The following is a 57,671-nucleotide window of genomic DNA, read 5'->3' on the forward strand; positions in this document are numbered from 1 at the left end:
CGCCAGCGTGGCCATGCCGGCATCCGCCTGGGCCAGATTGTCCGCAACCTGACGCACAATCTCCGCCGGAATCATCGGCTCGTCGCCCTGCACGTTCACGATGATGGTATCGTCAGCAAACTGATACTTTTCAATCACCTCGGCCAGACGCTCGGTACCAGATTGGTGGTCGGCGCGCGTCATGCAGACTTCCCCGCCGGCAGCGGTCACCGCCGCCGCCACGTCAGGATGATCGGTGGCCACAATCACCCGCTCGGCGCCGGACTCGCGTGCACGCTCCATCACGTGCACCACCATCGGTTTACCGTGAATATCCAGCAGCGGTTTGCCCGGCAGGCGCGTGGAGGCGTAGCGTGCCGGAATAATCGCCACGAAACTCATGGATGAATCTCTTCAACGGACAGGGTGCGCGCTTCTACTTCCAGCAATACCGGAATACCGTCACGCACCGGGAACGCCAGGCCGTCGGGTTTGCAGATCAACTCCTGCTGCTCTTTGTTGTAATACAGTTTTCCGTTGCAGACCGGACAGGCCACAATCTCAAGTAAACGGTGATCCATACTTTTCTCCTTTCAGGACCGATACGTCAGAGGATTAGCATACCATAGCGCAATCAGGGACGGCGCGCCGCCATCGGCTTATATGCTGACGTGCCAGCGCGTGGACCAGGCGGCCCGCAGCGCATCAGGCGCGTTTTCCAGCACCACTTCGCTGGCGCCCTGCCAGGCGGCGAAGCGGTTAATGGCTTTATGCACATCGGCGAGAAACTGCTGGCTCATCCGCACGCCGGGCTCCAGCCAGAAGGCTCGCAGAATCAGGCGCTGCGCCTGGCGATCCATTTTGGCATCGACGCGCCCTTTCAGTACGCCGCGGTGCAGCAGCGGCAGGACAAAGTAGCCGTATTTACGTTTGTGCTCCGGCGTATAGCACTCGATGCGGTAGTCAAAATTGAACAACTCAAGCGCGCGGCGGCGATCCCATACCACCGGATCAAACGGTGACAGCAGCGCGCTGTGCGTGGCGGCCTGCGGCTGTGCCAGCTGCGGCAGCAGCGTATGGTGCAGCCACATCTCGCCCAGTTGCTCAACCTCGACGCGCTGAATCACTCCCTGCTCAGCAGCCTGCGCCAGCCAGAGTGCGATGGGCGCGCGTTTCAGCCGGTAGTAATCCGCCAGCCAGCTGGCGCGGAAAATGCCGAGGCTGCGCGCGCTGTGCTCCAGCATCTGCATCACCGCCTCGTTCTCGCTCAGCGCATGCTGCTCGTCGCGCCAGTGTGGCATCACCCGGCTACGCAGATCGTAGACGCGCTGGAAGTTACGGCGCCCGACAACCATCAGCTCACCGGCGCTAAACAGGTTCTCCAGATGTCGCTTGTGCGGCTTCCACGCCCACCAGCCGGGTTTGGTATGCTTGTCGCTGGCAAAATCAGCGGCGCGAACCGGACCGGTGGCGGCGATATGTTGCAGCAGATCGGCGATCTCCTGCTGATGCTGATCCACCCATTGCTGATTGTATTTCCAGCCCAGGCGCTGCGGAGCCAGCATGCGGTGACGCAGCAGCGGATAATCTTCAAAAGGGATAAAACAGGCTTCATGCGCCCAGTATTCAAACAGCGCGCCCGCCGCCAGCGTTTGCTCCAGCCACTCAGCAGGAAAAGCGCCCAGCCGGCTGAACAGCACCAGATACGGACTGCGCGCGACCACATTAATAGTATCGATTTGCAGCAGCGACATCTGCCGCACACAGGCGTGAATATCGGCAAAACGCGCCTGACGGCGCGGCGGACGTAGCAGGCCCTGGGCAGAGAGGTGCAGGTTGCGGGCGATTTGCAGAGAGAGGGAATGCGTGCTGGTCATTACGTCGTCCCTTTAGATGGTTAGCGCGACCGGGCGTCGCGCGCAGCCGTACAGAGTTGCGTCAGATCGGCCAGCAATGCGGCCAGCGGCGCGCCCGCCAGATGCGCATCCACCGGCAGATACCACCAGTTAGCGCGGGCAAAATGGCGGCATTTGACCGCGTCTTTTTCCGTCATCAGCAGGCACTGTGCATCCTGAGTCAGGCTGCGTAACTCTTCTTCGCTGTAAGCGTGGTGATCGGCAAAGGCAATCTCTGCCACCGGCTGCACACCCTGCTGCTGCAGCGTAGTGAAGAAACGCGGCGGATGACCGATGCCGGCCATCGCGACAATTGGCGGCAACTGCGTCAGCGCAGCCTGTTCGCCGGTCAGCAGATTGACCGCCAGGCCCGGCTGCAGCGTCATGGCGATCTCGCCAGCCTGCGCGCTGCCCCCGTTAACTACCACGGCATCAACCTGCTCCAGTCGCGATGCGCGTTCACGCATCGGTCCGGCCGGTAACCACCAGCCGTTGCCAAAGCGACGCACGCCATCCACCACCACGATTTCGCGATCGCGCTCTAGCGCATAGTGCTGCAGGCCATCATCCGTCACAATCACATCCAGCGGATGCGCCGCCAGCAGGGCCTCGATTGCCAGCCGGCGCTGCGGCGCCACTGCGACCGGCACCTGAGTGCGCTGGGCGATCAGCACCGGTTCATCACCAGCCTGTTCCGTCGCGCTATCCTGATTGACCAGCAGCGGATAGCGTTCCGCTTTACCGCCGTAACCGCGCGACACTACACCCGGACGCAGCCCCTGCTGTTGCAGAGCCTGCACCAGCCAAATCACCAGCGGTGTTTTACCGTTGCCGCCCGCGGTCAGGTTGCCAACGACAATGACCGGACAGGGCGCGCGCCAGCGGGTACGCCAGCCGCGCTGATAGCTCAGCCGAATCAGCCAGGTGATAGCGCCATACAGCAGACTCAGCGGCCACAACAGCAGCCACAGCGGCGAGCGTCCGCTCCAGATACGTTCAATCATTGACCGAACTGCAGTTTGTGCAGCTGCGCGTAAGCGCCTTTCTGCGCCAGCAGCACCTCATGAGTACCGCGTTCCACGATTCGCCCATCCTCGACCACCACGATTTCGTCGGCCTTTTCAATGGTGGAGAGACGGTGTGCAATCACCAGCGACGTGCGGTTCTTCTGCAGCTCATCCAGCGCCGACTGGATGGCGCGCTCGGATTCGGTATCCAGCGCCGAAGTGGCTTCGTCGAGAATCAAAATCGGGCAGTCACGCAGCAACGCACGGGCAATGGCGATACGCTGACGCTGGCCGCCAGACAGCAGCACACCGTTTTCACCAATGACCGTATCGAGACCGTTATCCATCTTGTTGATGAAGTCCATAGCATGCGCCATAGTCGCCGCCTGCTCGATTTGCTCGCGGGTGTATTCACCGTTGCGCGCATAAGCGATGTTATTGGCAATGGTGTCGTTGAACAGATGGACATTCTGCGAGACCAGCGCCACCTGATTACGCAGCGATCGCAGGGTGTATTCCCGCAGGTCGTGACCATCCAGCAGAATCTCGCCCTCGTTGATATCGTAAAAACGCGTCAGCAGGCTGGCCATGGTGGATTTACCCGAGCCGGAACGGCCCACCAGCGCCACGGTTTTACCCGCGGGCAGCGTGAGATTAATATCACGCAGCGCCGGAATGTCGCGGCCCGGATAGGTAAAGGTCACGTTGCGGAATTCAACGTCCCCTTTCGCACGCGTGATTTCGCGCTTGCCGTTGTCGATCTCCTGCTCGCTATCCAGAATGGTGAATAGCGTCTGACAGGCCGCCATGCCGCGCTGGAACTGGGCATTGACGTTGGTCAGTGATTTCAGCGGGCGCATCAGGGCGATCATCGACGAGAACACCACGGTAATGGTACCGGCAGTCAGGGTATCCATCACGCTCGGGAAGCTGGCCGCATACAGTACAAAAGCCAGCGCCAGCGATGCGATCAGCTGGATCACCGGATCGGAAATCGAAGAGGCCGAGACCAGTTTCATGCCCTGCTGGCGCATTTTATTGCTCACCTGCGAAAAACGCTCAGCTTCCACTTCCTGTCCGCCAAAAATCAGCACTTCTTTGTGCCCTTTCAGCATCTGCTCAGCACTGGTGGTTACCTGCCCCATGGTGTTCTGCATATTTTTGCTGATGCTGCGGAAGCGTTTGGATACGGTGCGGATGGCAAAAGAGACCAGCGGCGCCAGCAGGATCAAAATCAGTGACAGCTGCCAGCTGTAGTAGAACATCATGATGAACAGGCCAATGATCGATGCGCCTTCGCGTACCACCGTCACCAGCGCGCTGGAGGAGGAAGAGGCCACCTGTTCAGAATCGTAGGTAATCCGCGACAGCAGCGTACCGGTAGACTGCTGGTCAAAGAATGCAACCGGCATGCCCATCATGTGGCCGAACAGGCGACGGCGCATGTTCATCACCACATTGCCGGAGACCCATGAGATGCAGTAACTGGAGATATAACTGGTTACGCCGCGGATCAGCATCAGGCCGATGACCGCCAGCGGCATCCACAGCAGAACGGATTTGTCGGCTTTGCCGAAACCATCATCCAGTAAAGGTTTCAACAGGGAGAGCATTAGAGTGTCGCCTGCCGCATTGAGTATCAGCGCCACGGCGGACACAATCAGGCCAGCCTTGTGCGGTGCAATCATCGGCCAGAGTCGGCGAAATGTCTGCCACGTTGAGAGGTCTTTGTCTTGATGCATTATTTATTCACGCTGTTTGAAATAGCCGCTCATTCTACCTGGAATCGCGTTTGACGCCAAACCACTGATGATACCAGCGGGGGATTATTTGCTCTCTTAACCCCTTAATCTGCCAGCGACCCTGCCGTATCGCGATGTGAATCTGGCCTGATTGCGCAGTGTCATACCAGCGATAGCCCTGCTCGCGGTAACGCTGGACCACGGCGACGGCGGGCATACGCCAGGCGTTATAGCGCGCCAGCGAAGCCAGCGCCGCCTGCCCGGCAACACTCCGTAACAGTAAAGGGCCGGAGGAGCTCCGGCTGCCATGATGGGGCACCTGGATAACCGTAGATTGTAAGCCGCCCTTTTCCAGGGCGACCAGCTTGCGCTCCGCCTCCAGCTCGATGTCCCCGGTCAGTAACAGGCTGAACTGACCATCGTCCACGCGCACCACGCAGGAGTCGTTATTTTGCCCGGCGGTCTGCGCGCGCGGCGGCCATAGCGCGTGAAAGTGCAAACGCCCCCACTGCCACTGCTGGCCGCGATAGCACGGCAGATGCCCGGGCTCGCCAAGCGCGCTGCGTACCCGCAGACCAGGCTGCGCCTGTTGCAGCGCGGCTAATCCACCACGGTGATCGAGATGCTTGTGGCTCAGGATCACTCCTCGCAGTTGGCGCCCGGTGTAGTGCAGCCAGGGTAACAAAACCCGCACGCCTGCATTGTCCTCTGCCCAGCCGGGTCCGCTGTCATACAGCATCACCTCATTTCCCTGGCTGATCGCCACCGCCAGACCATGTCCGACATCGATCATGTCAATCTGCCAGTCGTCCTGCTGGGCATTGCTGCGCCAGAACCACAGCGAGAGCAACAGCGCGCAGCAGGGCAGCAGCGCCTTCGCGAGCAAGCCGCTGCGCCACAGCGCCAGCCCGGCCCAGAGCAGCAGCACCGCCGGCAGCGTATCGCTCCAGCGCCACCAGCCGGCGGGCAGCCACGCCAGCCCTTGCATCACCAGGCTGACCGACAGATCGGCCAGTTGCCATAGCGGAACGGCGATTGCAGGCAGCGGCAACAGCATCGCTAGCAGAATCAAAGGCACGGTAATCAGCGACACTACCGGCACCGCCAGCAGGTTGGCCACTAGCGCGCTCAGGCTGAGCCCGTGGAACAAAAAGATCTGCAGCGGCGCCATCAGAATCATCATGCCCAATTGCAGGTGCAGCAGTCGCAGCATGAGCCAGCGACGCGGCTGGCGGAAACGTGGCGGCATAGGAAACCACTGAAACCACAGTATCAGCATCGCCACGGCCAGCGCCGACAGCCAGAAGCTCTCTGACAGCACCGTCAGCGGATCAAGCCATAACAAACTCCCCACGCAGAGCGTCCACACCTGCCAGTTGCTCAGCTGCCAGCCAGCTATACGCGTCGCCAGCCACAGCGTCAACGCCAGCATCGCGCGCTGTGCCGGCGGATGACTGCCGGAGATCCAGCAATAGGCTGCCGCTGTTAACCCGCTGATCAGCAGCGGCATCAGATAGCCGATTCGCCTGGCAGGTAACACTAACTGAATGATGCGCGCCAGTAGCCAGCCTACGCTGGCCCCCAGCGCGATATGCATGCCGGAGATGGCCATCAGGTGCGCGGTACCGGTTTCGCGCAGCAAGGCTCGCTGGGCCGGGGTCATCGCATCACGCACGCCAAAGGCCAGTGCCTGTACTATCGCGGGCTGCGTTAACCCGGTGAAACGCGCCAGATGATGATTGATAAAACGCGTCCGCCAGCTGCAGCGCAGAGACTCAGCCTGCTGGCTGACTATACGCCCCTGCAGCGCGCTGTGGTTAGCAATGGCAAAACGCTGCAGATCAAATTCGCCCTCGTTGAGCCGGGCGTGCACCGCGCGTAGCCGCAGCTGCATCTGCCAGCGCTGTCCCGCACACCAGACGACCTCATCGCTGACATTACGCAGCCTGACAAACAACGGTGGAAAGACGTAGCGGTCACCTGCCCGGATTACCTGCGCCGTGAGCTGGTTCTTCGCGAGATTCACTGCAGTTATCTGAAGCGTAGCCGCCACCGGTGCCACGGTCAGTTGCTCAAGGGTATCGACCGTCTGACGCGCCTCGATCAGTGCCCAGCTCAATAGCAGCAAGCCCAGTCCGGCGTAGCGTAAAAGCATTACTGACGTACACGCCAGCAACAGTGCGCTTATTAACAGCAGCACAATGGTGCTGTAAGCGGGGATGTGCGGCAGCATACCCAGCGGCAGCGCCGCGAGGAGCATCATTCTGGCTACCACTGTTATTGTCACGCGCACGCCCTCTTCTGTCATTGCCGCGGATTGTGCGCGCTGGCAGAGGCAAAAGCATGCGGCTAAATGTCGATTTCAGAGAGGGATTACGCGCAGTTTATGGTGGTTGCAGGAAATGAACAGCAACATGGAAGCAGGATCGCAAACCTGAATGCGAGGCAAAAAAAAAACGACACCTGCAGGTGTCGTTTTTATCGTTCGGTAACGGCTTAGCCGTAGATATTTGCACGGTCACGCAATTCTTTGCCTGGCTTGAAGTGGGGAACGTATTTACCTTCCAGTTCCACTTTGTCACCCGTTTTCGGGTTACGACCAGTGCGCGGTGCGCGGTAGTGCAAAGAAAAGCTGCCGAATCCCCGGATTTCAATGCGCTCGCCCTGGGCCAGCGTAGTGGCCATGTGCTCGAGCATCTCTTTGACCGCATCCTCAACGACTTTCGCCGGGATATGAGTATGCTGGCCAGCAAGTCTTTCAATCAGTTCTGACTTGGTCATGTAACCTCCGGTTAATCCCTGTTTGGAAAGGTATGACAGCTTTTACCGAAACCGGACGATTTTCATCGTCCGGTGCTTCGGGTCGATTACTCGCCTTTAGCCGCTTTGAACGCTTCAGCCATTGCGTTAGAGAAGTTGCCATCTTCCTGTTTGGTGTTAACAGTGTTGATAGCTTCTTTCTCGTCAGCCTGGTCTTTAGCACGAACAGACAGGCTCACAACGCGGTTCTTACGGTCAACGCCGGTGAATTTCGCTTCAACGTCGTCGCCTACGCTCAGAACCTGAGTGGCGTCTTCGATGCGGTCCAGAGAAGCTTCAGAAGCGCGCAGGTAACCTTCTACGCCGTCAGCTAATTCTACTGTAGCACCTTTAGCGTCAACTGCAGTGACTTTACCCGTCACGATTGCGCCTTTCTTGTTCAGGGTGATGTAGTTGTTGAATGGATCTTCAGCCAGCTGCTTCACGCCCAGAGAAATACGCTCACGCTCTGCGTCAACCTGCAGTACAACGGCAGCGATTTCGTCGCCTTTCTTGTACTCACGAACGGCTTCTTCGCCAGTCGCGTTCCAAGAGATGTCAGACAGGTGAACCAGACCGTCGATGCCACCGTCCAGGCCGATGAAGATACCGAAGTCAGTGATTGACTTGATTTTACCTTCAACGCGATCGCCTTTGTTGTGGGTCTCTGCGAACTGCTGCCATGGGTTAGATTTGCACTGCTTCAGACCCAGGGAGATACGACGACGCTCTTCGTCGATGTCCAGAACCATAACTTCAACCACATCACCTACGTTGACAACTTTAGATGGGTGGATGTTTTTGTTGGTCCAGTCCATTTCAGACACGTGTACCAGGCCTTCAACGCCTTCTTCGATTTCAACGAAGCAGCCGTAGTCAGTCAGGTTGGTCACGCGACCGGTCAGTTTGGTACCTTCCGGATAACGCTTAGCGATAGCAACCCATGGATCTTCGCCCAGCTGTTTCAGGCCCAGAGATACACGAGTACGCTCGCGGTCGAACTTCAGCACTTTAACAGTGATTTCGTCGCCCACGTTGACGATTTCGCTTGGATGCTTAACGCGCTTCCACGCCATATCGGTGATGTGCAGCAGACCGTCAACGCCACCCAGGTCAACGAATGCGCCGTAGTCAGTGAGGTTCTTAACGATACCTTTGACTTCCATGCCTTCCTGCAGGTTTTCCAGCAGCTGATCGCGCTCAGCGCTGTTTTCAGATTCGATAACCGCGCGGCGAGAAACCACGACGTTGTTACGCTTCTGATCAAGCTTGATTACTTTGAATTCAAGCTCTTTGCCTTCCAGGTGCAGAGTGTCGCGGACCGGACGAACGTCAACCAGTGAACCTGGCAGGAACGCACGAATACCGTTCAGCTCAACTGTGAAGCCACCTTTAACTTTGCCGTTGATAACACCGGTAACAGTTTCAGCGTCTTCGTAAGCTTTTTCCAGCGTGATCCAAGCTTCGTGACGTTTAGCTTTCTCACGGGACAGCAGGGTTTCACCGAAGCCGTCTTCTACTGCATCCAGAGCAACGTCAACTTCGTCGCCCACCTGGATTTCCAGTTCGCCAGCTGCGTTCTTGAACTGTTCTGCAGGGATAGCAGATTCAGATTTCAGACCCGCATCAACCAGCACGACGTCTTTGTCGATAGCAACAACGACGCCACGAACGATGGAACCCGGACGGGTTTCGATTTCTTTCAGGGACTCTTCAAAGAGTTGAGCAAAAGATTCAGTCATATTGATAATCTTAGGATTCTTCAATTTAACGTCCACCTGACGTCATTGTCGGATGGGGTTGTTTCACATGCCCTGCACCGCTTCCCTGGCACAGGGTTACTACAATTCGGTCGCCGAAAATATTAAATGCCCAGCTTCTGGCGGGCATAATCTAGTGCCTTTTCAATCACTTGCTCAATGGTCATGCTGGTTGAATCCAGCACCAGAGCATCAGCGGCTGGCACTAAAGGCGCGATGGCGCGGTTACGATCGCGGTCGTCGCGTTCCTTTATCTCGGATAAAAGGCGATCAAAGTTAACACTAAAGCCCTTTTCCTGCAACTGTAGCATACGGCGATGCGCACGCTCTTCGGAGCTGGCATCGAGGAAAATTTTAACGGGCGCGTCCGGGAAAACCACGGTGCCCATATCACGTCCATCGGCGATTAAACCCGGCTCCTCGCGAAAAGCACGCTGTCGGCGCAGCAAGGCTTCACGCACGCGCGGAAATGCCGCCACGCGCGACGCCGTATTGCTCACTTCCTGGGTGCGGATTTCGCCGGTGACATCCTCACCTTCCAGCACTACCTGCATTTCACCGTCTACCGACAGAAAACGCACGTCAAGGTGCGCCGCCATGGGCACCAGCGCTTCTTCCGACTCGATATCCACCTGATGATGCAGCGCGGCCAGAGCCAGTACGCGATAAATAGCCCCTGAATCCAGCAGGTGCCACTGCAACGACTCCGCCATCGCTTTACATAAAGTCCCTTTACCCGCGCCGCTTGGGCCATCAATGGTAATTACCGGGGCGATTGCCGTCATTGTTCTCTCCTGTTGCTGCGTGCTGATGATCAGCCTTCTTGGCTGTCTGGATTGCGCGGCATTATACGCTGCCCGCGTCCGCTTGGTTACCCTTTAGCGTAGACAGCGCCAGAAATTTCGACAGTTTCAGAACAATTTCCTGCCAGTGAGGCCAGCAGAGGGTTCAGAAGCCCGGCACGGCGGTACCGGGCGGGCGGATTAGGATGCGTGGCTGATTTTTGCCAACTGCTGGAAGTAATCCGGGAAGGTTTTTGCCGTACAGCCGGGATCGAGAATGGTTACCGGCGTGTCGGACAGCGCAACCAGCGAGAAACACATCGCCATACGGTGATCGTTGTACGTGCCGATATCGGCGTGCTGTAACTGCGCAGGCGGTGTGACGCGAATAAAATCGTGCCCCTCTTCCACTTCCGCACCAACTTTACGCAACTCGGTCGCCATGGCCGCCAGACGATCGGTCTCCTTTACGCGCCAGTTATAGATGTTGCGCATCAGCGTGGTGCCTTCGGCAAACAGCGCGGTGGTAGCGATTGTCATTGCCGCATCCGGAATATGGTTCATGTCCATATCAATGGCGTTCAGCGCACCGCGCGTGCAGGCAATATAATCGTCGCCCCACTCAATCACCGCTCCCATTTTCTCCAGCACATCGGCAAAACGGATGTCGCCCTGCACACTGTTGCGGCCAATGCCGGTAACCCGCACCGTACCGCCTCTGATTGCCGCAGCGGCAAGGAAATAGGACGCTGACGACGCATCGCCTTCCACCAGATAATCACCTGGCGACTGATACTGCTGCTGACCTTTCACCACAAAGCGCTGGTAGTGCTGATTATCAACGTCCACGCCAAAGCAACGCATCAGATGCAGGGTGATATCAATGTAGGGTTTGGAAACCAGCTCGCCTTTAATGGTGATCGTGGTGTCGTTCTGTGCCAGCGGTGCGGTCATCAACAGCGCCGTCAGGAACTGGCTGGAAACGCTGCCATCGACACTGACTTCGCCGCCGGTAAATCCGCCGTTCAGACGCAGCGGCGGATAGTCGGTTTGTTCGAGGTAATCAATGCGCGCGCCGCCCTGCCGTAACGCATCGACCAGATGGCCGATAGGACGCTCTTTCATGCGCGGTTCGCCGGTCAGCACCACCGACTGCTCGTCGAGGCACAGTGCGGCCGCCAGCGGACGCATCGCGGTTCCGGCATTGCCCAGGAACAATTCCAGCGGCTGTTCGGCACGCAGCGGTCCACCGTTGCCGACCACTTCACACACGGTGCGATCGGCTGACAGGGTATAGCTGACACCCAGCGCCTGCAGCGCATTAAGCATGTGTTTAACATCATCGCTGTCGAGCAGGTTGGTCAGGCGCGTGGTGCCGTTCGCCAGCGCGGCCAGTAACAGGGCGCGGTTTGATACGCTTTTTGAGCCCGGTAAGTTTACCGTGCCGTCAACGCGGGCAATCGGCTGTAAAGTCAGGGAGTCCTGCATGTGAAACCAAATCTCCAGAAATACGAGACCCTGTCCAGTGACAGGGTCTGATGCCAGCCAGCAGGCTGGCACTAAAGTAGATAATTAACCGTGACGACGTTCGAAGTCGACCATGAATTCGGTCAGCGCTTTAACGCCTTCCAGCGGCATCGCATTGTAGATCGAGGCACGCATACCGCCAACCACACGGTGCCCCTTCAGCGCATGCAGGCCCGCCTTCAGTGATTCTTCAAGAAACACCTTATCCAGCGCAGCATCGGCCAGCTGGAAAGGCACATTCATCCGGGAACGGTTTTCACTGGCGACGTCGTTACGGTAGAAGCTGCTGCTATCAATCACGCCGTACAGCAGATCGGCTTTCGCCTGATTAACCTTGTCCATCTCCGCTACACCGCCCTTCTCTTTCAGCCATTTGAACACCAGGCCGGAGAGATACCAGGCAAACGTCGGCGGCGTGTTAAACATCGAATCGTTTTCGGCCAGCACTTTGTAGTCGAGAATGGAGGGCACCCAGCGCTGCGCTTTGCCCAGCAGGTCATCACGCACTACCACCAGCGTCAGGCCAGCGGGACCGATGTTCTTCTGCGCGCCGGCATAAATCACGCCGTAGCGGCTGATGTCGAGCGGGCGGGACAGGATGGTCGAAGAGAGATCGGCCACCACCACTTTATCGCCGAAGTCTGGCTCTTCATCGATGGCAATACCATCAATGGTTTCATTCGGACAGAAGTGCACATAAGCCGCATCATCGCTGAGCTGCCATTCACGCATCGGTAACAGTGCGCGTTTACCCTCACGGGTGGTTTTGATGTCAATGGCGTTCGGCGAGCAGAATTTTTCTGCTTCTTTAATAGCACTGTGCGCCCAGTAGCCGCCGTCGATGTAATCCGCGCGGCTGGCATCGCCCAGTAGATTGCCCGGGATTGCCGCGAACTGCGCACGCGCGCCGCCATGGCAGAATAATACTTTGTAGTTGGCCGGGATTTTCAGCAGATCGCGAAAATCCTGCTCCGCCGCTTCCGCGACTTCAATAAACTCTTTGCTGCGGTGACTGATTTCCATCACCGAGGTGCCTAAGCCATGCCAGTTTGTCAGTTCTTGTTCTGCACGACGAAGCACTTCCACCGGCAGCATTGCCGGTCCGGAGCTAAAATTATAAACCTGCGCCATTTCCCCTCACCATTGTCATATCGAACGGTTATGAATACCCCATCGGTTTTATCATTGCCTCCGGATGGCTGCAATCATTTATCCGGCAGCGATCACATTTCCAGAGCCCGCTCCACCGCAGCTTATGTCACAAATGTAATAAGCCACGGAATTTTGTGAGGCAGTGCGGTGAAGTAAAATCAGACAGCTGCCAGAGCGCGAAAAAGCCGTAACAATGCGTTGAGAAATTTGGCGGAGCAATAGCGAAGCAGGCGCAAAACCCGTATTATTGCGCGCTTTACGCCCAACCATCGACTTGAGAGAGCGCCACCATGACGCAAACGTTTATTCCAGGTAAAGACGCCGCACTGGAAGACTCCATCGCACGCTTCCAGCAGAAACTGCAGGATCTGGGTTTCAACATTGAAGAAGCTTCCTGGCTGAACCCGGTGCCGCACGTCTGGTCAGTGCACATTCGCGACCGCGACTGCCCGCTCTGTTTTACTAACGGTAAAGGCGCCAGTAAAAAAGCGGCGCTGGCCTCAGCGCTGGGCGAATATTTTGAGCGCCTCTCAACCAACTACTTCTTTGCCGATTTCTGGCTGGGCGAAACCATCGCTAACGGCGACTTCGTGCACTACCCGAACGAGAAATGGTTCCCGCTGACCGACGATGACAGCCTGCCGGAAGGCATTCTGGATGCACGCCTGCGTAAGTTTTACGATCCGGAACAGAGCCTGAGCGCGTCCGACCTGGTGGATCTGCAGTCTGGTAATGCCGATCGCGGTATCTGCGGCCTGCCATTTACCCGCCAGTCCGATCAGCAAACCGTTTATATTCCGATGAACATCATCGGCAACCTGTATGTGTCTAACGGCATGTCCGCTGGCAACACCGCCAATGAAGCGCGCGTACAGGGCTTATCCGAAGTGTTTGAGCGCCATATTAAAAACCGCATTATCGCGGAATCCATCAGCCTGCCGGAAATTCCTGAAGCGGTGATGCAGCGCTATCCTGGCGTGGTGGAGGCCATCAATCGTCTTGAAGCGGAAGGTTTCCCGATTTTCTCCTATGACGCTTCGCTGGGCGGCAACTATCCGGTGATCTGTGTGGTGCTGTTCAACCCGGCTAACGGCACCTGCTTTGCCTCTTTTGGTGCCCATCCGGACTTTGGTGTCGCGCTGGAACGTACCGTCACCGAACTGCTGCAGGGCCGCGGCCTGAAAGATCTCGACGTGTTTACCCCGCCCACCTTCGATGATGAAGAAGTGGCCGAACACGCTAACCTTGAAACCCACTTCATTGATTCCAGCGGTCTGATCTCCTGGGATATGTTCAAAGACGATGCCGACTATCCCTTTGTCGACTGGAGCTTTGCCGGCGCCACCCATGAAGAGTTCGATACGCTAATGGCGATCTTCCGTGCGGAAGATAAAGAAGTGTATATCGCCGACTACGAACATCTGGACGTTTACGCCTGCCGCATTATCGTGCCGGGCATGTCTGATATTTACCCTGCCGAAGACCTGCTGCTGGCGAATAACAACATGGGAGCATCACTGCGTGAAACGCTGTTGTCCCTGCCGGCAACCCAGTGGCAACCCGAGGAGTATCTGGCTCTGATCGAACAGCTGGATGAAGAAGGTCATGATGACTTCACCCGCGTGCGTGAACTGCTGGGGCTGGCGACCGGCAAAGACAACGGCTGGTTCACGCTGCGTATTGGCGAGCTGAAAGCGATGCTGGCGCTGGCCGGTGGCGATTTGGATCAGGCGCTGATCTGGACGGAATGGACCATGGAGTTCAACCAGTCGATCTTCAGCCCTGAGCGTGCCAATTACTATCGCTGCCTGCAGACTCTGCTGCTGCTGGCGATGGAAGAAGATCGCGATCCGCTGCAGTATCATCGCGCCTTTGTGCGCATGTATGGCGAAGCCGCCGTCGACGCCGCTTCGGCTGCCATCAGCGGTGAGGCACCGTTCTACGGTCTGCAGGTGGTTGACCGCGATCTGCACGCGTTCCCGGCGCATCAGGCACTGCTGGCCGCGTATGAAAAATTACAGGCGGCAAAACGTCGTTACTGGTCTGCGAAATAAATCGGCGCATTTTTTCTGCGACCAATTAGCCTGAAAATTAACGGGCACTGGCAGTATCCAGTGCCCTTTTTTATGCCGCTGAAAATTCATCAGGCGCAGAAAATAATAAATAACAATTCACTATCATTGATAAACAGCATTTAACAAAATAGTGCTGAAGCCAGCCGCACTTTCAACTTATTTTGCATAAATTAAAAATTATTTATTGAATTAATTTCAATAGCTTAACTGAATTTTTGGCCATTTTGCGGCTTTGCTTAACCCTGCCGTTTCGGCAAATATGATCCACATCAACTCCTGACCTATACTCCTTTGTTAGTATCTCTACAGACAATTTCTGGAGAGCGTTAGTGTGAAAGCTGACAACCCTTTTAATTCATTATTACCGGCGGCGATGGCAAAAGTCGCAGAAGATGCCGGTGTCTATAAAGCGACGAAACATCCCTTAACCACCTTCTTTCTGGCTATCACTGCTGGCGTCTTTATTTCCATTGCCTTTGTGTTTTATATCACCGCCACCACCGGCAGCGGCACTATGCCGTACGGCATGTCCAAATTGATCGGTGGCATCTGCTTCTCACTGGGTTTGATGCTGGTGGTGGTCTGCGGCGCTGATTTGTTTACTTCAACGGTGCTGATCGTGGTGGCAAAAGCCAGCGGACGCATTACCTGGCTGCAACTGGGTCGTCACTGGCTCAATGTCTACGTTGGCAACCTGTGCGGCGCGCTGTTTTTTGTGGCGCTGATTTGGCTGGCCGGTGAGCATATGGTCGCAAATGGTGCCTGGGGATTGAATGTTTTACAGACCGCCGACCACAAAATGCATCATACGTTTATCGAAGCGGTAAGCCTCGGTACACTGGCTAACCTGATGGTGTGTCTGGCGGTGTGGATGAGCTACTCCGGCCGCAGCCTGCTCGACAAAATGGTGGCGATGATTTTACCGGTTGCGATGTTCGTAGCCAGCGGCTTTGAGCATAGCATCGCCAATATGTTCCTGATCCCGATGGCCATCATGATTCGCGATTTTGCCAGCCCGGAATTCTGGCAGATGACCGGTGCCAGCGCGGCGCAATTTCCTGCACTGGGCATTGGCGATTTTATTGTTAATAACCTGATTCCCGTAACCATCGGCAACATCATTGGCGGCGGTCTGTTAGTCGGGTTGACCTATTGGGTTATCTATCTGCGCGACGGTGAGTCCGCGCACTGAGTCATTAAGTACGGGCGTGCTGAGCAGCGCGCCATACGTTACAGTCTCCCTAAATAAGGCAGGTATATCATGTCCGAACTGAATGAAAAAATGGCGTCAGCCTGGGAAGGATTTAGCGCCGGTGAATGGCAGAACAGCGTCAACGTCCGTGACTTCATCCAAAAAAACTACACGCCGTATGAAGGTGACGAAGCATTCCTCGCCGGCGCGACGCCAGCCACCACCAAACTGTGGGACAGCGTGCTGGAAGGCATCAAAATTGAAAACCGTACCCATGCACCGGTTGATTTCGACACTGATTTAGCGTCTACCATCACCTCACACGATGCGGGCTATATTAACAAATCGCTGGAAACCATCGTTGGTCTGCAGACTGAAGCCCCGCTGAAACGCGCCATTATCCCGTTTGGCGGCATCAAAATGGTGGAAGGCTCCTGTAAAGTTTACGGCCGCGAGCTGGACCCGGCGCTGAAGAAAGTTTTCACCGATTACCGCAAAACCCACAACCAGGGCGTGTTTGACGTTTACACCCCGGATATCCTGCGCTGCCGTAAATCCGGCGTGCTGACCGGTCTGCCAGATGCGTATGGCCGCGGTCGTATTATCGGTGACTACCGTCGCGTCGCGCTGTACGGCATCGACTTCCTGATGAAAGACAAAGTGGCTCAGTTCAACTCACTGCAGAGTGACATGGAAAATGGCGTTGATCTCGAAGCCACCATTCGCCTGCGTGAAGAGATTTCTGAACAGCACCGCGCACTGGGCCAGATCAAAGAGATGGCCGCCAAATATGGCTTTGATATCTCTCTGCCAGCCACCACCGCGCAGGAAGCAGTACAGTGGACCTACTTCGGTTACCTCGCAGCAGTGAAATCACAAAACGGTGCCGCGATGTCGTTTGGTCGCGTGTCCACTTTCCTCGACGTTTACATCGAGCGCGATATCAAAGCCGGTAAACTGAGCGAAGAGCAGGCGCAGGAGCTGATTGACCATCTGGTGATGAAATTGCGTATGGTGCGCTTCCTGCGTACGCCGGAATACGATGAGCTGTTCTCTGGCGACCCAATCTGGGCCACTGAATCACTGGCTGGTATGGGCGTTGACGGTCGTACGCTGGTGACGAAAAGCACCTTCCGCTTCCTGAACACGCTGTACACCATGGGTCCATCACCGGAACCAAACATGACCATCCTGTGGTCTGAGAAACTGCCGGTTAACTTCAAAAAGTATGCGGCAAAAGTCTCCATCGACACCTCATCGCTGCAGTATGAGAACGATGACCTGATGCGTCCGGACTTTGACAATGATGACTACGCCATCGCCTGCTGCGTGAGCCCGATGATTGTCGGTAAACAAATGCAGTTCTTCGGCGCACGTGCCAACCTGGCTAAAACACTGCTGTACGCAATCAACGGCGGTGTGGACGAGAAGCTGAAAATGCAGGTCGGCCCGAAAGAAGCGCCAATCACTGATGATGTGCTGGATTATGACACCGTGATGGCGCGTCTGGACCACTTCATGGACTGGCTGGCAAAACAGTACGTCACGTCACTCAACATCATCCACTACATGCATGATAAGTACAGTTATGAAGCCGCGCTGATGGCACTGCACGACCGTGACGTTTATCGTACCATGGCGTGTGGTATCGCAGGCCTGTCTGTCGCCGCGGACTCACTTTCAGCGATTAAATATGCCAAAGTGAAACCGGTCCGTGACGCCGATGGTCTGGCAGTTGACTTCGAAATTGAAGGTGAATATCCGCAGTTCGGTAACAACGACCCGCGCGTGGATGACCTGGCCTGTGACCTGGTCGAACGTTTCATGAAGAAAATTCAGAAACTGCAGACCTACCGTAATGCGGTGCCAACGCAGTCGGTACTGACCATCACCTCCAACGTGGTATACGGTAAGAAAACCGGTAACACCCCGGATGGTCGTCGCTCCGGTGCGCCATTTGGCCCCGGTGCCAACCCAATGCATGGCCGTGACCAGAAAGGTGCTGTCGCTTCACTGACTTCCGTGGCCAAACTGCCATTTGCCTACGCCAAAGACGGTATCTCTTATACCTTCTCTATCGTACCGAATGCGCTGGGCAAAGATGATAACGTGCGTAAAACCAACCTTGCTGGCCTGATGGATGGTTACTTCCACCACGAAGCCAGTATCGAGGGCGGCCAGCACCTGAACGTCAACGTCATGAACCGTGAAATGCTGCTGGATGCCATGGAGCACCCTGAAAAATATCCACAGCTGACCATCCGCGTTTCCGGTTATGCCGTACGTTTCAACTCGCTGACGAAAGAGCAGCAGCAGGATGTGATTACCCGTACCTTTACTCAGTCGCTGTAATCCTCCTCACTGTAATCGAAAGGCTCCTGCGGGAGCCTTTTCTCCACAAGCCTGTTTTGCCAGTCTGCTTTTGCAGGCAGTCTGGCAAAACCGACTTACATCCCCAGAGCACAACACAGATTGTGCCGCCTGCGCGCCAGGCTGAACCGGAGAATACATCGCAATGTCAACCATCGGTCGTATCCACTCGTTTGAATCCTGCGGCACCGTTGACGGTCCCGGCATCCGTTTTATCACCTTCTTCCAGGGCTGCCTGATGCGCTGCCTGTACTGCCACAACCGCGATACCTGGGACACTCACGGCGGTAAGGAGATCACCGTCGATGAGCTGATGAGGGATGTGCTGTCGTATCGCCACTTTATGAATGCGTCTGGTGGCGGCGTGACAGCATCCGGCGGTGAAGCCATTCTGCAGGCTGAATTTGTGCGCGACTGGTTTCGCGCCTGCCAGGCCGAGGGCATCCATACCTGCCTCGACACCAACGGCTTTGTGCGCCGTTACGATCCGGTAATCGATGAACTGCTTGATGCAACTGACCTGGTGATGCTCGATCTCAAGCAGATCAACGATGATATTCATGAGATTCTGGTCGGCGTGTCAAACCACCGCACGCTGGATTTCGCCCGCTATCTGCAAAAGCGCGGTAAAAGGACCTGGATTCGCTATGTGGTGGTGCCGGGTTATTCGGACGATGACGATTCGGTACATCGCCTCGGTGAATTTACTAAAGACATGACTAACATTGAGAAGATCGAGCTGCTGCCTTATCACGAACTCGGCAAGCATAAATGGATTGCGATGGGTGAAGAGTACAAGCTGGAAGGCGTGAAGCCGCCAACGAAAGAGACCATGGAGCGGGTGAAAAATATTCTTGCCGGTTACGGCCATAACGTCATGTATTAAGACGGTTGGCCTGTAGCTAAAGCCTCGCCGGCAAGAAACAGAGGGGTTACCGCCGGGACATTTGCGACAGGTTGCGAATGTCCCGTTTAAGCACCGCCATCAGGCATGCGCCACCGGTGTTGCGTGCTGATCGGCTTTACGCAGCAGCATCACCAGATAGACCAGCGCCACCACCGCAATCATCACAAACAGCAGGCGATCGGAATAGTTCTGCATCAGCATCGCGGTCATCCCCGGCCCGACCAGACTGCCAACGGTATAACTGAACAGCAGCGCCTGATTCATCGCCACCAGTTCATGATGCGCCACCGTTTCACACGCCCAGGACATCGCCACCGGATAAAGCGTAAAGCCAGCCAGCCCCAGCACAAACAGTGCCGGTGCCATTGCCGTTCCGCTCAGCATAGCAATCGCACCCAGAATCACCACGAATACCTGCACGCGCAGCACCATCAGGCGACCAAAGCGGTCGGCAAGACGTCCTACCGGCCACTGACCGACAATCCCGGCACTGACCAGCAGCGCCATCCAGTAACCCACGGTGGCATCGCTCATACCCTGATGCGAAAGATAAAGCGGCATCAGGCCGTAGAGCGAACCGAGCACAATACCGGAGATAATGCAGCCGTTGATACCCAACCGCGAGCTGCGGCGGCGCAGCATGCTCCAGATCCGCCCGGTTGAAGCTTCTTCAGTAGCCGCACCGGCGTTGACCTGCACAAACACTACGGGCAGTACGGCACAGACGATCAGCGCGCTCACCCAGGGAATGACGTGCAGCAGCTCTGTCGAGACACGGCTCACCAGCAGCTGACCGGCAACGGTGCCGAGGTAGTAAATGATCATGTAAGCGGCCAGCAGCTGACCGCGATTGCGCACGGTACCGCTGCACAATAAAGCGCTCTCAACCACCACCCAAATCAGTGCACAGCCCACGCCTGCGGTGAAGCGCAGCAGCGTCCAGCTGTAGAAGCCGTCCAGCAGCACCATGCCCATGGTTGCCAGCGCAAACAGTACGCTGGCAAGGTAAAAGCAGCGGTTAAAGCCATAGCGATTAATCAACCAGCCCGCCAGCAAGGTGCCCAGTAAGTTACCAGTGTAATAAGCAGAGCTCGCCATGCCCACCTGCCAGGTCGGCAGTTGATCGTGGGTGAGCCACAGCGGCACCAGCGTATTAAGCACAGCAATAGACACCGTCATCAGCATTAAGCCGCAAAGCAGCAGCAGGACGGGGCGCGACCAGGTTGACATAGGGAATAAAACCAAAAGAAATGAACAGATTTGCGCGCAGTTTGCCATTGGCGATGGCAAAGTCAATGTGCAAAAAAACAGCGCCGCACATTTTGCTGCTGAACAATTTATTATTTTTATCTTCAGCGGGTTACAGGACTACAGAAAGGCCTTATGTCTGAATCTATCTACATGAATTTATACATTTTTGATGGTTTGACGCGCAGCCATGACGATAACGTTTATTTCTGATTAATTCCGGTTAAAAAATAATGGCTGATGCGCTTAACAAATAAAAAACCCGGCCTGAGCCGGGTTTGTGCATGAGTGCAAATTAGCCGATATATTCCAGCCCGCTCATATACGGGCGCAGCACGTCCGGCACCGCAATGCGACCATCCGCCTGCTGATAGTTTTCCAGCACGGCCACCAGCGTACGCCCCACCGCCAGGCCTGAACCATTCAGCGTGTGCACCAGACGCGGTTTTTTGTCCGTTTTGCTGCGGCAGCGAGCCTGCATGCGGCGCGCCTGGAAATCCCACATATTCGAGCAGGAGGAGATTTCACGGTAGGTGTCCTGTGCCGGCAGCCAGACTTCCAGGTCATAGGTTTTGGCTGAGCCGAAGCCCATGTCACCAGTGCACAGCAGCACTTTACGGTACGGCAGGTTCAGCAGCTGCAGGACTTTCTCCGCATGGCCGACCAGCTCTTCCAGCGCGTCCATGGAGGTTTCCGGTGCGACGATCTGCACCATCTCCACTTTGTCGAACTGGTGCATACGGATCAAACCGCGCGTGTCGCGTCCATAAGAACCGGCTTCGGAACGGAAGCAAGGCGTGTGGGCAGTGAGTTTGATCGGCAGAGATTCCTCTTCAACGATCTCATCGCGCACCAGGTTAGTCAGCGGCACTTCGGCGGTCGGGATCAGCGCATAGTTACTGCTGCCTGCTTCTTCGCCCAGCGGTTTGGTATGGAACAGATCCTCACCAAATTTTGGTAACTGACCAGTACCGTACAGCGTCTCGTGGTTCACCAGATACGGCACGTAGGTTTCCAGATAACCATGCTGCTGGCTGTGCAGATCGATCATGAACTGGCTCAGCGCGCGATGCAGACGGGCAATCTGGCCCTGCATCACGATAAAGCGCGAACCGGTCAGTTTCACCGCCGAGGCGAAATCCAGCCCTTTGACCGCTTCACCCAGTTCAACATGGTCTTTCACCGGGAAATCGAACTGGCGCGGCTGGCCCCAGCGGCTCACTTCCTGGTTTTCGCTGTCATCTTTACCCAGCGGCACTTCGTCGGCCGGCAGGTTCGGCAGCGCAAGCGCAAAGTCACGAATTTCGTTCTGCAGGGTATCCAGCTCTGCTTTCGCCGCATCCAGGCGTTCGCCCAGCGCGTTCACTTCCTGACGCAGCGGCTCGATATCTTCCCCACGTGCTTTGGCCTGACCGATGGATTTGGAGCGGGAGTTACGCTCAGCCTGCAGGTTTTCAGTTTCTACCTGCAACACCTTACGACGCTCTTCGAGGGAGCGCAGCGTATCCACATCCAGTTTAAATCCCCGGCGTGCCAGTTTTTCTGCGACTGCGTCTGGCTCATTACGCAGCAGATTGGGATCGAGCATGCTTATCCTGTGTAATAAAAGGTTGATTGAACGAATGGAGGGATGCATTCCACTGGAATGCATTGAAATCCTTGCTCACCTTACCGTAACGCGTTTATCAGCGGTAGCGTTTTATCGGGCTATTTTGATCCTGTTCAGCAAGCCAGGCGAGTTTTTCACCGATCTTGCTTTCAAGGCCACGATTGGTGGGTTGATAGTAGCGCGTCTGCGCCATTTCCGGCGGGAAAAACACCTCGCCGGCCGCATAGGCATTGGGTTCGTCATGCGCGTAACGGTACTCTTTGCCGAGGCCCATCTCTTTCATCAGCTTCGTCGGTGCATTGCGCAGATGTTCCGGCACATCGTAATCCGGGAACTCACGGGCATCACGCATCGCCGCTTTGAAGGCGGTATAAACAGCATTGCTTTTTGGCGCACAGGCCAGATAAACAATTGCCTGGGCAATTGCACGTTCCCCTTCCGCAGGCCCGACGCGGGTAAAACAGTCCCACGCGGCAATCGCTACCTGCATCGCGCGCGGATCGGCATTACCGACATCCTCCGAAGCAATGGCCAGCAGTCGCCGCGCCACGTACAGCGGATCGCCACCGGCAGTGATGATGCGCGCGTACCAGTAAAGCGCCGCATCCGGGGCTGAACCGCGAACCGATTTGTGCAGTGCCGAGATGAGGTCGTAAAAGCGGTCGCCTTTGTTATCGAAACGCGCCGCGCGTTCACCCGACACTTCATTCAGCAGCTGTGGCGTTAGCTCCCGCTGTCCCTGCGCATTGAGCTCAGCCATATCGGCCATCATTTCCAGCGTATTCAGTGCGCGTCGTGCATCACCATTGACCAGTTCAGCGATCATGCGCCGGGTATTGTCCGGTAACAGAATATCGCTGTCGCCGTAACCACGCGTTTTATCCTGCATCGCCTGATCCAGCACCTGTTCAATATCCGCGCTGGTCAGCGATTTAAGCAGGTAAACGCGGGCGCGCGACAGCAGTGCCGAGTTCAGTTCAAAGGAGGGATTTTCCGTGGTTGCGCCAATGAAGGTGATGGTGCCGTCTTCAATGTGTGGCAGAAACGCATCCTGCTGGCTCTTGTTGAAGCGATGCACCTCATCAACAAACAGAATAGTGCGACGCCCCACCTGGCGATTCTGCCGCGCGCGCTCAATGGCCTCGCGGATCTCTTTAACGCCGGAAGTCACCGCCGAAATGCGTTCGACGTCAGCTTTGCCGTAATGCGCAATGATCTCCGCCAGCGTGGTTTTACCGGTACCCGGCGGTCCCCATAAGATCATGGAGTGCAGCTGACCTGCCTCAATAGCGCGCGGCAACGGTTTGCCGGGCGCGAGCAGATGCTGCTGACCAATATATTGCTGCAGCGTCGCTGGCCGCATACGCGCAGCCAGCGGTCTGAACTCATTTGACGGTGCAAAATCCAGCGACAGGTTACTCACCCTCACCTCACTGACGTTGATCGTCCACCGTTACCCCTTTTGGCGGCGTAAAGGTGAATTTATCCGGGCTGATAGCGCCGTTTTTCTGGCTCTTCAGCTGATAGCTGCTGCGCTGTCCATCCTGCTCGATCGCGCTGAACTGATTGATGGTGCCTGCGGAAGTGACATTGATGGTGAACTGTTTCAGGTTGCCATCGCTGCTTTTAGGCGTCAGCTCAAAATTATCCCCCTGCTGCTTAATGTTGTACTGCTGCCAGTCAGAGGGCTGGTTACGCGCAATCAGCATAAACGGCGTGTTGCTGGTGGCATTCTGCAGCAGGCTAACGCTCGCCTGTTCCACAAAAGGATTATAGAACCACAGATTTTTACCGTCGGAGATAATCACGCTTTCGTCCGGTGCAGTCATGTGCCAGTTAAACAGGCTCGGACGTTTTACCCACAGTTCGCCTTCGCCGTCCTGCACATTTGCGCCGCTACCGTCAGTCACCTTCTGACTGAAGCTGGCATGGAAGCTGTTCACTTTATTAAGGCGCTGCTGCAGATCGCTGGAAGCATCCGCCAGGGCAGAAGAAGCAACAAAACCGGCCAGCAGGCCACAGGCAATAACGCGAAATTTCATCTGATACGATTCCTTATTCATGGTTTCCTGACACTAACTGCATTAACCGTAGTCGCCGCTCCCTCAGTTCGACAGGAGAAAAAGCCGAAAGCTCCCAATGATATGGGGATCGGACCACAGATAAACAACGGGCCAGTTTACACTGGCCCGGTATAACACTGCGGAGAAAAGTCTTACATTTCGTGAGGTGGCGGTGACAGCACTTCACGGTTACCGTTGTGGCCCGGCTCCGAGACTATGCCCTGCGCCTCCATCTGTTCGATAATCCGCGCCGCGCGGTTGTAGCCGATACGGAACTGGCGCTGCACGCCGGAGATCGACGCGCGACGTTTCTCCACCACGAACGCCACCGCCTGGTCAAACAGCGGATCCAGCTCTTCATCGCCGTCCAGGCCGCCAGCACCGCTTTCACTCTCTTCACCGGCGGTGATGCTGTCGATGTACTGCGGCCGCCCACGCGCTTTCCAGTCCTGCACAACCGCATGCACTTCCTGGTCACGCACAAAGGCACCGTGAACACGTACCGGCATGGAGGAGTTAGGTGGCATATAGAGCATGTCACCCATACCCAGCAGGGATTCCGCACCGCCCTGATCGAGTATGGTGCGCGAGTCAATTTTACTGGACACGGTAAAGGCGATGCGCGTCGGAATGTTGGCTTTAATCAGGCCGGTAATCACATCCACCGACGGCCGCTGAGTAGCCAGCACCAGGTGAATACCTGCCGCACGGGCTTTCTGTGCCAGACGCGCGATCAGCTCTTCGACCTTCTTGCCCACCGCCATCATCAGGTCGGCGAACTCATCAACCAGCACCACAATGTACGGCAGTTTTTCCAGCACCGGCGGCGTGGTGTCCATGCTGTCGCCCGGTTTCCAGAACGGATCCGGAATTGGCCGGCCCATAGCGGCCGCCTGCTCGATCTTCTCGTTATAGCCAGCCAGATTACGCACGCCCAGCGCAGACATCAGCTTATAGCGGCGCTCCATTTCGACCACACTCCACCGCAGCGCGTTGGCCGCGTCTTTCATGTCGGTTACCACTTCCGTCAGCAGATGGGGAATGCCCTCATACACTGACAGCTCGAGCATTTTCGGGTCGATCATGATAAAGCGCACTTCTTCCGGCGTGGCTTTATACAGCATGCTGATGATCATGGTGTTGACGCCAACCGACTTACCGGAACCGGTGGTACCGGCCACCAGCAGGTGAGGCATCTTCGCCAGATCGGCCACCACGGGCTGACCAGAGATATCTTTACCCAGCACCACCGATAGTGGCGAAGGGTTGTCGCGGAACTTATCGCAGTCCAGCACCTCACGCAGATAGACGGTCTGACGATGTTTATTGGGGAGTTCAAGGCCGACATAAGGCTTGCCCGGAATCACCTCAACCACACGCACCGCAACGGCAGAGAGCGAACGTGCCAGGTCACGCGACAGGTTAGAAATACGTGCCGCCTTGACGCCCGGTGCCAGATCCAGTTCAAAGCGGGTGATTACCGGCCCTGGAGAGATGCCCACCACTTCGGCTTTCACGCGGTAATCCGCCAGACGCGCTTCAACCAGACGCGCGGTCTGTTCCAGTGCGAACATATCCACCGGTTCCTCTTCGGCCGGCGGCGACGTCAGCAGATCCAGCGTCGGCAGCGGCGTGGAAGGTTTCTCCAGCGGCTGTTCGTGACGCACCAGGAAGGGGTGGAACAGACTGTCCTGCGCAGGGGCGACAGGCTTCGGCGTTTCAGCCGGCGCGGCGTAAACCTCGTCGTCTGGCGTTGACCACGGGCTGGTTTCCTCGCTCAGCGATGCGGGTACCGCCGGCTCAGGTGCCGCTGGCTGCTGCCACTGGGCCGGAGCGTCCGGCTCTGGCGTGGCGGCAATGGTAAACAGCGGTTCGCTCGGCGTGTCATCAACCAGATCTTTCATCGGAGAGAAATCAAAGGCTGCTGAGGTATCCAGATTAAATACCGGCGCGCTCTCCTGCTCAGGCTGGCTGTAACGCTGTTGCTGCTGCTGGGCAAACTGCTGCGCCAGCTGGGCCTGCTGCAGCGCCTCTTCATCTTCTTCCTCTGCCGGCTGCTGCTGCCAGCTGTCGCCGTACCGCTGCTGCTGCTGCGAATGGAACGCTTCGCGCAGCTGGGCTTCCTGCAGCGCAGCGTTATCATCATCGTGCGGCTGTGGCACTTGCCAGCTGGCGCTGATTTCCGGCTGCTGCTGGTCGGCCTCTTCACGGGCCTTCTCTTCTGCCATGCGTTGCGATGGCAGTTTGATACCGTATGAGGCCAGCTCACGCCGGGTTGGCAGCTTAACTTTGTTAGGACGCGGTAGTTCCGGGCCGATGCCCTGTTTCACCTGCGGGTTGTAATCGCGCTCCGGCACCACATCAAAGGCTGGCGTGTAAGCCGCAGAGCGGGCAGCAGCGGCGGCCGTCGCTGAACCGAGTGCGGCAGCGGCTGCCGTATTCAGCGGTGTGGCGGCCTGATCGGCACTCTGCCAGTTACCCATGCGCGGGCCATCATCTTCTTCAGCGAGCGAGAAGGCGTCGGCGGCCGGTGATGCAGGCACTTCGAAGCGGTATAACGGAGGAGCCGCTGGCGCAGGTTCTGCTGGCGGAATAGCTGGCGCCGCAGGCGCACTGGCAACGGATGCCGATGCCGGAGCAGCCGCAGCCAGCTGTGACGGCGCAGGTTGTGGAGCCACGTTTACCGCCGGTGCGGATGGCTCAGGTGCAGCGACGGACGGCACCTGACGTGCGGCGTTACTGGTGGCAGCCAGCGCAGCCGCGGTAGCCGCACTGGCTTTCGCCAGCAGGGGAGCGTCGCTGGCGACTTCAGCCACAGGTTCCGCTACCTGTCGGGGCTTAGCCAGCAGTACGTCATCTTCGTCGTCCTGAGCCGGCGCAGCGCGCAGTGGCGGAACCGCGTCGTCGGGGTGCGCCTCGTCGTAGTCGTCTTCTTCCTGCCAGGGTTCATCATGGCGCGAGCGGTTGCTGGCAAAGGTCAGCACGCCCATCACCACGCTGCCGATCTTCTCGGCAATCGCCAGCCAGGACCAGCCGGTATAAAGCGTGATACCCGCCGCCCAGACGCACAGCAGCGTCAGCGTGCCACCGGCACCGCTGAACCACGGCGCCATCGCATTGCTCACCAGGCTGCCAATTACGCCGCCAGAGGCAAAATACCAGATATCGTCCACGTTCAGCGCAGCCAGTCCGCAGGTGGTCACCACCAGCGCCAGCACGCCAATCAGCCGCAGGCCCACCGCAAAATAGTCGATGTAATCCTGGCGATCGCGCTGACGGAAAGTGATCCAGCACAGACCAATAATCACTGGCGGAATGGCGTAGGCCATCACACCAAAAATAAACAGCAGGGTATCGGCCAGCCATGCGCCCACGCTGCCGCCCAGATTGTGGATCGGCTCGTGCCAGGCGGTTTGTGACCAGCTGGGATCGGAGGGATTAAAGCTAACCAGCGACACCATCAGATAGATGGCAAACAAGGCCACCAGGATGAGCAACGCTTCCAGCAGCCGACGTCCGCTGCTCAGTGGTTGTAATGAAACGTCTTTGTCTTCTGTATATTCCTGGCTCAAGAGAACTCTCCAGGTGCCTGTAAATTAAGAAGGCAACAGCGCCAGGCTTGCCTGACGCTGGTCCTGTATGAATTCACAGGAGTGTACCGAAATCCTGCAAGCTTTGCACCTGCCCTGCGTTACCGGGTCTTAATCACCAGACGATTGCTCTGTTTGACCTCTTCCATCACCACGTAGGTACGGGTGTCGTTGACGCCCGGCAGGCGCAGCAAGGTCTCACCCAGCAGTTTACGGTAGGCGGACATATCCGGCACGCGGGTTTTCAACAGGTAGTCAAAGTCACCTGAAACGAGGTGACATTCTTGAGTTTCCTCAAGTTTTTGTACGGCGGCGTTAAATTGTTCAAACACATCCGGAGCGCCGCGATTCAGAGTAATCTCAACGAATACCAGCAGTGAAGCATCGAGATAGTGCGGGTTCAGCTGCGCGGTGTAGCCCAGAATGAAACCCTGGCGTTCCAGGCGACGTACGCGTTCAAGACAAGGTGTTGGCGAGAGGCCGACACGTTTTGAAAGCTCAACGTTGGAAATACGACCGTCTTTCTGCAGTTCATTCAGAATATTTCTGTCGATCCGATCCAGATCTTTTCCGGGGCGTTTCTTGTTGTCTACCATTATTATTGTCTCTCTTAATTCCTTCCCTTTACCTGCCAAACCCTGAAAACGTTCAATGTTCAGGGCCTTACTGAAGTGAAGTCTTTAAGCCTGTGCAGTAACGCGACCATCCGTATGACGCATGCTGTCTGTCCACATCATGCGTCATTACCAATGTCAGGCTGAGTTTATTTGGCGAAATTGCGCAAAACAGAGCTGAAATTCTGTTTCGAACCGCTAAATTTTCTCTGCTTCTGACAATGTTTTCGCAAAAGCGCAGGCGATTGTCAAAGTAAAACATCCAAATTCAGTACAAGATGCCAGACAGCGTACTGGGTTGCTGTTTTTAAATGAGAATTTTTATACAGCTGCACCACAAATTGCCGAGCAATGCCCCCTTTTGGCGCAGCGCGCGTGCAGAATTGCCATTCATCGTCTACGCCGCTTGCAGTGATTGTTAACAAAATTGCTGAAACCTTTTTTTGCGACAGTAATTTCCCTACAATCGAAAACTATGTTGTCAGACACACACTGAGGAACGCATGAGTACGGCCAAACACAGTAAGCTGCTCATTCTGGGCTCCGGCCCTGCCGGTTACACCGCAGCGGTTTATGCCGCCCGCGCTAACCTGAACCCGGTTTTGATTACCGGACTGGAAAAAGGCGGCCAGCTCACCACCACGACTGAAGTCGAAAACTGGCCGGGCGACCCGCACGATCTGACCGGCCCTGCGCTGATGGAACGCATGCAGGAGCATGCTGAGAAGTTCAACACCGAAATCATCTTTGACCATATTCACACGGTTGATTTGCAGAACCGTCCGTTCCGCCTGACCGGCGACAGCGGCGAATACACGGCGGATGCGCTGATCATCGCGACCGGTGCTTCAGCGCGCTACCTCGGCCTGCCGTCAGAAGAGGCATTCAAAGGCAAAGGGGTTTCTGCCTGCGCCACCTGTGATGGTTTCTTCTATCGCAACCAAAAAGTCGCGGTTATTGGCGGCGGTAACACGGCCGTTGAAGAGGCGCTCTATCTGGCGAACATAGCTTCCGAAGTGCACCTGATTCACCGTCGTGACAGCTTTCGCGCTGAGAAAATCCTGATTGACCGCCTGATGGAGAAAGTGCGTAACGGCAACATCGTGCTGCACACTGACCGCGCGCTGGATGAGGTGGTAGGCGATCAGATGGGCGTCACCGGGTTGAAACTCTCGTCAACCAAAGGTGAAGCTCCGCTCTCGCTGGAAGTGGCGGGCCTGTTTGTCGCCATCGGTCATAGTCCGAACACGGCGATTTTCGATGGCCAGCTGGATCTGGAAAACGGCTATATCAAAGTGCAGTCCGGCCTGCAGGGCAACGCCACGCAGACCAGCGTGCCGGGCGTGTTCGCTGCCGGTGACGTGATGGACCACATCTATCGTCAGGCCATTACCTCTGCCGGTACCGGCTGTATGGCCGCGCTGGATGCGGAACGTTATCTGGATGGTCTGGTTAAAAACGATAAGTAAGTTGTTAATTATCTGATCATAATTGCACTGAGGCGGCCACTTTTGGTCGCCTTTTTTATCGCCTGCGTGCTACAGTTCTGCCACCCGTCTGTCCGGCATTTAGCGTCGGATTTTGCCTCTCGTCACGGTGATCAAACGGCTTCGCATGAACAAATCACGGCAACACGAACTGCTGCGCTGGTTACGCCAGCAACGTCATCATGGCGCACGCAGCCTGCGACTGGCTTCGCTGGCAGGTTTTGCTGCGGCGTTAATTCTCATCGCCCAGGCCTGGCTACTGGCCTCCCTGCTGCAAAAACTGCTGGTGGAACAGCAACCCCGCGCTGAACTGGTGAGTGATTTCCTGTTACTACTGCTGTGCTTCGCACTGCGCGCCGCGCTGCACTATGGTCGTGAGATGGCCGGCTTCAGGGCCGGCGTGGCGATTCGCCGTGCGCTGCGGCAACAGGTGCTGGACCGGCTGAATACGCTCGGTCCGGCCTGGATTCAGGGCAAACCGGCCGGGAGCTGGGCGACGCTGCTGCTGGAACAGATCGAAGAGATGCAGGAGTATTACGCGCGCTATCTGCCGCAGATGTCGCTGGCGGTGTTTGTGCCCTTCGCCATCCTGATCGCCATTTTCCCGATTAACTGGGCCGCCGGACTGATTCTGCTGGCGACCGCGCCGCTGATTCCGCTGTTTATGGCGCTGGTCGGCATGGGAGCGGCCGATGCCAACCGGCGTAATTTTCTTGCGCTGGCGCGTCTGAGCGGCGATTTCTATGACCGGCTGCGTGGACGCGAAACGCTGCGCCTGTTTCACCGCGCGGACGCTGAGCAGCAGGCGATTGCCGCCAGTACGCAGGATTTTCGTCAGCGCACCATGGAAGTGCTGCGCCTCGCTTTTCTCTCCTCTGCGGTGCTGGAGTTTTTCGCCTCGCTGGCGATTGCCGTGGTCGCGGTCTATTTCGGCTTCTCGTACCTGGGTGAACTCAATTTTGGCCACTACGGCACTGGCGTGACGCTGTTTGCCGGTTTCCTCGCGCTGATTCTTGCCCCCGAATTTTTCCAGCCGCTGCGCGATCTCGGCACCTTTTACCATGCCAAAGCGCAGGCGGTGGGCGGCGCAGACGCGCTGGATACCTTCCTGCGCGAAACGCCCCAGCGCGCGCCGCAGGCGGCCACACACACGCTGGATGCTGACGCGCCACTCTCCCTCCGGGCGCAGGATCTGGTGATCATGACCGCCACCGGCGAGGCGCTGTCACAGCCGCTGAATTTCAGCCTTACTCCCGGTCAGCGCGTGGCGCTGGTCGGACAAAGCGGGGCCGGAAAAAGTGCGCTGATGAATGTCCTGCTCGGTTTTCTGCCCTATCAGGGTTCACTGTGCATTAACGGCCAGGAACTGCGCGACATCAGCCGCAGCAGCTGGCAGCAGCAGCTGGCCTGGGTAGGACAAAATCCGCAACTGCCGGCGGCGACGCTGCGTGACAATCTCCAGCTTACTGACACGCCGGTGGACGAGGCCACGCTGACCGCCGTGCTGCAGCGCGCTGGCGTTAGCGAATTTTTGTCGCGTCTGCCGCAGGGGCTGGATACGCCAGTTGGCGATGGCGGCATCGGCCTGTCCGTTGGGCAGGCACAGCGCATCGCCGTTGCGCGGGCGCTGCTGAAACCGGCCCGCCTGCTGCTGCTGGACGAACCGGGATCCGGGCTCGACAGCCAGAGCGAGCAGCACGTGATGGGCGCGCTACAGCAGGCCGCACAGCAGCAAACCACCTTAATGATTACCCATCAGCTGCACGCTCTCGACCAGTGGGATGAAGTGTGGGTGATGCAGGCTGGACAACTGGTGCAGCAGGGCCACTGGCAACAGCTGATCGCTGAAGCCGGCCCGCTGCGCGAGCTGGCGCAGCATCGTCAGAAGGAGATTGCCTGATGCGCACGTTACTGCCTTTCCTGCGCCTGTATCGCCGCCATCCGTGGCGTTTAGGTCTTGGCGTGGTGCTGGCGATTGTCACGCTGCTCGCCAGCATCGGCTTGCTGACGCTGTCCGGCTGGTTTCTTGCTGCCTCTTCGCTGGCTGGCGTCGCCGGCCTGTACAGCTTCAATTACATGCTGCCCGCAGCCGGTGTGCGTGGCGCGGCAATCACCCGCACCGCCGCGCGCTATTTTGAACGGCTGGTCAGCCACGACGCCACTTTCCGCGTGCTGCAACATCTGCGCGTCTTTACCTTCAGCCGGCTGATGGCGCTGGCACCGGCGCAGCTGGCGCGCTTTCGTCACGGCGAACTGCTGAACCGCTTTGTCAGCGATGTCGATACTCTCGACCATCTCTATTTACGCGTTATTTCTCCACTGCTGGGTGCGGCGGTGGTGATTGTGGTGGTGACCTGTGGCCTGGCGCTACTCGATATGCGACTGGCGCTGCTGCTCGGGGCGATCATGTTGCTGACGCTGCTGCTGATGCCGCCGCTTTTCTGGCGACTCGGCGCGCGCACCGGCGCGCACATTGCCCGTTACCAGGCTCGCTGGCGCCTGCAACTGACGCACTGGCTCAGCGGACTGGCCGAACTGCAGATTTACGGCGCGGCGGCGCTGTGGCGACAGCGGCTGGATCAGGAAGAACGTGCGTGGCAACAGGCGCAGCAGCAGCAACACCGGCTGCAGGCGCTGGCGCAGAGCCTGCTTACGTTGATCGCCGGCAGTACCGTTACGCTGCTGCTGTGGCTGGCCGCCAGCGGCGTCGGCACCAATAGCACACCGGGTGCACTGATTGCCCTGTTTGTGTTTTGCGCGCTGGCCGCGTTTGAAGCGCTGGCACCGGTGGCCGGCGCATTTCTGCCACTGGCGCAGGTAACGCACGCGGCGCAGCGCGTGCAGGAGATCATCGATCAACCGCCAGCGATTCACTTCCCGACACAACCGGTCGCGACGCAGCGCGGCCTCAGCCTGACGCTGGAACAGATCGATTTCAGCTATCCGCAGCGGCCAGAAGCGGTGCTGCACAATTTCTCCCTGACGTTAGCAGCCGGTGAACATCTGGCACTGCTTGGCCCGACCGGCTGCGGAAAATCCAGCCTGCTGGCGCTGATCACGCGCGGCTGGGAAGCGCAGCGCGGTACGATTCGCCTGAACGGGATTGATCTGGCGGCGTGGGACGAAGCCAGCCTGCGGCAGCGCATCAGCGTCGTCACGCAGCGCGTCCATCTGTTCAGCCAGACGCTGCGCGCTAACCTGCTGCTGGCAGCACCACAGGCCAGCGATGCACAGCTGATTGACGTATTACAGCGGGTTGGGCTGGCGCATCTGACGCAGCACAGCGAAGGACTGAATGCGTGGATGGGTGAAGGTGGCCGACCGCTGTCCGGCGGTGAACTGCGCCGGCTGGCGATTGCCCGTGCGCTGCTGCACGATGGCGATCTGTGGCTGCTGGATGAGCCGACCGAGGGTCTGGATGCCGCGACCGAGCAGCAGATTCTCACGTTACTACAGCAGGTTAGCCAGGGAAAAACGTTGATCATGGTGACGCATCGCCTGAGCGGACTGGAAAAAATGGATCGCATCTGTGTGCTTGACGGTGGTCAGATTATCGAATCCGGCAGCCATGACGAATTAATCTCAAAAGCGGGACGCTACTGGCGTTTCCAGCAGCGCTTTGCGCTATAGTCTATGCGTTTAGCCTGAGGGTGACCGACGCTATGAGACTGGTACAACTTTCCCGGGATTCGCTCAATTTCCCGCCGCCGGAGATGGCGCTGCGTGAGCCAAACGGCCTGCTGGCCATGGGCGGCGATCTCTCCCCTGCCCGCCTGATGAATGCCTATCAGCGCGGTATTTTTCCGTGGTTTTCGCCCGGCGATCCGATTTTATGGTGGTCGCCAGATCCACGCGCGGTCCTGCTGCCGGAGTCGTTTCATCTCAGCCGCAGCATGGCGCGCTTCCATCGCCGTTCGCCCTATCGCGTCACCATGAATCACGCCTTTGCTCAGGTGGTGGAAGGTTGCGCCAGCGGGCGTCAGGAAGGCACCTGGATCACCTTTGAAGTGAAACGCGCCTGGCTGCGTCTGTATGAGCTGGGCCATGCGCACTCAATTGAAGTCTGGCAGGATCAACGCCTGGTTGGCGGCATGTATGGCCTGGCGCTCGGACAGATTTTTTGCGGCGAGTCGATGTTCAGCCGGGCGGAAAACGCCTCTAAAACCGCGCTGTGGGTTTTCTCACAGCACTTTATTGCGCATCAGGGACGGCTAATCGATTGTCAGGTGCTGAATCCGCATACCGCCTCGCTGGGCGCAGTTGAAATTCCGCGCGTCGATTATCTGCAATACGTGCAAACGCTGGCGTGGCAACCGGTGCAGACCGGCTGCTGGCAAACACAAACCCTTTTTTGACTGTCCCCGCAGATGTTTTGCACACAATTCCCGACAAAAGTGATACAATAAGCGAGTTTGGTATGTCGTCCGCGCTTCGCTGTGGCGAGCCGGAATTGCCAGGCTGGGAATCTCACCCTGTTCCCGAAGCTGTTTCAGTTGCGCACCCGATGCCGATTGCTGCAGATTCTTAGCCCGCTAATCCCCCGCAGACGTCAAAAACACCCGAATTTATCCGTAATGCACGCGCAGCGGCGCGACGCACGGCGAAGCGTTGGCAAAAACAGCCAACGTTTCTTTACATAAATCATGGAATTCGGCATTATCTTGCCGGTTCAACAGTTTGGTAGTTCACCCAGAGGATTCGATGGCCAAAGAAGACAATATTGAAATGCAAGGTACCGTACTGGATACGTTACCTAACACCATGTTCCGCGTAGAGCTTGAAAACGGGCACGTGGTTACCGCTCATATCTCCGGTAAAATGCGTAAAAACTACATCCGCATCCTGACGGGCGACAAAGTGACTGTCGAGTTGACCCCGTACGACCTGAGCAAAGGCCGCATTGTCTTCCGTAGTCGCTAAGTTGTTGCACTCGCCTCGCGTTTGCTGATGTAAACTAAGCGCGAAAAAAAGGCCGGATTTTAATCCGGCCTTTTTCTTATCTGCACACCCGCTTAATGCACGGTGCCCTCGGTTTTGCGTTTTTCCGCGCTCATGAAGTGATAGGTGAGCTGGTTTTTCTCTTTATCCAGTCCAACCGATACCGATCCGCCATCTACCAGTGAGCCAAACAGCAGCTCGTTAGCCAGCGGTTTCTTCAGGTTTTCCTGCACGGTACGCGCCATCGGACGGGCGCCCATCGCTTTGTCGTAACCTTTTTCGGCCAGCCAGTCGCGCGCATCATCGCTGACTTCCAGCGACACACCTTTCGCATCCAGCTGTGCCTGCAGCTCAACAATAAATTTATCCACCACCTGATGGATCACCTGAGTATCGAGGTGACGGAACCAGATAATGTTGTCGAGACGGTTACGGAACTCCGGCGTAAAGATCTTTTTGATCTCTTCCATCGCGTCGGTGCTGTTGTCCTGCTGAATCAGGCCGATGGATTTACGCTCGGTCTCGCGCACCCCGGCGTTGGTGGTCATCACCAGCACCACGTTGCGGAAGTCCGCTTTGCGGCCGTTGTTATCGGTCAGCATCCCGTTGTCCATCACCTGCAGCAGCAGGTTGAAGACATCCGGATGGGCTTTCTCGATCTCATCCAGCAGCACCACCGCGTGCGGATGCTTGATGACGGCATCGGTCAGCAGACCGCCCTGATCAAAGCCGACGTAGCCCGGAGGCGCACCAATCAAACGACTGACGGTGTGACGCTCCATATACTCGGACATATCAAAGCGCAGCAGTTCAATGCCCAGCGCCTTCGCCAGCTGCACGGTGACCTCGGTTTTACCGACCCCGGTCGGACCCGCAAACAGGAACGACCCGACTGGCTTACGCTCCTGCCCCAGACCCGCGCGGCTCATCTTGATGGCTTCAGTCAGCGCTTCAATCGCGTTGTCCTGACCAAACACCAGCATTTTCAGACGGTCGCCGAGATTTTTCAGCGTATCGCGATCGGTGGCCGAAACGCTCTGCTCCGGAATACGCGCGATGCGCGCTACCACGGATTCGATGTCCGACACGTTGACGGTTTTCTTGCGCTTGCTGACCGGTACCAGACGCGCACGCGCGCCGGCTTCATCGATCACGTCAATCGCCTTGTCCGGCAGATGACGATCATTGATGTATTTCACCGCCAGCTCAACCGCCGCACGTACCGCTTTGGCGGTGTAGCGCACATCGTGATGCGCTTCGTACTTCGGCTTCAGCCCGTTAAGAATTTGTACCGTCTCTTCAACCGATGGCTCAGTAATATCAATTTTCTGGAAACGGCGCGCCAGCGCACGATCCTTCTCAAAGATATTACTGAACTCCTGATAGGTCGTGGAACCCATCACGCGGATTTTACCGCTGGAAAGCAGCGGCTTGATCAGGTTCGCCGCATCCACCTGGCCGCCCGATGCCGCACCGGCACCGATAATGGTGTGGATCTCGTCGATGAACAGAATGCTGTTGTTATCCTGTTCCAGTTGTTTCAGCAGCGCTTTAAAACGTTTTTCAAAATCACCGCGGTATTTGGTACCAGCCAGCAGCGAACCGATATCCAGCGAGTAGATGGTGCACTCTTTCATCACTTCCGGCACGTCGCCCTGCACAATGCGCCAGGCGAGCCCTTCCGCAATCGCGGTTTTACCGACGCCCGATTCGCCCACCAGCAGCGGGTTATTCTTGCGACGACGGCACAGCACCTGAATGGCCCGTTCCAGCTCTTTATCGCGGCCGATCAGCGGGTCAATTCCGCCGACGCGAGCAAGCTGATTAAGATTGGTGGTGAAGTTTTCCATACGTTCCTCCCCGCCTGCTTGCTCTTCGTTAACCGGATTTTCCGCGCTGTTCTGCGGCTGGCCCGGTTCGTCTTTACGCGTACCATGGGAGATGAAGTTCACCACATCAAGGCGGCTCACTTCGTGTTTGCGCAGCAGGTAAGCCGCTTGCGACTCCTGCTCGCTGAAAATGGCGACCAGCACGTTCGCACCGGAAACTTCACTGCGACCGGATGACTGGACATGGAAGACCGCACGCTGCAGCACACGCTGGAAGCTGAGCGTCGGCTGAGTGTCGCGCTCCTCTTCGCTGGCAGGCAGCACCGGCGTGGTTTGTTCGATGAAGGCTTCGAGTTCCTGACGCAGAGCCGCAATATCCACCGTACAGGCTTCCAGTGCCTCTCTGGCCGACGGGTTGCTGAGCAGCGCCAGCAACAGATGTTCGACGGTCATAAACTCGTGACGGTGCTCGCGCGCTCTGGCGAAAGCCATGTTTAAACTGAGTTCCAGTTCTTGATTGAGCATTTGGCACCTCCCCCAATTATCGCTCTGACGGACTGAATCCTATATGGAGACAGCTTCAGGCTTTTTCCAGCGTACACAGCAACGGATGTTGATTTTCCCGCGCGTAATTGTTCACCTGGGCGACTTTGGTCTCCGCCACTTCTGCAGTGAATACACCACAGATTGCCTTTCCATGGTAGTGAACTTTCAGCATCAGTTGCGTTGCACGTTCAACATCATAAGAAAAGAACTTTTGCAGAACGTCAATAACAAATTCCATAGGTGTATAATCGTCATTATTCAGAATGACTTTATACATTGAAGGCGGCTTTAACCCTTCGCGTACTTTGTCTTCGGCCAGATGTTCAAAGTTAAGCCAGTCGTTTGTGTTTGCCATAATGTTCCGTTGAAATTCTGCGTTACGGTAGCGCACATTTCTGTGCTCTCACCTCAAGTTTAACACGCCTGTCAAGCCGCTTTTCCTGTGGCAAAAATCGGTCCTGAAAGCGCATGCGCGACCTGTATCACAAAATTTGCAATAGCGTTAACTGCCTCAAATTTTGATGAATTTCTCCCCGTGCGCCAGGGCCGTTTGCTTGACGATAAGGTCCGTTTCTCTACATTCTACTTACACAAGCTGATTGAGTTTTAAACAAACTCGACTCACAGCTTCAATGACCTCACCTACTTATCAAAATGTCTTGCGAGGGAAGTAAAAGCATGGAGACGGGTACTGTTAAATGGTTCAACAACGCCAAAGGCTTCGGCTTTATCTGTCCGATTGGCGGCGGCGACGATATCTTCGCACACTACTCCACGATTCAGATGGAGGGATACAGAACGCTGAAAGCGGGCCAGCACGTTCAGTTCGATGTCCATGAAGGGCCGAAAGGCAACCATGCCAGTCTGATTGTGCCCTGTGAAGCATCGTCACTCTCCTGACGGGCGCGCGTCTGCTCTCATTCTGACCACTCCCGAAAAAAAATGCCAGCCGCAGACGCTGGCATTTTTCTTTGGCGTCCCGCGTCAGTTTTACTCTGCCCGACCGCGCGCCAGCCACATCACGCGGCCAAACAGCTGATCGAGCAACGGCGGAATCGCCTGCGGCCCGCGTTCGGCCGCTGCCATCGCCACCGCAATCGCCAGTTCCGGCTTCGAACTGTGATGAATGGCTTTGGTAATAATACGCCGCGCGTTCATCGGCACGTTTAACGGCAGGTGCGCCATCTGGTGATAGACATCACTAAAGCCCTGCTTATAAAGGAAGTGTTCGATGTCGGGCGCCGGGAACTGCGTGAGATGGTCGCTCTCCTGCTCATGCGGCTGCAGCTGGCTGCGCGCGGTGGCGGCATATTTTTTTCCGGCCTCGTCGCCGTCAGTCAGCACGTGCCAGGCAATGCCCATGCGGCGCGCATATTTCAGCAGCGGCTTAAGCCCGGACTGGGCAAACTCAATCACCTTCACGCCTTCCGCGGCAAAATGGTAGCCGCGCTGCCGCGCCAGCTCATTGATGATCCACACTTCGGTTTCACCCTCAACCAGCAACCAGCAGCGGGCAAACAGCGCCGACGGACGGTTAACGCGGATGTGAAAGCCGATACGGCGCGCCTCTTCGGCACTTAATCCTTCCGGCCCGATACGCCACGCCGCCACGCGATCGGGCTCGCGCACCAGTCGGCAGATTTGCTCCAGCGCCACCTGTGACAGCAGCTCACCGGAGTTAGTGGTGGCGATTTTTTGCAGCGGCATCAGCGCCAGCAGATTCCACGCCACCGACAGCATGATGGGATGCAGCCGTGTTTCCGGATCCTCCACCAGCAGCAAGGGGCGCGCGCCTGCGGGCAGCGCATCGCTGCCGTGCGCCTGCAGCAGGAGCGAGAACATGCGTAACAGAATCACCTGGCGACTGCGTGATTCGGTACCGGCGATCAGCTGATTGAGCTGATCGAGCGAACGCCAGCCCTGACTGCCGTCACGCAACTCCGGCGCAACCCGCGCGGCGCCCGTGTCCGGTTGCTGTACCAGAAAATAGTGCGCCATCAGCTGCTGCATGGTGTGCAATCCCTGGCGCAACAGCTCGTCGCTCAGGGTTTGTGGCCGCGCCACCAGATCGCGCGTCAGGCTATGCATCTCCTGCGCCAGCGCGCTTAGCGTATCAGCGCGCCGCTGCGTGTCATTGTCGCTATGGCGCGATCGCCGGCCAAAGCGCGCATCACGCAGGCGCAGCACCGGATAGTACGCGCGCAACTGCGCCAGCGCGGCGTCGGTGCCCGCCAGCGGCAGCACCTCGCCACGCGCATCAATAAAGCGCCAGCGGGTTTTGACTTCGCTGCCCTGGCGCGTCGCCAGCGTACTGAAGCGCAGGTAGCGCCCCGCGTCATCCTGCTGCCAGAACGGCGCAAACAGCGCTTCATGCTCATCGCCCTGCGCGCGAAAGCGAAACACCAGCTGCAACTTATGTAGGCGAGCTTCCACCTCACCGGGCGGAAAATGGAAGTCCTGTTCGGTGAACATATTGGGCTCAGCGGCCGGTGCCAGCAGCAGCGTTAGCGCATCCAGCAAACTGGATTTACCCCACGCGTTTTCCCCAATCAGCAGGTTGGTGTCGGTTAGCGGCAGCGACAACCGGTTAATGCCGCGAAAGCCGTGTATATCGATATGTTCCAGAATCATCGCGCAGTCCCTCCGTGCTTTGCCAGAGCATGGTCCGCCGCGCTGCGTTGGTCAAGTCGGCAGCGGGAGAAAAGGTTTACACTTCAGGCATTTTCCATTAGCGTGGCGTCTCGCAAAAAAGGACGTCATTTTTCATGTATACCGGACTGCTTATCATTCTGGTGCCGCTGATGGTGGGCTATTTGCTGCCGTGGCATCAGCCTGCGCTGTTGCAGCGCGTTAACCGCCTGCTGAGTTTGCTGATTTACGCCATTCTGTTTTTTATGGGTACCAGCCTCGCCTTCCTCGACAATCTCGGCACCAACTTGCTGATCGTGTTTAAAACCGCGCTGATTGCCGCGGGCGCCATTCTGAGCTGCTCGCTGCTGGCGCTGTGGCTGCTGGATCGCCGCTGGCCGTGGCGGCAGCAGCATCGCCAGCAGAATCTGCCGTCGCGCTGGCACATGGTGCTGGAGTCACTCAAGCTCTGTGTGGCGGTGCTGGCCGGTTTCCTGCTGGGATTAACCCAATGGGCGCCGCTGCGCCATGCCTCCACCCTGAGCGAAATTGCGCTGGTGGTGCTGCTGTTCCTGGTTGGCGTGCAGCTGCGCGGCAGCGGCATGACGCTGCGCCAGATCACCCTGAACCGGCGCGGCATGACGGTAGCGCTGGTGTCCCTGTGCGGCTCGCTGGGCGGCGGCGTGCTGGCGGCGTGGCTGCTCGGCGTTTCGCTGTCAACCGGACTGGCGCTGGCCAGCGGCTTCGGCTGGTATTCGCTGTCCGGCATTCTGATGACCGAAGCGTACGGCCCGGTGATCGGCAGCGCCGCCTTCTTTAACGATCTGCTGCGCGAGCTGGCTGCGGTGCTGCTGATTCCGGTGCTGGTCAACCGCTACCGCAGTATGGCACTCGGGCTGAGCGGTGCCACGTCGATGGATTTCACCCTGCCGATTCTGCAGCGTGCCGGCGGAATGGAGATTGTGCCTGCGGCCATCGTGCACGGTTTTATCATGAACCTGCTGGCGCCGATCCTCATCGCCCTGTTTTCCGCCTGACGCGCAGCGCATTTTTTCACGCCCGCTGCGCTGCGGCTTCGTCTACGCTTTCTCTCTGACATGTTTTTTGCCATCCGACTGGATGGCCAACACCAGAAAGGAGCGAACGATGAAGCAAACAGTGGCGGCCCTGCTGGCCAAAACGCTGGAGAGCGCCGGCATAAAACGCATCTGGGGCGTAACCGGTGACTCCCTCAACGGACTGAACGACAGCCTCAACCGCATGGGCACCATTGAATGGATGCCAACGCGCCATGAAGAAGTGGCCGCTTTTGCCGCCGGGGCGGAAGCACAAATCAGCGGTGAGCTGGCGGTGTGCGCCGGCTCCTGCGGCCCTGGCAACCTGCATCTGATCAACGGCCTGTTTGACTGCCATCGCAACCATGTTCCAGTGCTGGCAATTGCCGCGCACATTCCTTCCAGCGAAATCGGCAGCGGCTATTTTCAGGAAACCCATCCGCAGGAGTTATTCCGCGAGTGCAGCCATTACTGCGAGCTGGTCTCCAATCCGGAACAGCTGCCGCAGGTGCTCGGCATTGCGATGCGTAAAGCCATCCTCAATCGCGGTGTGTCGGTGATTGTGCTGCCGGGCGACGTGGCGCTGCAGGCGGCGCCGGAGAATGCGCGCAGCGAATGGTATCCGCCGCAGCTGCCGCAGGTGGTGCCGTCGGTCAGTGAACTGACGCGCCTCGCAGAAACGCTCAATGAAGCGAAAAATATCACCCTGATGTGCGGCAGCGGCTGCGCCGGTGCCCATGCGGAAGTGGTAAAGCTGGCCGAAACGCTGAAAGCACCGGTGGTGCACGCCATGCGCGGCAAAGAGCACCTCGAGTACGATAACCCGTACGACGTCGGCATGACCGGGCTGATCGGCTTCTCATCCGGCTATCACGCCATGATGAACGCCGACACGCTGGTGCTGCTCGGCACCCAGTTCCCTTATCGCCCGTTCTACCCGGCGGACGCGCGCATTATTCAGATTGATATCAATCCGGCCAGCCTCGGCGCGCACAGTCACGTCGACATGGCGCTGGTGGGTGACATCAAAGCCACACTGCAGGCGCTGCAGCCGCAGCTCACCAGCCACAGCGACCGTCACCACCTCGATCGCGCACTGGAGCACTACGCGGATGCGCGCAAAGGACTGGACGATCTGGCGACCGCCAACGATAAGCAGGCGATTCACCCGCAGTATCTGGCCCAGCAGATCAGCCACTACGCGGCTGATGACGCCATCTTTACCTGTGATGTCGGTACGCCAACGGTGTGGGCAGCGCGCTATCTGAAAATGAACGGCAAGCGCCGTCTGCTCGGCTCGTTTAACCACGGTTCGATGGCCAACGCCATGCCGCAGGCGCTGGGCGCACAGGCCATCGATAAACAGCGTCAGGTGGTCGCGCTGTGCGGCGATGGCGGCTTCAGCATGCTGATGGGCGATTTCATCTCGCTGGCGCAGCTTAAGCTGCCGGTGAAGCTGGTGATCTTCAATAACAGCGTGCTGGGCTTTGTGGCGATGGAGATGAAAGCCGGTGGCTATCTCACCGACGGCACCGATCTGGAGAACCCGGACTTCGCCGCCATCGCCACCGCCTGCGGCATCAAGGGGATCCGCGTGGAGAAAGCCTCGGAGCTGGATGGCGCGCTGCAACAGGCGTTCGCCCACGACGGTCCGGTGCTGGTAGACGTGATCACCGCCAAGGAAGAGTTGTCGATGCCACCGCAAATCAAAGCCGAGCAGGCTAAAGGTTTCAGCCTGTACATGCTGCGCGCGATCCTGAATGGTCGCGGTGATGAAATCGTCGAGCTGGCGAAAACCAACTGGCTGCGGTAAAACGAAGAGACTTGCCGGATTAATCATCATGCGGGCGCTTAGCCCGCTTTTTTATGTCAGGAGAACAACGTGATCGATTTACGCAGTGATACCGTGACCCGCCCGAGTGCCGCGATGCTGGATGCGATGATGGCGGCCGAAACCGGCGATGATGTCTATCGCGATGATCCCACCGTCAATGCGCTGGAGGCTGAAGCGGCGCGCCTGAGCGGTAAAGCGGCTGCGCTGTTCTTCCCTACCGGCACTCAAGCCAACCTGGTGGCGCTGCTGTGCCACTGCCAGCGCGGTGATGAGTACATCGTCGGCCAGCAGGCGCACAACTACAAATATGAGGCTGGCGGTGCCGCGGTGCTCGGCAGCATCCAGCCGCAGCCGATCCTCGCGGCTGCCGACGGCACGCTGCCGCTGCACGACGTGGCGGCCGCCATCAAGCCGGACGACATGCATTTTGCCCGCACCCGCCTGCTGAGCCTGGAAAATACCCATCACGGCAAAGTACTGCCGCTAAGCTACCTTGAACAGGCGTGGCAATTTACCCGCGAGCGCCAGCTGGCGCTGCACATTGACGGCGCGCGCATCTTTAATGCCGTGGTGGCGCAGGGTGTGCAGCTGATCGATATCGCCCGCTACTGCGATAGCCTGACCATCTGCCTGTCGAAAGGACTGGGCACGCCGGTCGGCTCCCTGCTGTGTGGTGATGAAGCTTATATCGAGCAGGCGCGGCGCTGGCGCAAAATGACCGGTGGCGGCATGCGCCAGGCCGGCATTCTGGCGGCAGCCGGTCTCTACGCGCTGCAGCACAACGTGGCGCGTCTGCAGGAGGATCATGACAACGCCGCGTGGCTCGGCGCGCAGCTCAGCGCTATTGGTGTGGAAGTGGTGAGCCAGCACACTAACATGCTGTTCGTGAAAGTGCCGACGGAGCAGGTCGCACCGCTACAGCGCTGGATGCTGGCGGGCGACGTGCTGCTTAGCGTAGGTCCGCAAACCCGCATCGTCACTCATCTGGATGTCAGCCGCCAGCAATTACAGCAGCTGGTGGCGCGCTGGCAGGCCTTTCTGCAGCCGTAACGCCGCTACGCGCGGCTACTGTGCCGCGCCGTATTTCGCCAGCAGCGCACGGGCGATGGCCAGCGTCTCGGCATCAGCTTCGCCACGGTAATCACGCGGGCGGAAATGCATCTGGAACGCCGCAATCAGTTTGCGCTGCATCTGCGGCGTTGGCGCAGCGGCAACGTCATAACCATAGCGCTGTAGCGCAGTCAGTAGCGTTGCAGCCTCCACCGGTGCATCCGGCGACTGGTTAGCCAGATAGCGCTGCACCGTGGCGGCATCCGGCCACGCTCCCAGCCCCTGCCGGGCCAGCTGTTGCCACGGAAACAGCGGACCGGGATCCTGCTTGCGCTGCGGCGCGATATCACTGTGCCCGACAATATTTTCCGGACTGATGCCGTAACGCTGGCTGATATCGCGCACCAGCGCGGTCAGGGCCGTGATTTGCGCGGTGGTGAACGGCTGCCACTGCCGGCCGGTCAGCGTGCGGCGATAGCCGTCGTTGACGATTTCGATGCCAATTGAGGTGTCATTTATGCGCGTTGCGCCGCGCCAGAAGCTCGGTCCGGCATGCCACGCCAGCTGGTTTTCAGGCACCAGTTGCCAGATCACCCCGGCGCCGTTTTTCTGCGGCGGCTGCTGCGGAATCAGATAGTGCGCGCTGACGTTGCGGTCCGTCAGGGTCGCCAGCGACGAGGGAAAGTCCTCCGCCGTGTAGTGGATTACCACCACTTTGATGCGCGGTCTGGCCCCCTGCGCCGGGTGCGCGCTATCGACCCAATAACCGTTGCGCGCTTCCAGCGTCGACTGGCAGGCGCTGAGCAGCAGCGCCATCGCCAGCAGTAATACCGCGCGCATTAGCGCACGATCACCGCAGTACCGGTAACGCTCACCATCAGCATGCTGCTGTCTTTGCCCACGGTTTCGTAGTCAATATCAATGCCAACCACCGCATTGGCGCCCAGCGCTTTCGCCTGTTCTTCCAGCTCTTCGAAGGCGATCTGCCGCGCTTTGCGCAGCTCTTTCTCATAGGCACCGGAGCGGCCGCCGACGATATCGCGGATGCCGGCAAAGAAGTCGCGGAAAATGTTGGCACCGAGAATCGCTTCGCCGGTCACAACGCCGCAATATTCAGTGATGCTGTGCCCTTCCAGGGTTGGCGTAGTCGAAAATTTCATCGTTCTCTCCTGTGGTGATTCATGAGGCGATAGCTCGTACGGCGTAAAAGCACGGCTATACTCTATGCTAAAAATGGCGCTTTGCCAGTGAACAATAAGGAAATCGAGATGAGAAACAAAGCCTTTGCGCTGCTTGTTCCCGCTGCATTGCTGCTGAGTGCCTGTACCACCGTTGAGCCGGTGATCAAGGACAACGGGCCGCGTACCGCACCCTGCGTTGATGGCGGTCCGGACAGCGTGGCGCAGCAGTTCTACGATTTACGTGTCAGCCAGCCAACCCAGGGATTGCCGGACAGCACCACGCTGGCAAAATATCGCCCGTACCTGAGCGACAACCTGTATCAGAAACTGCTGCATGCCAGCAGCCAGAGCAACCCACCGGCAGCGTGGCGCCAGGGCGATCTGTTCTCCAGCCTGGCACAGGGACCCACCGCCGCTGACGTGGCCAGCGCCTCCAGCATTCCTAACCGCGACGCGCGTAACATCCCGCTGCGCGTGACGCTGAGCCGCGGCGATAAAAGCTGGCGCGATGAAGTGCTGATGATCCACGAAGGCACCTGCTGGGTGGTGGATGATGTGCGCTACGTCGGCGACTGGCCACACGCCGGTGGCGGCTCGCTCAGCCAGCTGCTGGAAGAGAAAAAATAGTCGCGCATTTTTTCCGCACTCAGCCGCAACCATTAGCGCGCCGCACCATTGCGGCGCCGCTAAGCTTCTGCGCAACAGCCAACGCTTATCCGTCAGCCCCTTTCCCCGCTGCCCTGCCCGATTTTGTGCTACGCTTTTGCTGTTTAATTGCTCTTTAATAAATTTTAACCCACCTCAATTGCATAACTATTCTGGTGACGTTAAGATTTGCGACACTAATTGCTATTCATTTTTTGCGCATGAGTATTCAACTAAACGCCATCAACTGTTTTTACGGTGCCCATCAGGCGCTGTTCGATATCAACCTGGCTTGCCCGCAGGGCGAAACGCTGGTGTTGCTCGGCCCGAGTGGCGCGGGTAAAAGTTCACTCCTGCGCGTGCTCAACCTGCTGGAGCTGCCGCGTTCCGGTAGCCTGCAGATTGCCGGCAACCACTTCGATTTCAGCCAGACGCCGTCCGACAACGCGATTCGCGAACTGCGCCAGAATGTCGGCATGGTGTTCCAGCAGTACAACCTGTGGCCGCACCTCAGCGTGATGCAGAACCTGATTGAAGCACCCTGTCGTGTGCTCGGGCTCAGCAAAGATGCGGCACGCGCGCGCGCCGATAAACTGCTGGAACGCCTGCGCCTGACGCCGTACGCCGATCGCTTCCCCCTGCACCTTTCCGGTGGCCAGCAGCAGCGCGTGGCAATTGCGCGCGCGCTGATGATGGAGCCGCAGGTGTTGCTGTTTGATGAACCGACCGCGGCGCTCGACCCGGAGATCACGGCGCAGATCGTCAGCATCATTCGTGAGCTGGCGCAGACGCAGATCACCCAGGTGATTGTCACCCACGAAGTTGAGGTGGCGCGCAAAACCGCCAGCCAGGTGGTGTACATGGAGAACGGTCGCATCATTGAACAGGGCGATGCCAGCCACTTTACACAGCCGCAAACCGACGCGTTTGCTCATTATCTTTCGCACTAAGTCAGGATGCTTCTAATGAAAAAAGTTGTACTTGCTGCACTGCTTGCCAGCCTGAGCCTGAGCGCTTCTGCCGCGCAGACCCTGCGTTTCGCGACCGAGGCGTCTTATCCGCCGTTTGAATTTGTCGACTCCGACAACAAAATCCAGGGCTTTGACGTCGATCTGGCCAATGCGCTGTGCAAAGAGATCGATGCGACCTGCACCTTTACCAACCAGGCCTTCGACAGCCTGATCCCCAGCCTGAAATTCCGCCGTTTTGACGCGGTGATGGCCGGCATGGATATCACGCCAGAGCGTGAAAAGCAGGTGCTGTTCACCAAACCTTACTACGACAACTCTGCGACCTTCATCGCGCAGAAAGGCAAGCTGGCGGACGTTGCGGCGCTGAAAGGCAAGCGTGTGGGCGTACAGAACGGCACCACGCACCAGAAATACCTCTCTGACAAGCACAGCGACATCACCATCGTGCCTTACGACAGCTACCAGAATGCGGTGCTCGACCTGAAGAATGGCCGTATTGATGCAGTGTTCGGGGATACCGCCGTGGTTAACGAGTGGCTGAAGCAGAATGCCAACCTCGCCGCGCTGGGTGAGAAAGTGACCGACAAAGCCTACTTCGGCACCGGCCTCGGCATCGCCGTGCGTCAGGGCAACAGCGAACTGCAGCAGAAGTTCAACGGCGCGCTGGATAAGATCAAAGCCGACGGCACCTACAAAACCATCTACAACAAATGGTTTCAGCAGTAATTTCTGATGAATGAAATGATTCCACTCGCAAGCGCCGCCGGCATGACCGTCGGCCTTGCCGTTTGTGCCCTGATCGCCGGCCTCGCGCTGGCGATGATTTTTGCTGGCTGGGAATCGCTGCGCTGGAAACCGCTGGCGTGGATCGGTACCGGGCTGGTGACGCTGATTCGCGGCCTGCCGGAAATTCTGGTGGTGCTGTTTATCTATTTCGGTGCCTCGCAGCTGCTGCTGACGCTGTCGGACGGCTTCCAGCTCAATCTGGGTCTGTTCACCCTGCCGGTGCAGATGCAGATTGAGAACTTTGATGTCAGCCCGTTCCTGTGCGGCGTGATTGCGCTGGCGATGCTCTATTCGGCTTACGCCTCTCAGACGCTGCGCGGTGCGCTGAAAGCGGTGCCGTCCGGCCAGTGGGAATCAGGCCAGGCGCTGGGCATGAAAAAGTCAGCGATATTCTTCCGCCTGATTATGCCGCAGATGTGGCGCCATGCGCTGCCCGGACTCGGCAATCAGTGGCTGGTGCTGCTCAAGGATACGGCGCTGGTGTCGCTGATTAGCGTCAACGATCTCATGCTGCAGACCAAAAGCATTGCGACGCGCACCCAGGAGCCGTTTACCTGGTATCTGGTGGCCGCCGCGATCTATTTAGTGATTACGCTATTCAGTCAGGCGGTGCTGCGCCGTATTGAATCACGTACCACGCGTTTTGAGCGGGGGGCCTGACGCATGCTGGCGTATTTACCTGAGCTACTGAAAGGCCTGCATACCAGCCTGACGCTGACGGCCGCCTCACTGGTCGCCGCGCTGCTGCTGGCGCTGCTGTGCACCATTGTGCTGGCGCTGAAGCTGCCGCTGCTCAACTGGCTGGTCAAAGGCTATATCACCCTGTTTACCGGCACGCCGCTGCTGGTGCAGATTTTCCTGATCTATTACGGTCCCGGCCAGTTCCCCAGCATTCAGAACGTGCCGTGGCTCTGGCATTTACTGTCGCAGCCGTGGCTGTGTGCCATGCTGGCGCTGTCGCTTAATAGCGCAGCCTACACCACACAGCTGTTCTACGGCGCGGTGCGCGCCATTCCGGCCGGACAGTGGCAGTCCTGCGCCGCGCTGGGCATGCGCCGCCGCGATACGCTGCGTATTCTGCTGCCGTACGCGTTTAAGCGCGCCCTCTCCTCTTACTCCAACGAAGTGGTGCTGGTGTTCAAGAGTACTTCGCTGGCCTATACCATTACGCTGATGGAAGTGATGGGCCACGGCCAGCTGCTGTATGGCCGCACCTACGACGTCACCGTATATGCTGCCGCCGGTCTGATTTATCTGGTGGTTAACGGCCTGCTGACGCTGCTGATGCGCCTGGTCGAGAAGCGCGCGCTGGCGTTTGAGCGCCGCAACTGATCGTCTGACGCGGCGCGAAGGAAAGCGCCGCGCCCTTCCTCACTGTATTTGATCGCAGCTAAATAAATTTTTAATCATATTTATTGCATACAAATGCATTAACTGGCATCGTGTAAATCGTTTCGCCTCTGGCATGGTTTACAGGAGCCTTATAATGAAAAAATGGATTGTTGCGGCAGTGATGGCAACGCTGGCAATGAATGCTTATGCGGCAGAGAAAATTCGTTTTGCTGCCTCAGCCACCTATCCTCCGTTCGAATCACTCGATCAGAATAACCAGATTGTCGGTTTTGATATCGACCTCGCTAAAGCGCTGTGTCAGCAGATGCAGGCCGAGTGCACTTTCACCAACAATGCCTTTGATAGCCTGATTCCTTCGCTGAAATTCCGTCGCTATGACGCGGTCATTTCCGGCATGGATATCACCGCCGAGCGCAGTAAGCAGGTCGATTTCACCCAGCCCTACTACGCCAATTCGGCAATCGTCATCGCCCACAAAGGTGAATATAGCGACTTTAGCCAGCTGAAAGGCAAACGCATCGGCGTGGAAAACGGCACCACCCATCAGAAATACCTGCTGGAGAAGCATCCTGAAGTAATTGCGGTGGCCTACGACAGCTACCAGAACGCGATTCTTGACCTGAAAAATGGCCGGCTCAACGGCGTATTTGGTGACAGCGCAGTCGTCAATCAGTGGCTGAAGGCCAATACGGATTTGAGCACGGTCGGCGAGCACATTACCGACAGCGACTACTTCGGCACCGGGCTCGGCATTGCGGTGCGCAAGGGCAACAGCGCGCTGCTGCAACAGCTGAACAGCGCGCTGGCAGCGCTGAAAGCCAACGGTCGCTGGCAGCAGATCAATCAGAAGTGGTTCCCGGAATAAGCATTATGGAGTTGCGTGGCGCCGGGCCTGCCAGGTTCTGCACGTCCTCAGCGCAGCCGGGCGCTACGCGATTCCACCCTTACGACGCAGTAATGTCAGCACCTCGAAATGTGCGGTGTGCGGGAACATATCGAACAGCTGCACGCGGCTGATGTCATAGTCGGCCAGGCGGGCAATGTCCTGCGCCATGCTGGCGGGATTGCAGCTGGAATACAGGATGTAGTCCGGCGCCATGCGGCTCAGCCAGGCGCACAGTTCTGCCCCAATACCGCGACGTGGCGGATTGACCAGCACCAGCTGCGGCACGCTCGTATGCCCGGTGGCAAACTGCGTGGAATCCAGCGCGGCAAAACTCACCTGCTCTAACCCCAGCTGCTGCGCCGACTGCTGCGCGCAGGCGATGGCTTCCGCACTGATTTCAATGCCGGTCAGCTGCATCTGCGGCGTGGCGCAGTGCAGGCCAAAGCCGCCAACGCCACAGAACAGATCCCACATGCTGTGCACCGGCAGTTCCGCCACCCAGTCGCGTGCCGTTGCGTACAGCGCAGCCGCCACCTGCGGGTTAGTCTGGAAGAAACTTTGCGGACGGATATACAGCGGCACGTCGTTAAAGCGTTCCGGCAGCGCCTGCTCAGGCGTCAGCGCCATCTCCTCCTCGCCCTCCAGTATCGCCATGTGCACCGGCTGAATATTGGCGGAGATCACCTGCAGCTGCGGCAGCTGCTGTTGCAGCCACGGCAGCGCGGCGCGCAGCTGCGCCAGTTTGCTGTGCGAGCGCAGGACAAAACGCAGCATCATGCCGCCCTGGGTACTCTCCGTCAGCAGCAAAAACTTCAGCTCGCCGCGTTTGCGCGCCACGTTGTACGGCGTCAGACCGGCACGGGCGATAAAGGGTTTCAGCACGTCGAATACCGCCACGAAGCTGGCGGGATAGAGCGGACAGGCGCAGAGATCCACCGGCTCGCCGTCACGCGCCACCACGCCGAACAGCGGTTTTTCCACGCTGCCGCTCACCACCATCTTGGCTTTGTTGCGAAACCCCTGCTGCGCCGAGGTAACCGGCGGCCGCCAGTCGGCGACCGGCATGCCGTCCAGCAGCTGCGTCAACTGCGTCTGCTTGTCACTCAGCTGTTGCGGATAGGGTTTTTCCAGCCACTGACATGAGCGACAGCGACCGGCCTGATAAAGCGCGCAATGCATGGAAAGGCCTGTATTGAGAATCGGGAGCAAAAACGGGGGCCGATTGTATCACCGGCTGCGGAAAAATGCGCGACTGCTGGCCGGCACAAACAGCAGCAGCAGCACCAGCACATCCGGCAGTTTCTGCAGCAGCGTGTGGTGGATAATCTGCGCGTTATTCTCGCCGGGAATGCTGAAAATCTCCGGATAGATCCAGCCCACCGACGCCATCAGCATGTACAGCAGCACCACGATCTGTGTGGCCACGTAGCCCCAGCGCCCGGCATTACTGCCGCGCATCAGAGTAAAGGCACAGCGCAGTTCAAACAGGAAAATCAGCTGGCTGGCGATAAAAATCAGCGTGGAGTCCCACGCCTGCGCGCTACGGTGCACGAAATTGGCGATTTCGTCATAGCCCAGCTCATTGGCCAGCATCAGCACGCTGATACAGCGCGTGGCGATAATGGCGCTGCCGGCAATGGTCACCGGCACGGGCGTGAAGGTTAACACCAGGTTTTTCAACGTTTCCGACATTGCGCGCGCTCCATAAGAAAAGGCTGACAGAGTCAGCCTTGCTTATATTGGCAAATGTTGCGTCACTCAGCCACGTTTTGCTTTCTGAATATCGCGCAATCGCTGTTTTTCTTCGTGCGCCATAAAGCGCCAGGCGATAAAGCCGACCAGCCCGACCACAAACAGAATCAGCGAGGCCAGCGCGTTGATCTCCGGATTGACGCCGCGCCGCACCGTGGCAAAGATCGCCATCGGCAGCGTGGTAGCGCCCGGCCCGGTGACGAAGCTGGCGATCACCAGGTCGTCCAGCGACAGAGTAAACGCCAGCAGCCAGCCGGTAATGATCGCCGGGGCAATCATCGGCACGGTAATCACGAAGAACACCTTCAGCGGCGTAGCGCCGAGGTCCATCGCCGCTTCTTCAATTGAGCGATCCAGCTCGCGCAGCCGCGAGTTGATCACCACCGCCACGTAGGCGGTACAGAACGTGACGTGCGCCAGCCAGATGGTCAGCATGCCGCGATCGCCCGGCCAGCCAAAGGTGTTACCCATCGCCACGAACAGCAGCAGCAGCGACAGACCGGTGATCACGTCGGGCATCACCAGCGGCGCGGTGAGCATGAAAGCAAAGCCGCTGTGGCCGCGAAAACGCCCGAAGCGCACGATAATCACCGCCGCCATGGTGCCGAGCACCACCGCCATGGTGGCCGACAGCGCCGCGATGGTCAGGCTCAGGCCAACCGCATCCAGCATCGCATCATCCTGGAACAGCACACGATACCAGTGAAACGAGAAGCTCTCCCATACTGTCACCAGCTGCGAGCTGTTGAAGGAGTAAACCACCAGCAGCAGCATCGGCGCGTACAGGAACAGGAAGCACAGCGCCAGAATCGCGGTGCGCCACGGAGAGCGGATTACCGGTAGCTGATTCATCCCTTCTCCCCCATTTCACGGTTTTGATGTTTGTGGAACCAGACGATAGGCAGAATCAGGATCAGCAGGATGATCACCGCCAGCGCCGAAGCTACCGGCCAGTCGCGGTTGTTGAAGAACTCCTGCCACAAAATGCGCCCAATCATGATGCTGTCCGGTCCGCCGAGCAGTTCCGGGATCACGTACTCGCCCACCGCCGGGATAAATACCAGCATTGAACCAGCAATAATGCCGCCTTTGGTCAGCGGCACGATGACGCTGAAGAAGGTTTTCAGCGGGCGCGCGCCGAGGTCAAGCGACGCTTCCACCAGCGAATAATCAATGCGCGTCAGCGCGGTGTAGATTGGCAGCACCATAAATGGCAGGTAGCAGTAAACGATACCGATATACACCGCCGTGTTGGTATACAGGATGATCAGCGGATGATCGATCACGCCAAGCCACATCAGGAAGCGGTTGAGGATCCCGTTGTTGTTCAGCAGTCCCATCCACGCATAGACGCGCACCAGGAACGAGGTCCACGACGGCAGGATCACCAGCAGCAGCAGGATGGTGCGCATGGAGGGCTTGCTGTGCGCCACCGCCCACGCCAGCGGATAACCGATCAGCAGACAGATCACCGTTGAGATCGCCGCCACCTTCAGCGAGGTGAGATAAGCTTCGGCGTACAGCGGATCGTCGGTTAGCGTCAGGTAGTTGCCCAGATTGAGCACCAGGTTGAGCTGGTCGTCCGCCCAGGTCACTAAATCGGTGTACGGCGGAATGGCGCGCGCAATATCGGCGAAACTGATTTTTAGCACGATGAGGAACGGCAGCATAAACAGCAGGATTAGCCACAGATAAGGCAGCGCGATCACCAGCTTGCGACCGTGCTGCATTTTCATGCGCGTGCCCCAGCGCTGCAGCGGTGTGCCCGCTACCTCCGGCTCGCTGCGTTGAGAAATCTGGCTCATAGCGCCTCCTTAAACCGTCAGGACCACACAGCTGTCGGCATCCCAGCACAGGCGCACTTCATCGCCCCAGGTGGGCGCGCCTTTCCGGTAGCGATGCGCATTCTGCAGCTGGGCGCTGATCATCTGGCCGCTGCGCAGCCGTACGTGGTAAATCGACAGATCGCCGAGATAGGCGATGTGCACCACTTCGCCGACGGCAAAGTTGCAGCCGTCGGCCGGCACCTCGTCGCACAGCATCACTTTTTCCGGCCGCAGCGCCACTTGCACCGGCACGTTGTCCACAATCGACACATCGGTCTGCACCTTGAGCGGATGCATCAGCCCCGGACTGTCGATCACCACGCCCTCGTCGCGGCGTTCGCGCAGCAGGCCATCAAACACATTCACCGAGCCGATGAATTCGGCGCTGTAGCGGCTGGTCGGGTGCTCGTAAATCTCTTCCGGCTCGCCGATCTGCACAAATTTACCGCGGTTCATGATGGCGATGCGGCCCGCCATGGTCATGGCCTCTTCCTGATCGTGGGTCACCATCACGCAGGTAGCGCCCACGCGCTCCAGAATATCCACCACTTCATGCTGCATGCGGTCGCGCAGTTTTTTATCCAGCGCGCCCATCGGTTCGTCGAGCAGCAGCAGCTTGGGACGTTTCGCCAGGCTACGCGCCAGCGCCACGCGCTGACGCTGGCCGCCAGAAAGCTGGTGCGGCTTACGTTTGGCGTACTCTTCCATATGCACCAGCGCCAGCATCTCTGCCACGCGGCTGCTGATTTCGCCTTTCGGCAGTTTGTCCTGCTTCAGGCCAAAAGCGATGTTCTGTTCCACCGTCATGTGTGGAAACAGCGCGTACGACTGGAACATCATGTTGATGGGCCGCTGATACGGCGGCACGTGGGACAGATCCTGACCATCCAGCACAATCTGGCCACTGCTGGGAATTTCAAAGCCGGCCAGCATCCGCAGCAGCGTGGACTTGCCACAGCCGGAAGCGCCCAGCAGTGCGAAAATTTCGCCTTTGTAAATGGTCAGGCTGACATCATCCACGGCGTGCTGGCCGTCAAACGATTTCGTCAGGTTGCGGATTTCCAGCAGCGGCGTTAACGCCTTAGCCGTTTTATTTTGGGGGCGGGGAATCGCGTCGTTCACTCACATGTCTCCGGCGCTAAGCGGGATAGCGCGGCACAGCCAGCCGCTAAATGACACAACAGAGGCCAGCACCGCGCCTCTGTTGTCGTTTACCGATAAGGGAATCCGTTCAGAACGAATTACTTACCACTTTTTACTTTAGTCCATGCACGGGTACGCGCACGATCCAGTTTCGGATCCTGGACCTTGAGCACAAACAGTTTGGCCATCGCTTCCGGCGTCGGGAAGATACCCGGATTGTTGCGCACATCCGCATTGATCAGCGGCAGCGACGCTTTGTTGCCATTGGCGTAGTTCATCTTGTTGGAGACGTCGGCAATCACTTTCGGATCCATGATGTAGTTCAGCCACTGATAAGCCGCATCCAGGTTTTTCGCGTCTTTTGGAATGGCCATCATGTCGAAGAACGCCAGCGCGCCCTCTTTCGGTACGCTGTAACCGAGATGGACACCGTTGTTGGCTTTCACCGCGCGATCTTTCGCCTGCAGAATATCGCCAGACCAGCCGATGGCGACGCAGATGTTGCCGTTGGCGAGGTCATTGATGTACTGCGAAGAGTGGAAGTAGCGGATATTCGGCCGCAGCTTCAGCAGCAGATCGGTCGCCGCACCGGTGTAATCTTTCGCGTCAGAGCTGTTCGGATCTTTGCCGAGGTAGTTCAGCACGGTGGCAAAAATCTCTTCTGGCGCATCGAGGAACGAAACGCCGCAGCTCTTCAGTTTTTCCAGGTTTTCCGGCTTCAGCACCAGATCCCAGCTGTTCACCGGCGCATCGGCGCCCAGTGCCGCTTTGACTTTATCGATGTTATAGCCAATACCGGTGGTGCCCCACAGGTAAGGAATGGCGTATTTGTTACCCGGATCGTGCTGGGCCACTTTCGCCATCAGATCGGGATCGAGATTTTTATAGTTAGGCAGCTTGCTCTTATCCAGCTCCTGGAACACACCAGACTGCAGCTGACGCGCGAGGAAGCTCGACGACGGTACCACCACGTCATAGCCGGTGCTGCCGGCCATCAGTTTGCCTTCCAGCACTTCGTTGGAGTCAAACACGTCGTAGACCACTTTGATGCCGGTCTGCTTTTCAAAATTGGGCACGGTGTCGGCCGAAATATAATCGGACCAGTTATAAACGTGCAGCGTTTTATCCTCTGCCTGAGCGCCCACGGCCGCAGCCATCAGCACACCTGCAACCACACCTGGCAACCATTTTTTTGACTGGTTGATCATGTTTTTCTTCCTCCTGAGCGGGTCATCACAACGCTGCATACACGCGATCCGGTCGTTGCGTTGTCTGTTAAATTACAGCCACACAATGAATCAATATTCAGCGGGAGTTTAATAGCAAAAACCTATAGCTGCGCCGTAGTTGCACGTATCAGACAGCCCCGCAAGAATAGCCCCCCTGATTCCTGCGTGCCAGATCCCAGCTTAAAAAACGCCTTTTTGCGATAAGTTATGCATGTTTCTGCTATGCACTCTGGCACTAGCGGCATAAAGCACGACTAATATCTGGCAATAAAGGGCAAAATGCAGAATAAAAAGTGGTGGGCCTGAAATGAAAACTGCCGCAAAAAGCGGCAGTTAGCAGGAGGGGAAAAATCAGTGCAGCATGCTGTGGCTGCTGACGCTCGGCGGACGCTCCTCGTCTTCGCCCATCATCAGCAGATGATTGGCGAACGCTTCCATGATCACCATCGAAATTCCCTCTTCGCTCTGCTTCATGAAGTGGGTGAACTGACCAAAGGTGATGCCGGCGCTTACGCTGATTGACTGGCAGACAATCAGCTTCGGCAGGTTGTCATCCTGTATATCGATAAAGGCTTTCACCGTCAGCGAACTGGCATTGATTTGCGACAGTTCACCAACCAGCGGGATCAGCGCGGTGGGCTTTACTTCTGCCAGCGCCGAGAAGAGGATAACGTTATCCACCAGGTCGATTTTCGCGTCAAACACCCCGTCAAAATTCTGCATATGCGGCAGATGCAAAGCCTGGCAGGCATCGCATTCGAACCAGGTGATATTTTGTTGATCCAGCCAGCGACGCAGCATGTCGATGTCAGGAACGACCAGTGAATCCATCGTTGTATCCTGTGGGGTGAATAAATAAGCGCCTTAGCTTACGGAAAAACAGTCGCAGATGCCACGAAAACCGCGCAAAAGCGCGGTTTAGCCCCCGGTTTTCGGACGATAACCGGGACAGGCGTGCTGCTCAATCCAGCGGATCATCATGGCGGCAATGTCTAAACCGGTGCTGCCTTCGATGCCCTCCAGCCCCGGTGAGGCATTGACCTCCATCACCAGCGGACCCCGGTTGGCGCGCAGAATATCCACGCCCGCCACGGCTAATCCCAGCGTCGTGGCCGCTTTGACCGCGATCTCGCGCTCCTGATCGGTAATGGTGACGGCGCGGGCGCTGCCGCCGCGGTGCAGATTAGAGCGGAAATCGCCCTCTTTCGCTTCCCGCTCAATCGCCGCCACCACTTCGTCGCCAATCACCAGGCAGCGGATGTCGCGCCCGCGCGCCTCTTTGATGAACTCCTGCACCAGAATATGCGCATTGAGACCGCGAAACGCATCGATCACGCTCTCTGCCGCCTGGCGGGTTTCCGCCAGCACCACGCCGATCCCCTGCGTCCCCTCCACCAGTTTCACCACCAGCGGCGCGCCGCCGACCATGGCGATCACATCCTGCGTGTCATCCGGCGACGAGGCAAAGCCGGTAACCGGCATGTCGATGCCCTCGCGCGCCAGCAACTGCAGCGAGCGCAGCTTGTCGCGTGCACGGGTAATGGCCACTGACTCGTTGAGCGGATAGCTGCCGAGCATCTCGAACTGACGCAGCACCGCCGTACCGTAAAAGGTGGTGGCGGTGCCGATGCGCGGGATCACCGCGTCGAAATGGCCGAGCGCCTCACCGCGATAGTGCACCGCCGGCGAGTCGGAGTTGATATTCATGTAGCAGGAGAGCGGATCGATCATCTGCACCTGATGGCCACGCGCTTCCGCGGCTTCACGCAGGCGTTTACAGGAGTAGAGCGCGCCGTCACGGGTGAGAATGGCCATCTTCATTGCAGCGGTCCCTGTGCTTAGCGCGTTGCCCAGCCCTGCTGATGCAGGTAGTCCAGCATGAACGGTCGCGTTTCTTTAATGATCAAACGCTGAATCAGTTCGCTCCAGGTTTCCGAGCGCTGATTGCTGTCGCGCTGCTGATAGTAAGCGGTGATTTGCTGGTCATATTGCGCCAGCACCGCTTTATCCAGCGGCTGGTAGCGGTTTTCATGCACCAGCATCGCCTGCGGCATGCGCGGCTTGACGTCCGGTGACGCGTCGGGATGGCCGATGCAGAAACCAAACAGCGGCAGCACAAACTTCGGCAGCCCCAGCAGCTCCGTCACCTGCGCGATGCTGTTGCGAATGCCGCCAATAAACACGCCGCCTAAACCGAGCGATTCCGCAGCGATCATGGCGT

50 protein-coding genes (2 of these 50 running past the window's edge) are annotated in these 57,671 nt (G+C 57.7%); 19 read left to right on the plus strand and 31 right to left on the minus strand.

Annotated features, from left to right (window positions below):
• From kdsB to serC, 11 genes are all read right to left on the minus strand, one after another.
• Positions 1-381 carry the 5' portion of a 3-deoxy-manno-octulosonate cytidylyltransferase gene (gene kdsB, locus AC6I8P_RS12035; protein ID WP_498030634.1) on the minus strand. Its footprint begins 369 nt before the window's first position, so 381 of the gene's 750 nt are visible here — the first part of the coding sequence; the start codon lies at positions 379-381; the stop codon falls past the left edge of the window.
• Positions 378-560: a Trm112 family protein gene (locus AC6I8P_RS12040; protein WP_010618270.1), complete on the minus strand. Its 183-nt coding sequence runs from the start codon at positions 558-560 to the stop codon at positions 378-380. Before AC6I8P_RS12040 ends, kdsB begins: the two co-directional genes overlap by 4 nt.
• Before the next feature lie 78 nt (positions 561-638).
• Positions 639-1,856 (minus strand): winged helix-turn-helix domain-containing protein, encoded by a 1,218-nt coding sequence (locus tag AC6I8P_RS12045; protein WP_125308454.1) that lies wholly within the window; start codon positions 1,854-1,856, stop codon positions 639-641.
• A gap of 20 nt (positions 1,857-1,876) precedes the next feature.
• The gene (lpxK, locus tag AC6I8P_RS12050) at positions 1,877-2,878 is read right to left on the minus strand and encodes a tetraacyldisaccharide 4'-kinase (RefSeq protein WP_125308452.1); all 1,002 of its coding nucleotides are present in this window, start codon (positions 2,876-2,878) and stop codon (positions 1,877-1,879) included.
• The gene (msbA, locus tag AC6I8P_RS12055; protein ID WP_021508343.1) at positions 2,875-4,623 is read right to left on the minus strand and encodes a lipid A ABC transporter ATP-binding protein/permease MsbA; all 1,749 of its coding nucleotides are present in this window, start codon (positions 4,621-4,623) and stop codon (positions 2,875-2,877) included. Before msbA ends, lpxK begins: the two co-directional genes overlap by 4 nt.
• A 34-nt stretch (positions 4,624-4,657) precedes the next feature.
• Entirely contained in the window at positions 4,658-6,886 is a 2,229-nt protein-coding gene (locus AC6I8P_RS12060) for a DNA internalization-related competence protein ComEC/Rec2 (RefSeq protein WP_481657719.1), read from the minus strand.
• Positions 6,887-7,119: 233 nt separating this feature from the next.
• Complete coding sequence (gene ihfB / locus AC6I8P_RS12065) at positions 7,120-7,404, minus strand: integration host factor subunit beta (protein ID WP_010618275.1); 285 nt, start codon at positions 7,402-7,404, stop codon at positions 7,120-7,122.
• 86 nt (positions 7,405-7,490) lie between these two features.
• On the minus strand, positions 7,491-9,164 hold the full coding sequence (gene rpsA, locus AC6I8P_RS12070) for a 30S ribosomal protein S1 (protein ID WP_021508345.1): 1,674 nt from the start codon (positions 9,162-9,164) through the stop codon (positions 7,491-7,493).
• A 122-nt stretch (positions 9,165-9,286) separates the two neighbouring features.
• Positions 9,287-9,967 (minus strand): (d)CMP kinase, encoded by a 681-nt coding sequence (gene cmk, locus AC6I8P_RS12075; protein ID WP_021508346.1) that lies wholly within the window; start codon positions 9,965-9,967, stop codon positions 9,287-9,289.
• Between the two features lie 198 nt (positions 9,968-10,165).
• A complete protein-coding gene (gene aroA, locus AC6I8P_RS12080; protein WP_141496492.1) occupies positions 10,166-11,452 on the minus strand; it encodes a 3-phosphoshikimate 1-carboxyvinyltransferase in 1,287 nt (428 codons plus the stop codon).
• Positions 11,453-11,536: 84 nt separating this feature from the next.
• Positions 11,537-12,622 (minus strand): 3-phosphoserine/phosphohydroxythreonine transaminase, encoded by a 1,086-nt coding sequence (gene serC, locus AC6I8P_RS12085; RefSeq protein ID WP_021508348.1) that lies wholly within the window; start codon positions 12,620-12,622, stop codon positions 11,537-11,539.
• 311 nt (positions 12,623-12,933) lie between these two features.
• Here serC and ycaO point away from each other — a divergent pair, with 311 nt between their 5' ends.
• The 4 genes from ycaO (at position 12,934) to pflA (ending at position 19,166) form a co-directional block, all read left to right on the plus strand.
• Positions 12,934-14,697, plus strand: coding sequence for a 30S ribosomal protein S12 methylthiotransferase accessory factor YcaO (ycaO, locus tag AC6I8P_RS12090; RefSeq protein WP_058757764.1), 1,764 nt, complete (start codon positions 12,934-12,936; stop codon positions 14,695-14,697).
• 352 nt (positions 14,698-15,049) lie between these two features.
• On the plus strand, positions 15,050-15,910 hold the full coding sequence (gene focA / locus AC6I8P_RS12095) for a formate transporter FocA (RefSeq protein ID WP_481657721.1): 861 nt from the start codon (positions 15,050-15,052) through the stop codon (positions 15,908-15,910).
• 69 nt (positions 15,911-15,979) lie between these two features.
• Entirely contained in the window at positions 15,980-18,262 is a 2,283-nt protein-coding gene (gene pflB / locus AC6I8P_RS12100; RefSeq protein WP_058769544.1) for a formate C-acetyltransferase, read from the plus strand.
• Positions 18,263-18,425: 163 nt separating this feature from the next.
• Positions 18,426-19,166, plus strand: a complete 741-nt coding sequence (gene pflA, locus AC6I8P_RS12105; protein ID WP_058780812.1) for a pyruvate formate lyase 1-activating protein — start codon at positions 18,426-18,428, stop codon at positions 19,164-19,166.
• 99 nt (positions 19,167-19,265) lie between these two features.
• Here pflA and AC6I8P_RS12110 read toward each other — a convergent pair whose 3' ends face one another.
• The 6 genes from AC6I8P_RS12110 to lrp form a co-directional block, all read right to left on the minus strand.
• On the minus strand, positions 19,266-20,417 hold the full coding sequence (locus tag AC6I8P_RS12110; RefSeq protein ID WP_058769542.1) for an MFS transporter: 1,152 nt from the start codon (positions 20,415-20,417) through the stop codon (positions 19,266-19,268).
• A gap of 313 nt (positions 20,418-20,730) precedes the next feature.
• Positions 20,731-22,023 (minus strand): serine--tRNA ligase, encoded by a 1,293-nt coding sequence (gene serS, locus AC6I8P_RS12115; RefSeq protein WP_238561021.1) that lies wholly within the window; start codon positions 22,021-22,023, stop codon positions 20,731-20,733.
• 97 nt (positions 22,024-22,120) lie between these two features.
• Entirely contained in the window at positions 22,121-23,467 is a 1,347-nt protein-coding gene (locus tag AC6I8P_RS12120; protein ID WP_088516417.1) for a replication-associated recombination protein A, read from the minus strand.
• 7 nt (positions 23,468-23,474) lie between these two features.
• Entirely contained in the window at positions 23,475-24,086 is a 612-nt protein-coding gene (lolA, locus tag AC6I8P_RS12125; RefSeq protein ID WP_010618286.1) for an outer membrane lipoprotein periplasmic chaperone LolA, read from the minus strand.
• A gap of 173 nt (positions 24,087-24,259) precedes the next feature.
• Complete coding sequence (locus AC6I8P_RS12130) at positions 24,260-27,679, minus strand: DNA translocase FtsK 4TM domain-containing protein (RefSeq protein WP_498030635.1); 3,420 nt, start codon at positions 27,677-27,679, stop codon at positions 24,260-24,262.
• A 119-nt stretch (positions 27,680-27,798) separates the two neighbouring features.
• Positions 27,799-28,293: a leucine-responsive transcriptional regulator Lrp gene (gene lrp, locus AC6I8P_RS12135; RefSeq protein ID WP_006118610.1), complete on the minus strand. Its 495-nt coding sequence runs from the start codon at positions 28,291-28,293 to the stop codon at positions 27,799-27,801.
• A 521-nt stretch (positions 28,294-28,814) separates the two neighbouring features.
• Between lrp and trxB the strand changes: the two genes are divergently transcribed.
• The 5 genes from trxB to infA all read left to right on the plus strand — a co-directional run bounded on the left by trxB (position 28,815) and on the right by infA (position 34,718).
• Positions 28,815-29,780 (plus strand): thioredoxin-disulfide reductase, encoded by a 966-nt coding sequence (gene trxB / locus AC6I8P_RS12140; protein WP_058775366.1) that lies wholly within the window; start codon positions 28,815-28,817, stop codon positions 29,778-29,780.
• Between the two features lie 145 nt (positions 29,781-29,925).
• Positions 29,926-31,698, plus strand: a complete 1,773-nt coding sequence (cydD, locus tag AC6I8P_RS12145; RefSeq protein ID WP_498030636.1) for a heme ABC transporter permease/ATP-binding protein CydD — start codon at positions 29,926-29,928, stop codon at positions 31,696-31,698.
• Positions 31,698-33,428 (plus strand): heme ABC transporter ATP-binding protein/permease CydC, encoded by a 1,731-nt coding sequence (gene cydC / locus AC6I8P_RS12150; RefSeq protein WP_394520958.1) that lies wholly within the window; start codon positions 31,698-31,700, stop codon positions 33,426-33,428. Before cydD ends, cydC begins: the two co-directional genes overlap by 1 nt.
• Positions 33,429-33,460: 32 nt before the next feature.
• Positions 33,461-34,153: a leucyl/phenylalanyl-tRNA--protein transferase gene (gene aat, locus AC6I8P_RS12155; RefSeq protein WP_058769537.1), complete on the plus strand. Its 693-nt coding sequence runs from the start codon at positions 33,461-33,463 to the stop codon at positions 34,151-34,153.
• 346 nt (positions 34,154-34,499) lie between these two features.
• Entirely contained in the window at positions 34,500-34,718 is a 219-nt protein-coding gene (gene infA / locus AC6I8P_RS12160) for a translation initiation factor IF-1 (protein WP_002211347.1), read from the plus strand.
• 92 nt (positions 34,719-34,810) lie between these two features.
• Here infA and clpA read toward each other — a convergent pair whose 3' ends face one another.
• Together clpA and clpS are read right to left on the minus strand one after the other, a co-directional pair.
• Positions 34,811-37,090 carry an ATP-dependent Clp protease ATP-binding subunit ClpA gene (clpA, locus tag AC6I8P_RS12165; protein WP_021508362.1) on the minus strand — a complete coding sequence of 760 codons (2,280 nt, stop codon included), beginning with the start codon at positions 37,088-37,090 and terminating at the stop codon, positions 34,811-34,813.
• A gap of 55 nt (positions 37,091-37,145) precedes the next feature.
• A complete protein-coding gene (gene clpS, locus AC6I8P_RS12170) occupies positions 37,146-37,466 on the minus strand; it encodes an ATP-dependent Clp protease adapter ClpS (protein WP_021508363.1) in 321 nt (106 codons plus the stop codon).
• Positions 37,467-37,789: 323 nt separating this feature from the next.
• Between clpS and cspD the strand changes: the two genes are divergently transcribed.
• On the plus strand, positions 37,790-38,011 hold the full coding sequence (cspD, locus tag AC6I8P_RS12175) for a cold shock-like protein CspD (RefSeq protein ID WP_058757774.1): 222 nt from the start codon (positions 37,790-37,792) through the stop codon (positions 38,009-38,011).
• Positions 38,012-38,101: 90 nt separating this feature from the next.
• Here the strand turns inward: cspD and AC6I8P_RS12180 are convergent, their stop codons facing one another.
• A complete protein-coding gene (locus tag AC6I8P_RS12180) occupies positions 38,102-39,742 on the minus strand; it encodes a DUF2813 domain-containing protein (RefSeq protein WP_498030637.1) in 1,641 nt (546 codons plus the stop codon).
• 134 nt (positions 39,743-39,876) lie between these two features.
• Here AC6I8P_RS12180 and AC6I8P_RS12185 point away from each other — a divergent pair, with 134 nt between their 5' ends.
• The 3 genes from AC6I8P_RS12185 (at position 39,877) to ltaE (ending at position 43,678) form a co-directional block, all read left to right on the plus strand.
• Positions 39,877-40,776, plus strand: a complete 900-nt coding sequence (locus AC6I8P_RS12185; RefSeq protein ID WP_021508365.1) for a LysO family transporter — start codon at positions 39,877-39,879, stop codon at positions 40,774-40,776.
• 109 nt (positions 40,777-40,885) lie between these two features.
• Positions 40,886-42,607: a ubiquinone-dependent pyruvate dehydrogenase gene (gene poxB / locus AC6I8P_RS12190; protein ID WP_241797765.1), complete on the plus strand. Its 1,722-nt coding sequence runs from the start codon at positions 40,886-40,888 to the stop codon at positions 42,605-42,607.
• 69 nt (positions 42,608-42,676) lie between these two features.
• Positions 42,677-43,678: a low-specificity L-threonine aldolase gene (gene ltaE, locus AC6I8P_RS12195; RefSeq protein ID WP_498030638.1), complete on the plus strand. Its 1,002-nt coding sequence runs from the start codon at positions 42,677-42,679 to the stop codon at positions 43,676-43,678.
• Positions 43,679-43,693: 15 nt separating this feature from the next.
• Here ltaE and AC6I8P_RS12200 read toward each other — a convergent pair whose 3' ends face one another.
• Together AC6I8P_RS12200 and AC6I8P_RS12205 are read right to left on the minus strand one after the other, a co-directional pair.
• The gene (locus tag AC6I8P_RS12200; protein WP_421039370.1) at positions 43,694-44,518 is read right to left on the minus strand and encodes an N-acetylmuramoyl-L-alanine amidase; all 825 of its coding nucleotides are present in this window, start codon (positions 44,516-44,518) and stop codon (positions 43,694-43,696) included.
• Positions 44,518-44,838 carry a heavy metal-binding domain-containing protein gene (locus tag AC6I8P_RS12205; RefSeq protein WP_058757780.1) on the minus strand — a complete coding sequence of 107 codons (321 nt, stop codon included), beginning with the start codon at positions 44,836-44,838 and terminating at the stop codon, positions 44,518-44,520. The genes AC6I8P_RS12200 and AC6I8P_RS12205 overlap by 1 nt, the downstream gene beginning before the upstream one ends.
• Positions 44,839-44,946: 108 nt before the next feature.
• On the opposite strand from AC6I8P_RS12205, the gene AC6I8P_RS12210 reads away from it, so the two are divergent.
• The 6 genes from AC6I8P_RS12210 (at position 44,947) to AC6I8P_RS12235 (ending at position 49,479) form a co-directional block, all read left to right on the plus strand.
• The gene (locus AC6I8P_RS12210; RefSeq protein WP_021508370.1) at positions 44,947-45,486 is read left to right on the plus strand and encodes a lipoprotein; all 540 of its coding nucleotides are present in this window, start codon (positions 44,947-44,949) and stop codon (positions 45,484-45,486) included.
• A gap of 239 nt (positions 45,487-45,725) precedes the next feature.
• Positions 45,726-46,454 carry an arginine ABC transporter ATP-binding protein ArtP gene (gene artP / locus AC6I8P_RS12215; protein WP_058769534.1) on the plus strand — a complete coding sequence of 243 codons (729 nt, stop codon included), beginning with the start codon at positions 45,726-45,728 and terminating at the stop codon, positions 46,452-46,454.
• A gap of 15 nt (positions 46,455-46,469) precedes the next feature.
• Positions 46,470-47,201, plus strand: coding sequence for an arginine ABC transporter substrate-binding protein (artJ, locus tag AC6I8P_RS12220; RefSeq protein WP_021508372.1), 732 nt, complete (start codon positions 46,470-46,472; stop codon positions 47,199-47,201).
• Positions 47,202-47,207: 6 nt separating this feature from the next.
• The gene (gene artQ / locus AC6I8P_RS12225; RefSeq protein ID WP_021508373.1) at positions 47,208-47,921 is read left to right on the plus strand and encodes an arginine ABC transporter permease ArtQ; all 714 of its coding nucleotides are present in this window, start codon (positions 47,208-47,210) and stop codon (positions 47,919-47,921) included.
• A 3-nt stretch (positions 47,922-47,924) separates the two neighbouring features.
• Complete coding sequence (gene artM / locus AC6I8P_RS12230) at positions 47,925-48,593, plus strand: arginine ABC transporter permease ArtM (RefSeq protein WP_021508374.1); 669 nt, start codon at positions 47,925-47,927, stop codon at positions 48,591-48,593.
• Positions 48,594-48,747: 154 nt separating this feature from the next.
• On the plus strand, positions 48,748-49,479 hold the full coding sequence (locus tag AC6I8P_RS12235) for an arginine ABC transporter substrate-binding protein (RefSeq protein WP_059008984.1): 732 nt from the start codon (positions 48,748-48,750) through the stop codon (positions 49,477-49,479).
• Between the two features lie 63 nt (positions 49,480-49,542).
• On the opposite strand, the gene rlmC is transcribed toward AC6I8P_RS12235, so the two are convergent.
• The 9 genes from rlmC to nfsA all read right to left on the minus strand — a co-directional run.
• Positions 49,543-50,679: a 23S rRNA (uracil(747)-C(5))-methyltransferase RlmC gene (gene rlmC, locus AC6I8P_RS12240; protein ID WP_498030639.1), complete on the minus strand. Its 1,137-nt coding sequence runs from the start codon at positions 50,677-50,679 to the stop codon at positions 49,543-49,545.
• A 48-nt stretch (positions 50,680-50,727) separates the two neighbouring features.
• Positions 50,728-51,192 carry a YbjO family protein gene (locus AC6I8P_RS12245; RefSeq protein ID WP_498030640.1) on the minus strand — a complete coding sequence of 155 codons (465 nt, stop codon included), beginning with the start codon at positions 51,190-51,192 and terminating at the stop codon, positions 50,728-50,730.
• A gap of 66 nt (positions 51,193-51,258) precedes the next feature.
• Positions 51,259-52,104, minus strand: coding sequence for a putrescine ABC transporter permease PotI (potI, locus tag AC6I8P_RS12250; RefSeq protein ID WP_058757786.1), 846 nt, complete (start codon positions 52,102-52,104; stop codon positions 51,259-51,261).
• The gene (gene potH, locus AC6I8P_RS12255) at positions 52,101-53,057 is read right to left on the minus strand and encodes a putrescine ABC transporter permease PotH (RefSeq protein WP_021508379.1); all 957 of its coding nucleotides are present in this window, start codon (positions 53,055-53,057) and stop codon (positions 52,101-52,103) included. The genes potI and potH overlap by 4 nt, the downstream gene beginning before the upstream one ends.
• Positions 53,058-53,066: 9 nt before the next feature.
• Positions 53,067-54,200, minus strand: coding sequence for a putrescine ABC transporter ATP-binding subunit PotG (potG, locus tag AC6I8P_RS12260; protein ID WP_498030641.1), 1,134 nt, complete (start codon positions 54,198-54,200; stop codon positions 53,067-53,069).
• A 119-nt stretch (positions 54,201-54,319) separates the two neighbouring features.
• Positions 54,320-55,429: a spermidine/putrescine ABC transporter substrate-binding protein PotF gene (gene potF, locus AC6I8P_RS12265; protein WP_021508381.1), complete on the minus strand. Its 1,110-nt coding sequence runs from the start codon at positions 55,427-55,429 to the stop codon at positions 54,320-54,322.
• 372 nt (positions 55,430-55,801) lie between these two features.
• Complete coding sequence (locus AC6I8P_RS12270) at positions 55,802-56,281, minus strand: type III secretion system chaperone family protein (RefSeq protein ID WP_021508382.1); 480 nt, start codon at positions 56,279-56,281, stop codon at positions 55,802-55,804.
• A gap of 87 nt (positions 56,282-56,368) precedes the next feature.
• A complete protein-coding gene (rimK, locus tag AC6I8P_RS12275; protein WP_021508383.1) occupies positions 56,369-57,271 on the minus strand; it encodes a 30S ribosomal protein S6--L-glutamate ligase in 903 nt (300 codons plus the stop codon).
• 17 nt (positions 57,272-57,288) lie between these two features.
• Positions 57,289-57,671, minus strand: the 3' portion of a protein-coding gene (gene nfsA, locus AC6I8P_RS12280) for an oxygen-insensitive NADPH nitroreductase (protein ID WP_241797763.1). Its footprint extends 340 nt past the window's final position; the window shows 383 of its 723 coding nt (coding positions 341-723); its start codon lies beyond the right edge, outside the window; its stop codon occupies positions 57,289-57,291.

This window comes from gamma proteobacterium symbiont of Lampromicra miyakona (genome assembly GCF_059730895.1).

Excerpts from the sequence above, each read along its gene's own strand:
- trxB (WP_058775366.1), top strand. The coding sequence starts at position 28,815 with ATGAGTACGGCCAAACACAGTAAGCTGCTCATTCTGGGCTCCGGCCCT.
- artP (WP_058769534.1), top strand. The coding sequence starts at position 45,726 with ATGAGTATTCAACTAAACGCCATCAACTGTTTTTACGGTGCCCATCAG.
- cydC (WP_394520958.1), top strand. The coding sequence starts at position 31,698 with ATGCGCACGTTACTGCCTTTCCTGCGCCTGTATCGCCGCCATCCGTGG.
- cydD (WP_498030636.1), top strand. The coding sequence starts at position 29,926 with ATGAACAAATCACGGCAACACGAACTGCTGCGCTGGTTACGCCAGCAA.
- AC6I8P_RS12185 (WP_021508365.1), top strand. The coding sequence starts at position 39,877 with ATGTATACCGGACTGCTTATCATTCTGGTGCCGCTGATGGTGGGCTAT.
- ycaO (WP_058757764.1), top strand. The coding sequence starts at position 12,934 with ATGACGCAAACGTTTATTCCAGGTAAAGACGCCGCACTGGAAGACTCC.
- cspD (WP_058757774.1), top strand. The coding sequence starts at position 37,790 with ATGGAGACGGGTACTGTTAAATGGTTCAACAACGCCAAAGGCTTCGGC.
- rpsA (WP_021508345.1), bottom strand. The coding sequence starts at position 9,164 with ATGACTGAATCTTTTGCTCAACTCTTTGAAGAGTCCCTGAAAGAAATC.
- AC6I8P_RS12200 (WP_421039370.1), bottom strand. The coding sequence starts at position 44,518 with ATGCGCGCGGTATTACTGCTGGCGATGGCGCTGCTGCTCAGCGCCTGC.
- AC6I8P_RS12245 (WP_498030640.1), bottom strand. The coding sequence starts at position 51,192 with ATGTCGGAAACGTTGAAAAACCTGGTGTTAACCTTCACGCCCGTGCCG.
- AC6I8P_RS12040 (WP_010618270.1), bottom strand. The coding sequence starts at position 560 with ATGGATCACCGTTTACTTGAGATTGTGGCCTGTCCGGTCTGCAACGGA.
- serS (WP_238561021.1), bottom strand. The coding sequence starts at position 22,023 with ATGCTCGATCCCAATCTGCTGCGTAATGAGCCAGACGCAGTCGCAGAA.
- lrp (WP_006118610.1), bottom strand. The coding sequence starts at position 28,293 with ATGGTAGACAACAAGAAACGCCCCGGAAAAGATCTGGATCGGATCGAC.
- pflB (WP_058769544.1), top strand. The coding sequence starts at position 15,980 with ATGTCCGAACTGAATGAAAAAATGGCGTCAGCCTGGGAAGGATTTAGC.
- artM (WP_021508374.1), top strand. The coding sequence starts at position 47,925 with ATGCTGGCGTATTTACCTGAGCTACTGAAAGGCCTGCATACCAGCCTG.
- clpS (WP_021508363.1), bottom strand. The coding sequence starts at position 37,466 with ATGGCAAACACAAACGACTGGCTTAACTTTGAACATCTGGCCGAAGAC.
- AC6I8P_RS12045 (WP_125308454.1), bottom strand. The coding sequence starts at position 1,856 with ATGACCAGCACGCATTCCCTCTCTCTGCAAATCGCCCGCAACCTGCAC.
- AC6I8P_RS12235 (WP_059008984.1), top strand. The coding sequence starts at position 48,748 with ATGAAAAAATGGATTGTTGCGGCAGTGATGGCAACGCTGGCAATGAAT.
- poxB (WP_241797765.1), top strand. The coding sequence starts at position 40,886 with ATGAAGCAAACAGTGGCGGCCCTGCTGGCCAAAACGCTGGAGAGCGCC.
- cmk (WP_021508346.1), bottom strand. The coding sequence starts at position 9,967 with ATGACGGCAATCGCCCCGGTAATTACCATTGATGGCCCAAGCGGCGCG.
- potI (WP_058757786.1), bottom strand. The coding sequence starts at position 52,104 with ATGAATCAGCTACCGGTAATCCGCTCTCCGTGGCGCACCGCGATTCTG.
- rimK (WP_021508383.1), bottom strand. The coding sequence starts at position 57,271 with ATGAAGATGGCCATTCTCACCCGTGACGGCGCGCTCTACTCCTGTAAA.
- AC6I8P_RS12060 (WP_481657719.1), bottom strand. The coding sequence starts at position 6,886 with ATGATGCTCCTCGCGGCGCTGCCGCTGGGTATGCTGCCGCACATCCCC.
- AC6I8P_RS12205 (WP_058757780.1), bottom strand. The coding sequence starts at position 44,838 with ATGAAATTTTCGACTACGCCAACCCTGGAAGGGCACAGCATCACTGAA.
- aat (WP_058769537.1), top strand. The coding sequence starts at position 33,461 with ATGAGACTGGTACAACTTTCCCGGGATTCGCTCAATTTCCCGCCGCCG.
- rlmC (WP_498030639.1), bottom strand. The coding sequence starts at position 50,679 with ATGCATTGCGCGCTTTATCAGGCCGGTCGCTGTCGCTCATGTCAGTGG.
- pflA (WP_058780812.1), top strand. The coding sequence starts at position 18,426 with ATGTCAACCATCGGTCGTATCCACTCGTTTGAATCCTGCGGCACCGTT.
- aroA (WP_141496492.1), bottom strand. The coding sequence starts at position 11,452 with ATGCAGGACTCCCTGACTTTACAGCCGATTGCCCGCGTTGACGGCACG.
- potF (WP_021508381.1), bottom strand. The coding sequence starts at position 55,429 with ATGATCAACCAGTCAAAAAAATGGTTGCCAGGTGTGGTTGCAGGTGTG.
- artQ (WP_021508373.1), top strand. The coding sequence starts at position 47,208 with ATGAATGAAATGATTCCACTCGCAAGCGCCGCCGGCATGACCGTCGGC.
- AC6I8P_RS12110 (WP_058769542.1), bottom strand. The coding sequence starts at position 20,417 with ATGTCAACCTGGTCGCGCCCCGTCCTGCTGCTGCTTTGCGGCTTAATG.
- serC (WP_021508348.1), bottom strand. The coding sequence starts at position 12,622 with ATGGCGCAGGTTTATAATTTTAGCTCCGGACCGGCAATGCTGCCGGTG.
- lpxK (WP_125308452.1), bottom strand. The coding sequence starts at position 2,878 with ATGATTGAACGTATCTGGAGCGGACGCTCGCCGCTGTGGCTGCTGTTG.
- potH (WP_021508379.1), bottom strand. The coding sequence starts at position 53,057 with ATGAGCCAGATTTCTCAACGCAGCGAGCCGGAGGTAGCGGGCACACCG.
- ihfB (WP_010618275.1), bottom strand. The coding sequence starts at position 7,404 with ATGACCAAGTCAGAACTGATTGAAAGACTTGCTGGCCAGCATACTCAT.
- AC6I8P_RS12270 (WP_021508382.1), bottom strand. The coding sequence starts at position 56,281 with ATGGATTCACTGGTCGTTCCTGACATCGACATGCTGCGTCGCTGGCTG.
- AC6I8P_RS12210 (WP_021508370.1), top strand. The coding sequence starts at position 44,947 with ATGAGAAACAAAGCCTTTGCGCTGCTTGTTCCCGCTGCATTGCTGCTG.
- msbA (WP_021508343.1), bottom strand. The coding sequence starts at position 4,623 with ATGCATCAAGACAAAGACCTCTCAACGTGGCAGACATTTCGCCGACTC.
- lolA (WP_010618286.1), bottom strand. The coding sequence starts at position 24,086 with ATGAAATTTCGCGTTATTGCCTGTGGCCTGCTGGCCGGTTTTGTTGCT.
- clpA (WP_021508362.1), bottom strand. The coding sequence starts at position 37,090 with ATGCTCAATCAAGAACTGGAACTCAGTTTAAACATGGCTTTCGCCAGA.
- infA (WP_002211347.1), top strand. The coding sequence starts at position 34,500 with ATGGCCAAAGAAGACAATATTGAAATGCAAGGTACCGTACTGGATACG.
- artJ (WP_021508372.1), top strand. The coding sequence starts at position 46,470 with ATGAAAAAAGTTGTACTTGCTGCACTGCTTGCCAGCCTGAGCCTGAGC.
- AC6I8P_RS12180 (WP_498030637.1), bottom strand. The coding sequence starts at position 39,742 with ATGATTCTGGAACATATCGATATACACGGCTTTCGCGGCATTAACCGG.